The following is a 54130-nucleotide window of genomic DNA, read 5'->3' as shown; positions in this document are numbered from 1 at the left end:
CATCGCCCGCATATTCGACGAGCAGACCGGTGGGGCGCGGCTCGGTCTCGACGCAGACTTCGCCTTCTTCCGCTGAGTTGCCGTCCACATCGACCAGGCGGATGCGGTAGCCCGGCATGGGGCGGCCCATGGCGCCGGGTTTGAGCGGCTGGCCGGGGCTGTTGCCGATGAGCGCGCAGGTTTCCGTCTGGCCGTAGCCGTCGCGGATGGTGATGCCCCAGGCGGCGCGCACCCGCTCGATCACTTCCGGGTTGAGCGGCTCACCAGCGCCCACCAGTTCGCGCAGTTTGACCGGATAGCGCTTCAAATCTTCCTGAATGAGCATGCGCCACACCGTGGGCGGCGCGCACAGGGTGGTGACGCCGCAGCGCGACAGGGTTTGCAGCGTGGCCGCGGCGTTGAAGCGGCTTTGGTTGAAGGCGAAGATCGCCGCGCCGGCGTTCCAGGGGGCGAAAAAACTGCTCCATGCGTGCTTGGCCCAGCCGGGGGAACTGATGTTCCAGTGCACATCGCCGGGCTGCAGGCCGATCCAGTACATCGTGGCCAGCGTACCCACGGGATAGCTTTGATGGGTGTGCAGCACCAGCTTGGGCTTGGAGGTGGTGCCGGAGGTGAAGTAGAGCAGCAGCGGATCGGTGGCGCGGGTGTCGGCCTCGGGCGCGAAGTCGGCGGCCGCTGTTTGCGCCCCGGCAAGCGCTGTCCACCCGATGGGCGCGCTGCCTGCGGTGAAACGGCCTTGCACCCGCGTCCAGACGGTTTGCGGCAGGTCGTGGAATTTGGCGGTGTCGGCCGGCAGGCAGATCACATGCCGCACGCCGCCGCGGACGATGCGGTCTTGGAGGTCGGTGGGGGTGAGCAGGGTGGTGGCGGGAATCATCACCGCGCCGAGTTTGATGCAGGCGAGCATGGCGTCCCACAGCTCGATGCAGTTGGGCAGCATGAGCAGCACGCGGTCGCCGCGCGCCACGCCGCCCGCGCGCAGGAAGTTGGCCATGCGCGCCGAGCGCTGCGCCATGTCGGCAAAGCTGTAGCGCGCCTCGCTGCCGTCTTCTTCCACGATCCACAGCGCAATCGCGTCATTGCCTTGGGCCATCGGATCGAAATAATCGAGCGCCCAGTTGAAGCGGTCGAGCGCGGGCCAGCGGAAATCGGCGTAGGCGCGGGCGTAATCGGTGCGATGGCGCTGCAGCAAGTCGCGTGCCTGCACGAAACTGGCATGCGCGCCGGGGTGGCTGATGGGGTGGCTGATCTGCATCGAAGTCTCCTGATGTTGTTATGCGCCCACTTTAGCCCGCACCGCTGAGGCGGGCCAGCGGGAAAGCACAGAGGTCGACAGTCAGGTCGATGTCAGTTATCCCTACTCGGGGGGCGGCTTGCGCAGCAAGCCAGGGGGCCTTGCAGCTCAGTCCGGCATGGGCTCCAGGCTGCGGGTGCAGGGGATCTGGGTGATGTCCAGCCAAGGCTGACCCGCGGGCGGCAGCTTCAATGCGCTGAGCGCGCCGCCCCACAGGCAGCCGCTGTCCAGGCATAGCGCGTTGTGTTCCCAGCGCAGGCCCAGGGTGGACCAGTGGCCGAAGGCGATGGGAGTCTGCGCGGTCTCGCGCTGCGGCAGGGCGAACCAGGGCAGGAGTTCGGAGGAGGCGCCGTTGGCGCTGGCCTGCTTGTTGTGAAAGTCCAGCCGTCCCCGATTCGGGCCGCTGGCCTGCAGAAAACGGGCGCGGGTGAGGGTGTTGACCACGATGCGCAGACGGTCGAACCCCGCCAGACTCTCGCTCCATTCGTCGGGCTGGTTGCCGAACATCACACGCAGGAAATCGACGTAATCGGGCGCGCGCAGGCGGCGTTCCACCTCGGCGGCGAGTTGCAGGGTTTTGTCGGCCGACCATTGCGGCAGCACCCCGGCGTGCACCAGCAGCCAGCCACGCTCCATCAGCGCCAGCGGGCGGCGGCGCACCCAGTCGATCAGCTCAGTGCGCCGTGGTGATTGCAGGATGTCGTCGAGCGTGTCGCTGCGGTGTGCCTTGCGCACGCCATGCGCTACGGCCAGCAGATGCAGGTCGTGATTGCCCAGCAGACATTGCGCGCTGTCGCCCAGCGCCATCAGCCGCTCCATGCTGGCGAGCGACTGCGGGCCGCGATTGACCAGATCGCCCAGCACGATGAGCCGGTCGTGCGCCGGGTCGAACTGCAGCGCGTCGAGCAGGGCGTCGAAGGCGTCGGCGCAGCCTTGCACATCGCCGATCAGGTACGTTGCCAAAGCCTCTCCCTAAAATGCGTGGTTTACCAAACGCATCATCGTAATGACGCAAGTGGACGCTTGCGCGCTTTTCTCGACAATGCATCTCACCGGAGCCCCGCATGGCGCAGCTTGATCCCACGATTTTCAAGGCCTACGACATTCGCGGCATCGTTGGCAAAACGCTGACCGAAGACGCCTGCCGCGCGATCGGCCAGGCCTTCGCCACACTGGCGCGGCGCAATGGCGAGACGGCGGTGAATATCAGCCGCGACGGGCGTCTGTCCGGCCCGGCGCTGGCGCAGGCGCTCAGCGAAGGCTTGCGCGCCGGGGGCGCGGACGTGATCGATCTGGGCATGAACGCCACGCCCATGCTGTATTACGCCTGCGCCACCACGCCGGTGGTCAGCGGCATTCAGATCACCGGCAGCCACAATCCGCCCGAGTACAACGGTCTGAAAATGGTGCTCGGCGGCAATGCCCTGTTCGGCGAGCAGATTCAGGAATTGCTGGCGCTGACCCGCAGCGAAGCCTTCGCACAAGAACAGGGCAGCGCGCGGCAGGCCTCCATCGTCGAGGACTATCTGGGCCGCATCGAAGGCGACATCAAACTGGCGCGGCCGATGAGAGTGGTGGTCGATTGCGGCAACGGCGTTTCAGGCGCTTTTGCGCCGCGCTTGCTGCGCAGCCTGGGCTGCGAGGTGGTGGAGTTGTACTGCGAAGTCGATGGCACCTTTCCCAACCATCATCCCGACCCCGCCGATCCGCGCAACCTCGAAGATCTCATCCGCACCGTGCTCGACACCGGCGCCGAACTGGGGCTGGCGTTTGATGGCGACGGCGACCGTCTCGGCGTGGTCACGCCCAGTGGGGCCGTCATCTGGCCCGATCGCCAGCTCATGCTCTACGCCGCCGATGTGCTGGAGCGCCATCCCGGCGCGCCCATTCTGTTCGACGTGAAATGCACCGCGCAGCTGCCCGCCTGGGTGCGTCGGCATGGCGGCGAGCCGGTGATGGGCCGCACCGGGCATTCGCTGGTCAAGGCCAAGATGAAAGAAATCGACGCGCCGCTGGCTGGCGAGATGAGCGGCCACATCTTTTTCAAGGATCGCTGGTACGGCTTCGACGACGCGCAGTATGGTGCGGCGCGGCTGCTGGAAATTCTTTCTCGTGCCGAGAATGCGGGGGCCGTGCTCGAAGCCCTGCCCGATTCCGTCTCCACCCCGGAGCTGAAGCTGCAGACGGCCGAGGGCGCCAACTTCACGCTGTGCGAGCGTTTGCAGCGAGAGGGCCGCTTTCCCGGCGCTTCGAATATTTCCACCATCGACGGCGTGCGTGCCGACTACGCCGATGGCTTCGGCTTGGCGCGGCCCTCCAACACGACGCCCTGCGTGGTGCTGCGATTCGAGGGCGCTGATGCAGCGGCGCTGGCGCGGATTCAGGCCGAGTTCCGCACCGCGTTGCTGGCGCTCGATGCTTCGTTGATACTGCCATTTTGACCACGGTATTGAATCCGTCCACACCGCCCTTGCGCGTGCTGATCGTCAAGACCAGCTCGATGGGCGATGTGGTGCACGCGCTGCCGGTGGTGCACGACATCCTGGCCGCGCATCCGGGGGCGAAAATCGACTGGCTGGTCGAGGAGGCCTACGCCGACATCGTGCGCGCCCATTCCGGGGTCAGGCGAGTGATTCCGCTGGCGCTGCGGCGCTGGCGCAAGCAGTTCTGGCGCCCAGAAATTCGGCAGGAATGGCGGGAGTGGAAGGCTGGTTTGCGCGCCGAGACCTATGACGCCGTGATCGATTTGCAAGGGCTGGTGAAAAGCGCCCTCATCGCCCGGCTGGCGCGCGGGCCGCTCTATGGCCTGTCGTGGGGCAACGCACGCGAGGCGCTCGCGCCCTTGTTCTACGCCCATCGTCAGAAGACCGACTTGCATCGCACCGAGGCTGCTGTGCCGCGCTACCGGGCGCTGGTCGCCTGGGCCTTGCGCTATGCCCCGCAGGGCAAGCCGCAATACGGCCTGAGCCTGCAGGCCGAGCGCCCCGCATGGCTGGCTGGCGATGCACCCTATGCCTTGCTGCTAAGCGCCACCGCCAAAGACCGCAAGCTGTGGGAGGAAGCGCGCTGGGTCGCTCTGGGTCGAGCGCTTGCGGCGCAAGGTCGGATCGGGGTGTTCGCCTGGGGCAATGCAGCCGAGCGTGCCCGCGCTGAGCGTCTGGCCGAGTCGGTGAATGCCGCAGCGTCCGACGTCACGATGACACGCGCTTGCGTTGCCCCCGCTGCCTTCGGCCTAGCCGAATGGATGCGGGTGTTGCGTGCGGCCAGCGTGGTGGTTGGAGTCGATACCGGTCTGCTCTATCTCGCTGCCGCAGTGGGCACGCCCGCGGTGGCTGTTTACACCGGCTCGTCGCCGCATAGTGTGGATTTCGAGTCGGCGGGGCCCTGGCGCAGTCTGGGTGACACCGGCCAGCAGCCTGCTGTGGACGAGGTGCTGAATGCCACGCGGGACGTGCTGGCAGCGGCTGCGAATCGCCGCTCCCCGGCATGAAACTGACCTTGCGGGTTTATGGCCTGCTCTGGCGGCTGGTTTTGCCCTTTGCCTTGCTGCGGCTATGGTGGCGCGGCCGCGCCGAGCCGCTGTATCGGCAGTATTGGGCAGAGCGGCTGGGATGGTTCAACGGCAAGTCGGCTTCTGCGACAACTGCGGGGCCGCGGATCTGGGTACATGCGGTGTCTCTGGGCGAAACCCGCGCCGCTGCGCCGCTGATCGAGGCGCTGCGCGAGAAGTTGCCGCAGATGCGGCTTTTGCTGACGCATATGACCGCCACTGGCCGCGCCGCCGGGGCTGAGCTGCTGCAGCCCGGCGATGTGCAGGTCTGGCTGCCGTATGACCTGCCGGGGCCGATGCGGCGTTTTCTGCGCCGGTTTCAGCCGCGTGCGGCGGTGCTGATGGAAACCGAGGTGTGGCCGAATCTGGCCGAGCAATGTCGCGCAGCCGGGGTGCCGGTGCTGCTGACTAATGCACGGCTGAGCGCGCGCAGTGCGAGCCGTTGGCAGCGCTGGCCGTCTTTGGCGCGCGTGGCCTGGGGCGGGTTGTTCGCTGCAGCGCAAACACCTGAAGATGCACGGCGCATTCAGGCGCTGGGAGCGGCGCAGGCGACGAGTCTGGGTAATCTGAAGTTCGACATGCGACCCGACCCCGCGCTGCTGCAACTCGGCGAGCAGTGGAAGGCGGCTGCTGCGCGCCCGGTGTTGCTGCTGGCGTCCACCCGCGAGCAGGGCGGGCAGAGCGAGGAGGCGTTGCTGCTGGCCGCGCTGCCTTTGGCGCTGGCGCAGCGGGCACTGCTGGTTTGGGTGCCGCGCCATCCGCAGCGCTTCGATGCGGTCGCGCAACTTCTCGCGGGTCAAGGCCACGCCGTGCAGCGCCGCAGCATGGGGGCGCCGACGGCCGAGACTGCCGTATGGTTGGGCGACTCACTGGGCGAGATGGCGGCTTACTACGCCATGGCCGATGCGGCGTTCATCGGCGGCAGCCTGCTGCCTTTGGGCGGGCAGAACCTGATCGAAGCCTGCGCTTGCGGCTGCCCCGTGGTGCTGGGGCCGTCGCAGTTCAACTTCGCTGCAGCGGCTCAGGCAGCGATCGACGGCGGGGCCGCACTGCGGGCGGCGGATGCGGCGCAGGTGTGGGCGGCTTTTGCGCGTTGGCTCGACGACCCGCCTTTGCGGCAACAGGCGAGCCAGAGCGCCCGCGCCTTCGCCGCGGCGCATCAGGGCGCTGCGCAGCGGCAGGCGGATTGGATCGTGGAGAACGCGGGGAAGGCGCTTTCGCAGCGCCCGCAAGCGGATCAGTAAATCGGCACCGAAGGGTCGATTTCGCGCGACCAGGCGGTCATGCCACCGTTGAGGTTGTACAACTCGCTGAAGCCGTTTTGCTCCAGAAAACGGGCGATCATCATGCTGCGGTTGCCACTGCGGCAGATGACGACCAGCGGCTTGCTCTGATCGAGCTCGTTTTGCCGCAGGGGCACGATACTCATGGGGATGTGGGTGACGGGGCAGTGCGGATGCTTGATCGCCGCCATCTGAAATTCCCAGGGCTCGCGCACGTCGAGGAATTGCCAGTCGGTGATGGGGGCGGTGGCGGCTTCGATCTTGTCGGCCAGTTCGCGCACGCTGAGTTGCTTGATCATCAGGGAGTCCTTGTTGTCAGGTTCAGAATTGGAAGCGCGAGGGCTCGGGGAAATGCTCCAGCCGCGTGGCCACGGTATCGAACAGATCGCGGGTGCGGAAGTCGGTGGCGGTGGCGCGGGTGACGATCTGCGCGCGCATCACGGGTTCGTCGCCGACGATGGCCGCCAGCCGCCCGCCCGGTTTGAGGCGTTGCAGCAGGTCTTGCGGAATTTGCGCGACCGAGCCGGAGAGCACGATCACATCGAATTCGGCGCTTTTGGCGTAGTGCGCGCCATCGGCCTGCTCGACGGTGACGTTGTTCATGCCGGCGCGCTGCAGGTTGGCGCGCGCCATGGTCACCAGTTCTTCGTGAATTTCCAGGGTCTGTACCGCAGCGGCGCGGTGGCCGAGCAGCGCGGCCATGAAGCCGCTGCCCGCGCCGATTTCGAGCACCCATTCATCCTTGCGCACCGCGAGTTCTTGCAGGATGCGCGCCTCTACCTTGGGGGCGAGCATGTTCTGGCCGCAGGGCAGGGGAATTTCGGTGTCCATGAAGGCCAGACCGCGATAGGCCGCGGGCACGAAGTCTTCGCGGCGCACGCTGCCCAGCAGTTCGAGGATGCCGGCGTCCAGCACATTCCAGGGACGGATCTGCTGCTCGATCATGTTGAAACGGGCTTGCTCGATGCTCATGGGTTCTCCGCAACGCAGGGTGAAAGTGCCACAGTTTAATTTGTCATGCAAAACCAGCGGGCGGTGCGGTGTCTGCCGAAGAGCAAATTTCGCGCCGGTTGCCGCATTGTTCCGCGCTAAGACCACCATATTCAAATCCAATTAGAAATTTATCGTAATTGACTTAAATTATCGACAAGACGTTCAGCAGGGAGAAGGTCATGTCGTATGCCTCCACACTCGATCAACGTACCGCTCAGGCCGCGCATATCGCCCTGAGCGGCGACCCAAAAGGCGCGCAGGGGCTGCGGCGAATCTTGCCTTTTATTGGCCCGGCGGTGGTGGCCTCGGTGGCGTATGTCGATCCGGGCAACTTCGCCACCAACATTCAGGCGGGCGCGCAGCATGGCTACACCCTGCTGTGGGTGGTGCTGTGGGCCAATCTGGCGGCGATTCTGGTGCAGGGTCTGTCGGCCAAGCTGGGCATCGCCACCGGACGCAATTTGCCCGAACTCATCCGCGAGCGTTTCCCGCGCAAGCTGGTGTGGTTTTACTGGGTACAGGCCGAGATCGTGGCGATGATGACCGATCTGGCGGAGTTTCTCGGCGCGGCGCTGGCGCTGCATCTGCTGTTCGGCCTGCCCATGGGGGCGTCGGTGCTGGCGGCGTTTGTCATCGTCATGAGCATTCTGACGCTGGAGCGCAAGGGCTTTCGTCCGCTAGAACTGGTGGTGGCCGCGCTGGTGGGAGTGATTGCGCTGGGCTACGGCCTGCAACTGGCGCTGAGCCATCCGGCCTTGCTGCCCATCCTCCAAGGCACGCTAAGGCCGAGTTTCGGCGGCAGCTCCGATGCGGTGTATCTGGCGGTGGGCATTCTGGGCGCCACCGTCATGCCGCACGTCATCTATCTGCATTCCAGCCTGACGCAGCGGCGCATTCAGGTGCCGGTTCAGCGCAGGGCGCTGCTGATGCGCTTCGCCTGGAAGGACGTGATGCTGGCGATGGGGCTGGCCGGTCTGATCAATATGGCCATGCTGGCGGTCGCTGCGGCCACCTTTCACCAGCAGGGCCTCGCGGCCAATGATCTGAGCGAGGCCTATCGCACTCTCACGCCGATGCTGGGCGCTGGGGCGGCCACGGTGTTCGCCTTGGCGCTGCTGGCCAGCGGCATTTCGAGCAGTGTGGTGGGCACGATGGCGGGGCAGGTGGTGATGCAGGGGCTGGTGGGTTTCACCGTGCCGCTGTGGGTGCGCCGTCTGGTCACCAGCTTGCCGGCTGTCGGGGTGGTGATGTTGGACATCGACCCGACACGCACGCTGGTGTTTTCGCAGGTGGTGCTGTCGTTTGGCATTCCCTTCGCACTCGTGCCCTTGCTGCTGTTCACCTCCAACCGGGGTTTGATGGGCGAATTGGTCAATCGGCCGACGGTGCGCTGGGTTGGCTGGGCGGTGACGGCGCTGATCATCGCACTGAATGCGCTACTGCTGTGGAAGCTGATTTGATGGTTGGCGAAGAACGAAAGAAGTGTGAGCAGGAGTAAATGCGATTGAATTACAAATAAAAGTAAATAGCATTTGCAGCATAAGCCTACGCGCCAGCGTGGGCAGATGAGAGGCAAATGCCATGACCGCAAGTTCCACCCTGCCACAGCCCGGCCCGCGGGCGCTGTCCCGACTGGTCATTTTTCTGGCCGTGCTCGGCCCGGGGCTGGTGGTCATGCTGGCCGATACCGATGTCGGCAGCGTGATTACCGCGGCGCAAAGCGGGGCGCAATGGGGCTACCAGTTGCTCAGCTTGCAGCTGGTGCTCATCCCCATTCTGTATGTGGTGCAAGAGCTCACCGTGCGGCTGGGCATTTTCACCGGCAAGGGGCATGGCGAGTTGATTCGCGAAACCTTCGGTGCGCGCTGGGCCTGGGTGTCGGTGGCGGGCCTGGCGGTGGCTTCGGTCGGGGCCATCATCACCGAGTTTTCGGGGGTGGCCGGGGTCGGGGCGCTGTTCGGCGTGCCGCGCGGCTGGAGCCTCGGCCTGGCGGCGTTCTTTCTGCTGGCGGTGGTGTGGACGGGGTCTTACCGCCGGGTGGAGCGCATTGCCATCGCGCTCGGGTTGTTCGAACTGGTGTTCGTCTGGGTGGCGTTTCGCGCGCCCATCGATGGCGCGCAGGTGTTGCAGGGGCTGGGCCATGTGCCGGTGCAGCATCCGGCGTACTGGTATTTGGTGGCGGCCAATATCGGCGCGGTCATCATGCCGTGGATGGTGTTCTATCAACAGTCCGCCGTGGCCGACAAAGGGCTCAAGCCGGAGCAATACACCGCCGCCCGCTGGGACACGGCGGTGGGCGCCGTGCTCACCCAGCTCATCATGGCGGCGGTGCTGATGGTGACCGCTGCGGTGCTATGGAGTGGGCACAGCACCGCGCCGCTCAACACCGTGGGGCAAATAGCGCAGGCGCTCACCCCGACGCTGGGCGAGACGCTGGGGCGCACCGTCTTTGGCCTGGGCATTCTGGGCGCGGCCATGGTGGCCGCCATCGTGGTGGCGCTGGCGGCGGCCTGGGGGTTTGGCGAAGTCACCGGCTACAAGCACTCGCTGGAACTGCATCCGGCACAGGCGCCGTGGTTCTACACCGTGTTCAGCGCGGGGGTGATTGGCGGGGCGCTAGTGGTGGCCTTCGTGCCCGATCTGGTCGCCCTGTCCATCGGGGTGGAAGTGATGAACGCCTTGATGCTGCCGCTGGTGCTGGGGTTCCTGGTGGCGCTGGCCACCAAGGCGTTGCCCCCGGAACATCGCCTGCGCGGCGCGTACTTCTGGGTGGTCGTCGCCGTGGTGGTGCTGACCGCTGGTTTAGGGGTGTATGGGGGGCTGAGCAGCCTGGTGTGAGCCCTTTTGACGCAAAGTTTGCGCATAATCGCAACCTTTTGTCACAAGGGTCAGCATGGACGCGCATTCCGCCATCGTGGTGGTGATTCTCGGCTTGGTCGAGGGCATCACCGAATTTCTGCCGATTTCTTCCACCGGCCACCTCATTCTCGCCGCCAGCTTGCTGGGCTGGGTGAGCGACAAGGCCAAGGTGTTTGAAATCGCGATTCAAAGCGGCGCCATTCTGGCGGTGATGTGGCATTACCGCCTGCGCATCGGCGAAGTGCTCACCGGACTGGCCGCCGCCGAACCCGCGCGGCGCAGCACCGCCTGGCGCTTTGCCATCAATGTGCTCATCGGCTTCATCCCGGCGGCCATTCTGGGCTTGCTGTTTGCCAGCGCTATCAAACGCTGGCTGTTCGCACCCGTGCCGGTGGCGCTGGCTTTTATCGTTGGCGCCTTGGTGATCTTCTGGGCTGAAGCCTGGCAGAAGCGGTCGGCGCAGCATGTGCGCATCCACCATGTCGATGACATGCGTGCGAGCGACGCGCTGAAGGTCGGCATCGCGCAGGCGTTTGCGCTCATTCCCGGCACCAGCCGCTCGGGTGCTTCGATTATTGGCGGCATGTTGTTCGGCCTCAGCCGCGCGGCCGCCACCGAGTTCTCCTTCTTCCTCGCCATTCCCACTCTGCTGGCCGCCACGGTGTACGAGCTTTACAAAAATCGCGCTCTGCTCAGCCTGAGCGATGTGCCTACCTTCGGCCTCGGCATGGCGGTGGCATTTGTCTCGGCGCTGATGGTGGTGCGCTGGTTGCTGCGCTATGTGGGCGGGCACAGCTTCGTGCCCTTCGCCTGGTACCGGGTGGTATTCGGCGCGCTGGTGCTGGTCACCGCCTGGGGCGGCTGGGTGAACTGGTCTGGATGAAGTCCGGCGGGTTCACCGGGTGGTGAACACCAGATCCCAGACGCCGTGGCCGAGATTGAGGCCGCGGCGCTCGAATTTGCTCACCGGGCGCCAGTCCGGGCGCGGGGCGTAATCGGCGGCCGTGTTGACTAGTCCCGGCTCGGCGCGCAACACCTCCAGCATGTGCTCGGCGTAGGGCTGCCAGTCGGTGGCGCAGTGCAAATAGCCGCCCGGGCGCAGACGGCTGATGGCCAGCCGCACGAATTCCGGCTGGATCAGGCGCCGCTTGTGATGCCGCTTCTTCGGCCACGGATCGGGAAAGTAGATGTGCAGTCCGTCCAGGCTGTGCGGGGCGATCATGTGCCGCAGCACCTGCACCGCGTCATGCTGCACGATGCGCAGATTGCTGAGCTTGGCGGCGTCGATGCGCTGCAGCAGCGCGCCCACGCCGGGCGGATGCACCTCCACGCCGATGAAATCTATCTCGGGCTTGGCTGCGGCGATCTGCGCCGTGGCGTCGCCCATGCCGAAGCCGATTTCGAGCACCCGCGGGGCGGCGCGGCCGAATACGGCGGACCAATCGGTGACGGCGTCGGCATAAGGCACGATCCAGCGCGGCCCCAGTTCCGCCAGTGCGCGCGTCTGCGCCTCGGTGGTGCGCCCGGCGCGCAGTACAAAGCTGCGGATGCCGCGTTGCCGCAGCGTGTCGGCATCGTCTGTTGCGGGGTTTGGGTCAGCCGTCATGGCGAAAAAAAATCCGGCTCAGGCCGGAGATGATTTGGAGCGGGTGAAGGGAATCGAACCCTCGTATGCAGCTTGGGAAGCTGCCGTTCTGCCATTGAACTACACCCGCAAAATGCAAAAATGATATGGAAAATCAGTAGGTTACACTGCTCGCAGTTGCGACGCATTGTCAGCTATTGTACATAATTGCTCCCACAATTCCCACTCAATTCCCACACGAACGAGAACCACTCGCAACAAAGCGGGGCGGATTGCCGGGGGTTGCACCCCCTATGCGGGGCGTTGCAGGGGCGCAAAAAAAATGTTTGCACGGGGACAAAAGGTATGGTATATTGAGCGTATCGCATAAGCGAAATAAGCAAGTCGGCCTCGCGCAAGCGGGGGAGAACCACCTTCAATCCCAGCAGGCGGGGAACAGACGAGGTCGGCCCCGCGTAGCGGGGGAGAACGCCAAGACAGGTCGGTGCGAGCCCGACCCCACGCCGGTCAGGCCCTCGCGGGCTTGGGAGCGCCGGCCACTCCAGCAGTCCCAGCCGCACAAGCGGCACAATGAAAGGCTGCGGCACCCCTTGGTGCCGCCCACACGCACCGCCCCGGTGCCGCCATGCCGTGAGGCAGGGCGTAGCCATTCCTGAAAATCCAACACGAAATTGCCCGGCGCTCCGCGCCGTGCCTTGGCGCATTCGCGCGCGCCTCGACCGCCGAAACCCCCTGCTGATTGCCAGATTATCGCGTTGATAATCTGGTGACCAGATAGCGCGCGGGCGGTTTGTCCCATCCACCGGCAATTATGCCACCCGGACAGACCGAGAATAAAAAATCTTAATTGCTGGCTCGGCGCCAGCACCGGGCTTTGCATCCCGGCGATAGGTGGGCTTCTCCACGAAAGGGGGCCCATAATGCAAAACCAAAACACCCATGCCGAGGGGGAAATCGGCAAAATGGCCGCGAAGCTCGCACGCCGCGCGAAGGCGCACGGCTGGTCTTTTGCCGACGCTGAAGATTATTCTCAGGATTACTACCTCGCGCGGCTTGAAAGTGGCGTTTCCATCGAAGAATTCGCAAAAACGCAGCATTTTTACCTGAGCAACCGCGTGTCGCCTGACGGCAACGCGCACAGGGTCTGCGGCGCTTCGTCGCATTATCAGGGCGCAGATGGTGAGGCCGTAGACGCTTTGGAGAATATCCAAAGCCATTACACTGAATACCCCGTCGGATTGATGACGGATTATCAGCGCCGGGTGTTTGAATATCTGGCGCAACTGGACGAAGATAAGATTATGCAGGAGCTTGGCGTTAAAATCGACCGGGCTAAGCAGATTCTCGCCCGTGCGACCGAAATTCTGGTCCGTGTCGCTGCGAATCCTGATGATTATGAAGGATTTTTCCAAAATTTGGAAATCCAGGACTTTGACGCGTGGTTCCGCGTGGTGTTCCCGCCCTCACGGGGCGGCGGAAACACGAAAAAGGGCGACGGGCCGTCGGGGCAGGGGTGGTTGTTCGGCGACCTGGAAGGGGGCGAGCAATGAGCGCCGTCGTTACGAAACTGAAAGCGCCACAGCCCATGCCTGTGATCGAGGTCAAGGCCGGGCGACTGGCGGCGATGGTCGACGAGGCGGTCGCCGCCGTCGCGCGAACCCTACGTGTATACGACAGGGGGTCAGTCCTCGTCGCACTCAACCCAAGCACAGGTGCGTGCGCAGCTCTGACCTCAGCAACCATGCGTGTTGAGATGGCTCGGTCGGCGCGATGGATGCGAAAGGTTAAGGATCTGGAGGACGGCTGGAAACTGGTGCCAGACGACCCCCCGACGGCGGTGGCGAAGGCGATGGTTGATATGGGATCGTGGGAACACATCCCAGTGTTAAAGGCTGCCGTGGATCACCAGCTTTGGGTCTCACCAGGCCGCGCCCACCCCGGCGGGTATGACAAAGAGACCTGCGTCTACTCCATAGCACACCAGCCAGCAGCATCTGCGCGGGTGGACGCAACCCGGGAGGAGGCAGAGGACGCCTTGTGCACTTTGCAAGATGCTATCCATACCTTCCCATGGGCAGACAAGTGTGATGAGGCGGCAGCACTGGCATCAATGCTTGCAGCCCTATCCAGGCCAGTGCTGAAGATCGCGCCGCTCATCTTGATCACTGCGCCTGCACCAGGCAGTGGGAAGGCCCTTCTAGGTCGTGCAATCTCTCAGTTTGCTCAGGCTGCCACGCCGCCTGCGTCGCCCCTGGCCGGGGAGGAAGAGGAAATCAAGAAAGACCTGTTCGCCCGCCTGCTGGCAGGCCAGCAGGTGATTTTCTACGACGAGGTAGAGAAGGGGCCGGGTGCGGCGTTGGACTCGATCTCCATTCGTTCCCTTGCTACTTCCGAGGTGTTTTCAACACGGCTGCTCGGCGCGAGTAAAAGTCCAGCGGTCAGCACATGTGTGACAGTCGTTATCACAGCGAACAACGCCACGCCTGCTGCTGACAGCGCGCGGCGCATGCTGGAAATCAGGCTGGACCCAAGGTGCGAGACCCCAGCGTCTCGCAGGTTCTCCGGCCCGCCGCCTGCCGAGATCGTCGCAAAGCGACGCGCCGAGATGATCCGCGCAGCGATGACTGTACAGGCGGCGTTCCTTGCGGCTGGGCGGCCCGGGCTCGACGATCTGCCGCCCTGTTCTGATTTCCATGATTGGAACCTGTGGGCGCGTGGGCCGATCGCGTGGCTAATGGGTGTCGACCCAGCCAAGCGCCTTATGGAAGCACAGCAGACAGACAGCACAGCCGGAGAAATCGCTGAGGCGCTGAACGCCATTTACCGCCGCATGTCCACGACACGCTGGAAAGTGACCGAGCTGCTCCAGCATGAAGACACCACATCGGCGCTGCGCGAGGCCATTGGCCTGCCGCCGAACCGTGAGCCTGGCTCGAAGCAGATCGGGCGCTGGCTCGTCGGCGCCCGAGACCGGATCGCGGGCGACCTGGTGCTCCGCGTCGCAAGTCGCGCAGCAGGGTCAATTACATGGAGGATTGAGAAGGCCTGATCTGCCCACCATGCCGCCCGGCATGGTGGGTTAGTGGGTTTGAGTGGGTTGTTTTAACCCCGTAAATTTTTGGAGATCCAGATTTTCCGCGTATGGAAACAAACCCACTCAAACCCACTAACCCACCATCAGACCACCACAGATGACTTTCGACCCGGCGCTATCGCGCCTGCCACCGAGGCCCCAACCGCGCCTCTCGGCGCTGCTTGGGATGGTCGGCACCAATGAGACGATTGACATGACCACATTGCAAAACCCTAACACCACAGCCCCGACAGGGGCGGGGAACACCACTGATGCCAGCCCCGACAGGGGCGGGTCGCAGCAGCGCACCCCGCGCGCCATCCTCGCCCTGCTGCTCGCGGGTGCGCTGCTGCAAAAGCGCGGCTACCGGATCGCCGTCGAATCCGGCGAGGCCTACCCCATGGCCGTGCGGCGCATGGTGCAGTCCATGCCACCAGAGCAGCGCGAAAAGCTGCGCGGCGAGGTCACGTTCCTGTTGGACACAGATTTGCGATACGGGCCGTTTGCGGCACTCTCGAAATACCAGCAGCCGCAAAGCGACTGAGCGGCGCTCAATTCTTGGCACGGCCTATCACATGGGCGGCATCCCGCCGTCACTGGAGATAGTCCATGCACACCACGATCGAAACCCAATCCCAGGCGGTCAAGCGCCTGGCCGCCGCCGTCATTCACCGTGCCGCGATGGACTTGCGTTCCGGCGACCGCCGCGAGCGGTTCGAAGCGCTGCAATTTTTCATCGACACTCGCAGCCCGCTCGACCTTTGGTGCGCGGCGCTCGACCGCGACACCCAGCGCACCCGCGCCGCCGCGCTCGCGCTGCTGCACGAAGGGGGCCTGCAGTGAGTACGCCGGTCGGCATCACCACACGAACCCAGCGCAGCCGTTTGCATTGGCTGCTCCGCGCCGCCGTGCTGGGCGCCGTCGCTGGTGCGGTGTCGCTCCCGTTTTGGAGCGGCACCGCCTTGCCGCTGTGGCGCTTCGAAGCCACCTACTGGACTTCGCCCGCGCCCTTGTCCCCCCAAAAGTGGGCGCTGCAGTCCATGGCCTGGCGCTGGGCGCTCGCCCAGCCGGTCGGCTTCACCGCGTGGCTTGCGACGCTGGCGACAGGTGCTGCAATTTCCGTGGCGGCCTATGGATGGGAAGCATGGGCGAGCCGCCCGATGGATTCGTCGAAGCAACTTGACTGCAAGGAGTAAAGAAATGATCGACCTTTTGCGTGGACATGCTGCCCGTGCGCGGGCATGGGGCTTGCGGATCGTTTTGAAGTGGGTGATCGCGCCACTGGTTTGCGGCTGGCTGGTGAGCTACGCGCTAGGCGGCGGAGCGTTTGCGTCTGCGCTCGGTGTCATGGCGGGGTTGGCGCTTTTTAGCTGGTTTGCCTGGCGCAAAGTCCAGCAATGGCGCGCACCCGCGACCGCCGGCGACGACCTGCCCAACGTGCACCAGGCGGTGGCGCTGGGCAAGGCAATGCAGCGCCCAGCGTACCGCGCCGAACCCATGATTGAGCACGCTGAGCAAAGCAAAACGATTTGGGTTGGCGCGACGTGGCGGCACACGCGGAAGGGCATCGCGCGCGACGTGCCGGTCGTGCTTACTCCCGACCAGATGCGCAAGAATCACATTGCCATTCTTGGCGCGTCGGGAACCGGCAAGACGGTCATCACCACTTCGCTGCTCGCGCAGGCGCTGCGCATGGGGGATGCGGTTGTGGTGATCGACCCGAAGTCCGACGAATTTGCCCCCGGCATCCTGACCCGCGAGGCCCGCGCACTGGGGCGGCCTACGGTGTTCGTAGACCTGCGCGCCGATGTGCCGCAGATCAATCCTTTTTTCAACGCGTCGCGCGCCGAGCTTGAAGTGCTGATGACAACAGCTTTGGGCCTGGAGCCGTCCGGGGAGCCCGGCGTGGACTTTTACAGGGGTGAAGACAGGGATGGCCTCGCGGCGCTGCTCGATGCCATTACCCCAGAGCAAACGACGCTGCGCGGCATGGTTGCGGTCGGCGCAGGCATGTCCGAAGTGACCGACCGGGCGAATCTGTGGCGCAACCTGAAAGACCTCGCGCGGCTTGAGGCTCTGGCGACCAGCCAAGGCCCCGACTTGGCGGCGGTGATCGAGCAAGGCGGTCTGATTTATATCGTGGGCTCGGTCGACGATCTGCGCGTGCAAGCGGCGCAAAAAATGGCTTTGACGAGGATCGTGCAGATCATCAAGAACCGCCCGCGCACTGGCGCGCGACACACTCACCTGTTCCTCGATGAATTTAAGTATTCGCTGGGCAACACGTCGTTGAGGGCCTTGGGCACGATCAGGGACCAGCGCGCCACGGTGCTGCTCGCCTTCCAAAGTTACGGTGATCTGCACGATTGCGCAGGGCTCCCGGCACAGGCCGTGCTCGGCGCGGCCAAGGGAAACACGCCCCTCAAACTCATCTTCCGCCTAGAAGACGACCAAACGGCGCGCGAACTGAGCAGCTTGTCCGGGCAATACGCCGTGCAGACAGAAACCACGGCGAAGACAACGAACGTGGATGGACTGGAGCAGGGCAGCTACCTCAACACCATGCGCTCGCTGGTGACCCCCGACATGCTGTCAACGGCGATGCCAAAGCCAGCGAGCAGCGCCGACGCCCCGGTGTGCTGGATTTTTGGCGACGGCGTGCCGAAGCTGATTGCCTGCGGATACATGCAACCCGGCGAGCAACCGCAGGTCACCCCAGCGCCACCGCTGCCGACCAGCAGTGCGCCTGACGCGACCAAGGCGCAAGCGCTGATCTGACGGAGCCGACAACATGCACGACGCATTGAAGATGACACCAGCGCAACGCGCCGAGCGCGCCGCCGACAAACGGCACACGCTGCTGCGTTTTTTGCGCGACGAGGTTTACACCACGGCACCGATTGCGGCGGTGTTGCTGGGGCTGTCGGAGCGTCAGACGGCGCGCACGCTGGCTGGTATGCAGCGCGCCGAGTTGCTGGCATCCAAGCGCATCACAACCGACAGCGGCTGGGCGCCGGTGCTGTGGGGCATCACGCCCCACGGCCAGGGCATGGCCTTTGACCCCAGCACCGGCGAGATTCCCGGCGAACGCACGTTTGAACCGGCGCGCGTCGCCTTGTCCACGCTAAAGCACGCGCTCGGTTTACAGCGCCTGCGCGTGCAGGCCCACGCGGCAGGCTGGACGGACTGGCAGTCAGGCGACAGGCTTGCACCGTTCGACGCTGAGGCGCGGCCTGACGCCATCTCGACAGACACCCAAGGCGTGCGCTGGTGTATCGAGTACGAGCGGACGATGAAGCGCCGTTCGAGGTACGAGCGCATCTTGTTTACAAGGCTTCGCGCGATCCGCGAAGGCAAGTATTCGCGCGTGGTGTGGGTCTGCGATGACTCTCACACGGCAAGCCTGCTGCGCGGCATGCTGACCAGCCTGCGTGAGTTCGACGTGAAGCACGCTGGGCAAAAGCAACGCGTGACCATCGACCCGGCGCGGCACCATCCCTTGCTGAGCTTTACGAGCATCGACCAGTTTCCCACCACCACCAAAGGAGTTTGACCATGGCAATCCTCAAGCAAAAAGCAAACACCCAGACCCGCCCGCTGAGCGTGCGGATCGACGTCGATTTGTTTGCACAGATCGACGCGATCAAGGCCGAAGCCAGCGCGGCGGGCTTTGAGTTCGACGCTGCAGACGTGTGCAGCAAAGCGCTCGCCGCTGCCGTCAAGGCGGCACGCGCAGAGCTTGCGGCACTGCACCCGCAACCCAGTGCAGCCCCGATGCAGCCAGCCACGCAAAATGTTTACACCGTGTAAACATTTCTGATGCACGGCCGTATATGCCGCCGTGCATGCGCCACACCACAAAAGCCCCCGGCTCCGGCCCGGGGCTTTTGTTTTGCCTGCGCCGCCTGTCTGCGCCAGCGGCTGCGGTGCGGCACCCCGCGCAGGCACCCCGCGCTGCGCGCGGGCGCAAAGGCACGCGACCACCCCCTTTCGCTGCGCTCACCCGCCCTGAACGGGCGGGCCGGGGGTTGCGGCCCTAGGGGGCCGCTCGCGCAGAAGAAAAACCGGGGCGCTTCGACCCTGACGGGGCTCGAAGCGCCGGGGCTGACGCCCCCCAACACCGTCGGCGCCTTGGGGCGCCTCGCTCCCCTGTCTCCGTCTCGCTGCCGCTCGACTCCGCCAGTGTCCGCGCCGGTGTCGGCCCCCCCCGCCCGCGTGTCGTCGGGTCGGGGTTCGGCGCGGTCATGGCGGGGCAAGGGCCATGCCGTCGCTGCGCTCCGTCATGCCCCTTGCACGCCATTCCCTTGCTCACCCCCGGCCTCGGCGGCGGCCCTGCGGGCCTTGCTCGGCCTCTCCCCTCGCACGCGGGGGCAGCGGGCTGAACGCCCTTGCCCCGCAGTGTTCGTTCGTGTCTTCGCCTCACGCCGGTCTCGCCTTTGGGCGATCCCGGCGTGTGCGCTCGCACTCACTCCCTGCGGCTCCCCTACGCAGCCCAAGGGCTGCTGCGCGCCTTCGGCTTGCCTACGCGCCAGCCCCAAGCGCCAGCCCCTCGACAGGCTCGGGGCAGGCGGCTCGGGGCCGTCGCTGCGCGGCCCTGCGGGCCTTGCCGCCGCCACCGCTACGCGGTCGCGGCAACCCCATCAGCCCGGCCTGCGGCCCGGCTGGCCGCGCTCGTTGGCGCGGCTTTGCGCGGTGGCAAGGCACCGACGCTGCCCCCAAGACTGCGCTGCGCTCGCATCGCTGCGCGTCCGCTCGAACCGCCACGCCTGCGCTCGCCTGCGGCTCGACTCCGGCTTGCGTTTCTCGACTCCCGCTTGCGCTGCTCGACTTCGCTGCGCGGCCCGTTCCGGGCCTTGCCTTTCGCTACGCTCGCCCTATCTCGGGCTCGACTGCGCTGCGCGTCGGGCTACGCCCGACTTGCCTTTTCCGCTCGCCCCTCTCTCCCAGCGATAGCGCCGCAGGCAGGCCCGGCGCTTCGCGCCAAGCCCACAAGCACCCCGCCTGCGGCGGGCGCACAAGACCATATTCCGCCCGCAAGCGGGCGATAAATACGGGCCTACGGCCCGTCAGCGCGGCTCTGTGCTGACCTGCGCGGGTCGGCTGGTTGCGGACGCTCTCCTGGGCGTCATCACCAGCCGGTCAAGTGGTCGGGGCGACCTGCTGCGCCTCTCGCGGCACGTTCGCTGCGCTCACTGCAAGCCCTGCGCGCCAGCCCCTGCGGGGGCGTTCGGGGCGCTTCGCTGGCCCCTCACTCTGGCACTTGTCCTTGCAACCGCTCGTGCCCTGCGGGCACCGGCTTGCAGGCTTGCTCAATGACCCGACCACCCGACCGACCGGCGATGCCGAAACCCCCCAGGAGAGCAAACATGTCCGCAACCACCCTCAAAACACCCCGCGCAGATCAGCCCGCCGCCTTGCAAACAATCCCCTCTCCCCTCACTCCCAGCGATGGGCGCAAGAACGAACCAAAGCTAGTTCTGATGAGCTGGGCCGAATGGGCCGCGACACCGAAGGATTACAGGCTGGAGAAGGGCACGCAGCGCTGGGTGATGCGTGCACACCCAGCGGGCGGCGTCGGGCTGTTCCCTGTCCACATCACCGGCTGACCATCCCCGCCCTGCTCGATGGCCGGGCTACCCCCAAGAAAGGAACCACCATGCAAACCAATACCGCCACCACCATGACCGCCATTTTTGGCGAACCGATCTCCACCTACACCCGCGTGCAGGCGATCGAGGACGGCGTGCTGATCGACATATCCATCACAGCCCGCGAGGCGGGCATTGTCTGGCCCGTGGCGATGACCGCCGCAGCCTGGGCCGATTGTGTGGAGTGGACAGACCAAACCGAGAGCCGCAAGGGCTACACCGGACAGAGCGAGAGCGGCAGGCTCTGGGACGTGTGCTGGATGCTCTCGCGGGTTGTCCTGCGCGCCGCGCGGCTGGGCCTGACGGCCAGCCCGGCGCACCCCATGTACGTCGAACTTCTGCGCACCCCACGCGAAGGCCGGGGCGTCAAGCCCCGCCTGGTGCACCTGAAATTCGTCGTCGGCCCGGACGATGCCGGGCGGCCCTGCATCACTGTGATGATGCCGAGCGAGGACTGATCGCCCAATTCTTGGACGCGCCTATATTAGCAAGGGCTGCGACGTGCGGCCCGCAACTGGAGGACGAAATGAACTACCTTTTGGACTATGCAGACCTGCAAAAAATCTGTGAGCGCACCGCCAGAGCGGTCAAGCAAAGCCCAGATTTGACTGCCTCAGTCTGGTTTGACCCGGCGATCTGCCGGGTCGTCGTTGTTCACCGCGGATACCAAAACAATCTCATGAAGGGGTTTGAGGAGCTCGGCGAATTTCGCACTGATCGTTCCGTCAAGTCCATCACCGACGACCTTGTGGCCGGCCTGATCAATCTCCGCGCCGATGGTTTTGACCTGGAGATTTTGTCCCCCAAGCCGGACGTCTACGACTGCATCTGACCTCAAAGCCCGGCGGGCAATTCGGCGGCACGCCTATAGCACCAAGGGCCGCGATGTGCGGCCCGCAACTGGAGAACCGCCATGCTTTACATCGCCGCTATCGCCGCTATTTACCTCGTCACCATGCTCACCGTGATGCACTTTTCGATCGCCGCCGGGCTGGTGTTGCTCGCCATGGGCCTGATCGCCGGCGGCTCCGCCGCCGCCAGCCTCGCAGGGTGACGCCGTGCCAGTCTTGACCTGCACCCATCGCCTGCGCACCCAGGAGGGCCGGGCGGCTTTCGAATTTGAGTTCAGCATTGGCAACGCCCAGCGCATCACGTTCTATACCCAGCCCACCGGCTGGGCGCCGATGACGTGGCGCAACGAGGCCATCACCGCCGTGCAACTGGCGGGCATGGCGGGCATGGACGAAGCCCAGGCCGCCGCCGAGATCGAGGCTGCCGCAGCGATGTGCGAAGCCGAGTTCATCAAGTCCACCGGCCCGGCGCTCCGCGCCGTGGCCTGACTCATCACCCGCAGACCGGGCACCCAACACTAACGGCCTTTCACGGCTTCTATTCACCTCTCACGAGGTCTAGCGATCTTCCGCAATGCTTGCCACGCTCGATGGGCGCGCGGCTAAAGACCTCTAACGCATTCAATCGGTTTCTGACGATCTTTGCCTATACATGCGCCCCGCGCGGGGCGCATGGGTCACCCACACTGCGGGCAATTCGGCAGACGGCCTATCTCTACACGCCGCATCGTGCGGCTGGGAGATAGGACGTGAAACGAATCATCATCATTGCCGCCGGGCTGGTGGCGCTTTCCAGCGCCACAGCATCAGCCGCACAGTCCAGCCGCTGGGCGCTGGACATTAACGCCACGAGTTATCACACCGAGGCATGGGCAAGGCACAGCCTGAACCAGTCCAATCCCGGCATCGGCCTTGAATATCAGGCTACGTCCGACTGGTCCGGGCTGGCCGGTTTCTACCGCAACAGCTACAGGCGCACCACGGGCTATGCACTTGCAGCATGGACGCCGCTGCGCGTCGACCTGCCTGCTGGCCTGACGGCCAGCGCAGGCCTCGCCGCTGGCCTGGTCTCCGGCTATCGCCGTGACGAAGTGCCGACCTCGCCGCTCGCCGCCGGTGCGCTGCTTCGCATACGCGACGCCAGCGGCTACGGAATCAACCTGCTTGCGGTGCCAAACACGCAAAGCGGGTCGGGCTTCGTGGGCCTGCAGATCGTCATCCCCATCCGCTAACCCCGGAAGCCACCATGCAAAAAGACCTGCGAAAAATGCTCGCCGAGTTCGACGCCACCGCCAGCAAAACCGGCGGGAACCACTGGCGTGTCGTCTTGCCGTGCGGCGCCGTCGTCATCGCCAGCAACACGCCGAGCGACCGCCGCGCGTTGCAAGAAATCCGAGCCGACCTGCGCCGAGCGCAGCGCCGCGCAGGCAATTCGGCGGTACGCCTATAGCAGCCAGGGCGGCAGGTGCCGCCCGGATCAGCACAAACGAAAGGCAAACGAAAGGAACACCATGCAAAAGCAAGCCCAAGTCCAAGCCATGTACTACGCGGCCCACAAAGAAGGGACGTATTCCACGCCGCGCGAGGCGCTGTCCGCCACCCGCGCGCCATCTGACAAGATCGAGGCCTCCTTGTCCAAATCACGCGGCGATGCCGTGTTGCTGGACTTTGGCGGTTATGCCGCCTTGGCCACCCCCAGCCAAGACGGCAAGTCGTGGGATTTGTGGCGCGCCTTTACTGGCGAGGCGACCCCCGACCGGGCCGATGCGGAGGCGTTCATCAACGAGTTTCCCAAAGACCTTCAGGACAAAGGCACGTGGGCTATTTTCGAGTTCGTGCCCGGACACCCGCCCGTGCACTAACCCGAATCTCTCCACTCCCAAGCCCGCCACCCAGCGGGCTTTTTTTTCAATTCGGAGCGCGGCCTATAGCGCCAAGGCAGCAGATCGCCGCCCACAACTGGAGCAAATCATGTCGTACACCAATATCACCCGCAAACGCATTTGGGTTGCCTTGTTCTCAGCCGGGGTCTTGACCTTGCCAGCCTGCTCGGCCCTGCCCACTTCCTCAGCCTTTGGCTATAGCCAAGGCAACACGCAACAAGTGCAGCAAGTCCAGCTGGGCACCGTGCTTGCCGTTATCCCCGTGCGCATCCAGCCGCAAACCAGCGGACTCGGCCCGCTTGCCGGACTCGCCGCAGGCGGCGCGCTCGGTCACCAGATCGGCAATGGCCGCGGGCAAACCGCCGCGACGTTGATCGGTGCTGTCGCAGGCGCCATCGCGGGCAACCGTGCCGAAGCCGCGACCACCCAGTCCACCGGCGAACAGGTCACCGTGAAGCTGCAAAGCGGACAGGTGATCGCCGTGACGCAAGCCGCTGACGTGCGATTGCACGTCGGACAGCAAGTGCAAGTCGTCGGCGGCGGCTGGGGCGGGCAACCGGCCCGCGTGTTGCCACTAAGCCAAGGGGCCACAAAATGAAATACCTGAAATTGCTTGCGCTCGTGCTTTTGGCATGGGCCATCACCTATGCGGGCACGCTCACCCTCTCGCTCCGCTCCGTGGGCGGCGCGCCTGCGACTATCGCCACGCACATGATGCTGCCCGGCTGGAGCAGCTTCCGGTATGTGTACGAGGGCAAAACCTATACGGCGACACATGCCGATCTGGATAAGTACAAGGCGCGCGAGCGCGCGACGCCCCTGCCAACACTATTGTCCCAAGCCGTGGGCGTCGATACTGGGGTGCCCGGGGCGTATCTGCTGTACCTATGGCTCACTCACGCGCTGCCGTGGCTTGCGCTGCTGCTGACCTTGTGGCTGCTCAACATCGCATCAGGCATAAAGCGGCTCGCTGACGCGCTGGAGTGAGCCATGCAACCCACACAAAAAAAGGCTTTTACGCGCGTGGCAAAGGCCGTGGGCAGGGCGCGATTCGCAGAGATCGCGGGACTCGGCCTGACAAGCGCTCAGCTTGCCCGCCTCGCTGCACAAATGCGGAACGGCACCAAAGTTTGCACCACCGCGCGGGGCCTCGTGCTGCTGCTCGACGCCGCGCGAATGCTGGACATTGACACCGAAAGCGGACGGCGGCAACGCCGCCCACGGAACCACATGCAGTCGCACCCGAACCAGTGCTCACTGTTCAACGACAACCGGCCTGATCTGTGACCTGCCCACCTGCCCCCCCAAGCCCGCCCAGTGCGGGCTTTTTCAATTCTTGGGCGCGCCTATAGCAGCAAGGGCAGCACATCGCCGCCCACAACTGGAGAACGAAATGAACCATGAAGAATTTTTGAAGCGGCGCACCGACGCGCTCATGCGCGAGATCGGCGGCATGTCACTGGCGCGTGTGGCGGCAGAGGGCGACCCGGACGCCGCGCGGGAAGCGGTGCGGCTGCTGGATGCCTGGCTGACCCGCGCCCTGACCCGCGCCGAATGCGTGCAGGCGCGCGAGGCTGCGCAGGGCCTTGGCGTTGACCTGCTGATGTTCGACGCGGCGCAAGCCGAGAAGGAGAAGAACCATGAATAACGACACGCCCGAAATCGACGATTCGGAAATCCCCGACAGCGCATTTACCGGCCCCGCGCCCACGCGCGAGGCCAAGCCTGAGCACAAGCCTACCGGCAACGTGCCGGACGGCCCGGCCTGCCCGGAAAAGTGCAAGGACGAGCAGGGCCGTGCCGTGCACACCTGGCGCAACACCACGCGCAACGGCAAGGCCTACTTTCGTTGCAGCCACTGCAAAGGTTGCTGGTGGCCGGATCGCGACGAAACGTCGCGCATCGATCCGGCGAGCAAATGGCCGCCGCTGAACAAGTAGTCAAGGAGAAAAACATGGAATCACTCACGGGGAAAGTCGCAGCAGCAGCCTTGGCGCTGCTGGCAATGGGCGCGCTGGGCGTGCTGGTCTATCAAGCCGCGCAGTCCAACACCACCGCGCAAGCGATGGTGCTCACCGCAACACAAAACGCTGCGCAGGCGGGGAAAGGAGCCGTGAAATGAACCTGACCGAACAACAATGGGGCGCGCTGTTCCTGGCGCTGGGGCAAGTACCGACCATCGACGTCGCGATGAACTGCGACGACCGCGAAACGCGTGTGCTGAACGAACTGGCCCGCAAGGGCCTGGACTGGCAGCAGCGCGGGTTTCTGCACTATGGCACCGGCGACCGCCTGGACGCGCTGGACCTCGCCCAGCGGCTGGGCATCGACCCGGCCACCGCCGAGCCGGTACCCGCCAAAAGCGAAGACCAGATGCAGGCCGAGCTTTCGCGGGAGTGGTTCGACGAGTTCATGGACATGCTGACCCGCGTCGAGGGGGTGTAGCCATGGACACTGAAAAACTTCTGGACACTGCAGGCGCAGCCGCCTTGCTCGGCATCGGCAAGTCCACGCTCGATCATGACCGCAACGGCGGCGACCTGCGCGTGCCGTTCATCAGGATCGGCGCCCTCGTGCGCTACGACCCGCAAGCCCTGCTGGCATGGGCACGCGCGCGGATGGTCAACCCGCCGCCACCGGCGGGGACGCCGCCCGAGCCGCAGGCCCAGCCGGAACCCCCGCGCCGCCGTGGACGCCCACGCAAGGCGGTTTGACGCTTTGCCGTGTGCCTGCGGGGTACACGGCAGCACGTTCGCTGCGTTTCCATGGAGAAGCAAAATGAAGAAGCAGATTCAGCAGGGTTTCACCCTGATCGAGTTGATGATCGTGGTTGCGATCATCGGCATCCTGGCCGCCATCGCGATCCCGATGTACGGCAATTACACCAGTCGCACCCATGCAGCGGCCACCATGTCCGAGTTGAACTCGGTCAAGACGGCTGTGGCGTTGTGTGCGCAGACCTACGGGGGCTTGCAGTACTGCGGAACGCTTGGGCAGCACGGCCTGCCGGCGCAAATTACCTTGACCGGCAATGTGCTGTATTCGGCCACCCTTGGCGCCAATGGCGTGATCAACGCGACCAGTGCGGCGACCACGTCTGGCGGCACACATCTGACCGTGATCGACACCCCGACAATGGGCAGCGGCGCCACCGCCATGACCTGGACCAACACCGGCACGATTTGCGACGGCGGCACGCGCGGCCTTGCCAGTGGCGAAGGCGACTGCCCCTGATCGTTGACTCCCGGCCCGCCGTGAGGCGCGCAGCGAACCCCAACCCCGCCCGCGCGGGGTTTTTTTATCCCAGCTTCTGCGCCAGCTTCTCCGCTTCGATATGGGTGTATCGCTTGAGCATGGACAGTGACTTGTGGCCCGTCATGCTCGCCACTTCCATGATGCCCAAGCCCTTCTCGAACAGGCGCGATGCGGCTTCGTGTCTGAGGTCGTGGAAGCGCAGATCGGTCAAGAACTTGTCGTTCTGCTCGATGCCTGCCAGCAGCGCAGCCGTGCGCGGCGCGGGCTTGCGATGCTTGTAGACCACCGCGCGAATCTCGGCCTCAATTGCATCAACGGACAGGCCATCGGCGGCCAGCGCTTCGCGCAGGCGGCCCAGCACATGCGCCTTGCGTGCTGCGAGCCGATGCCGGCGGAACGCGAGTGAGAAGCCGTCAGGCGTAGCCCAGCCGAACACCTTGCCGTCAATCCGGCGGGGCAGGCTTTGCAAGGCCGCCACCGCGACGCTGGACAACGCCACAGTCCGGCTCTCGCCGTTCTTGGTGTCCACCAGGTGCGCCGTGCGCCGGCGCAGATCGACGCGCGACCACTCCAGCCCGCAGATTTCGCCGCGGCGCATGCTGGTCTCGACCGCAAGGATGACGAACGCCAGCAGGTCGGGCCGCTCGGACTGCAAGGCATCGAACTCGCCAGGACGCAGCCGCCTGTCGCGCGCCTTCGGCATGCGCGGCTTGCGGATTTTGTGCACCGGGTTTCCGGCGGGAAGGTCAATGCTCAAGTCCTTTTCCGCGAAGGTAAACACGGCCCCGAGTGCATTCAGGTTGTGAAGCACAGATTGCGGGCCAAGCCCGAGCCGCGCCAGGTCATGCGACCACGCGGCAATGTCAGCGCTGCGCACATTCGCGAGGAACAAGGAACCAAAGCGGGCCTTGGCACGTGTGAGGTGCACACGGACCGACGGCGCAGACTTTAGGTCGGGCAGGCGCTGGGCGGAATACAGGTCGATGGCTTCGGCCACGGTCATGCGTTGCGCCTCTTGCCTCAACACGGACACATTGCCGCGTTGCAATTCGCGCTCGATCTCGCGTGCCCACGCCTCAGCATCAGCCTTGAGATCGAACGTGCGACTGATCGATGGCGCGCCTTTGCGGCGCACTTGCGCACACCAACCGGCGGGGCGGTGCGTGATGTAGGCCATGCGGAACTCCAGTTGTCGGACACCCCGTAATAGGCCTGTCCAGGAATTGAATTCCCACTGGATTCCCACAAACGCCCCCGGCAATGGCCGAGAAGCGAGCATTCATGCGGGTTGCAGAGCATTCCAAGCCTTGCTTGGGAAGCTGCCGTTCTGCCATTGAACTACACCCGCAGTGCGATAAAGCAGTCGATTATAAGCAGGTGCTTGGTGGCGGCCATGGCGGCAGCGGCGACAATGATGGCATGGCTCGTTCGTCCGCTTCCGCCCTTGCTCCTGTTGCGCCTTCCGCGCCGATGCTGCGGGGGCTGGCGCCCGCGGTGCGGGGCGATTGCCGCCTGCTGGTGCTGGGCAGCTTCCCGAGCGTCGCCTCGTTGCAGGCGCAGCAGTATTACGCGCATCCGCGCAATCAGTTCTGGCCCATCGTGGGCGATTTGTTCGGGCTGGAACTGATGCAGCGGCCCTACGCGCAGCGCATCGAGGCGGTGTGCGAGCGCGGGCTGGGCATCTGGGATGTGTACGCCCACTGCCGCCGCGAGGGCAGTCTGGACAGTGCCATTGCGGATGCGCTGCCCAATGATCTGCCCGCCCTCGTGGCGGGCCTGCCTTCGCTGCAACTCATCGCGCACAACGGGGGCGAATCGGCCCGCGCCATGCGCATCACCCGCAACCTCGGCCCCGAGGTGCGCCGTCTGCCCTCCACCAGCCCGGCGAATGCGAGCTGGAGTCTGGAGCGCAAGCGTGCCGCCTGGCAGGAGGCATTCATCGCTGCAAAACTCATTTGATATGGCCCGTAAACCCACCTTTCCCCAACCCACCCTTTCCGAAGAAGACGGCGTGCGTCATTTGCATCTGGGCACGCCCTGGATTCAGGGCAGCATGCGCATCGCCCGTCCCAACGATCTCGAACTGGAGTATGTGCAGCGCATGATGGCCTGGATGCTGCTGTTGCCCGACAAAGCCTGGCGCGGCGGCACGGCGGTGCAGCTGGGCCTGGGCGCCGCGGCGATCACCAAATTCATGCTCAAGCGCTTGCGGCTGCCCTGCGTGGCGGTGGAGCTGAATCCGGGCGTCATTCTGGCCGCGCATCGCTGGTTTGCGCTGCCCGAGCCTGGCGGCAAGTTGCAAGTGCTGTGCGCGGATGCCGGCGCGTATGCGGCCGACCCCGCCCATGCGGGCAGTGCGGCGGTGTTGCATGTGGATATGTACGACGAGCAAGCCGCAGCCCCCGCGCTGGAGTCTGCCGAGTTTTATGCCGCATGCCGCCAACTGCTGGGCGAGCAGGGGGTGATGGTGGTCAATCTGTTCAGCGGGCCGGGCCATGTGCGCGTGCTGGAGCGCAACCTGCAGCGCATTGTCGCGGCGTTCAACCAGCCGGGCGACAGCGTGTGGCAGCTGCCGCCCAACCGCGACGGCAACCTCATCGCCATCGCCCTGCGCGACGCCACGCAGAGCCCGCTGCCGACGCGCGCGCAGTTGCTGGAGCGCGCCGATGCCGTGGCGCAGCGCACCGGCGGCCTGCCGGCGCGGCGCTGGGCGCGCTTGCTCAAGCGCCTGCATCCGGCGCGTTAACACGGCGTCACAAGGGGCTGTCCTACACTCGGTTTTTATGGACGTTTCCCGCCCCCCCACTCGCTCGGCCGACCCTTCCGCCCCGCCCAAGGCGCGATCTGCACCGGGTGCGCCGCCTGCGGCGCAGGGTCGGCTCGATTGGCGCGAACTGCTGCAGTGGCTGGAGGCAGACGGCCTGATTGACGCGGCTGCGGGCCGCTACGGCTGGGAGCGCTGCGCTCACGCCAGCGGCAAGCTGCATGCGCTGCAGCGCGTGGCGCTGGCCGGGCTCAAGCGTCTGAGCGACGGCCGCACGCTCGATCTGGATGTGCTGACCGAATGGCTGGCGCAGCGTGCCAATCTGCCCTATTTGCGCGTCGATCCGCTGAAGGTCGAGATCAGCAAGATCGGCGATCTCATGTCCACCAGCTACGCCGAGCGCCACCGCATTCTGCCCGTGGCGGCCTCGACCGAGGCGGTCACCATCGCCACCTGCGAGCCCTTCGACCGCGGCTGGGTGCCCGAGATGGAGCGCATGCTGCGCCGCCCTATCGAGCTGCAGGTCGCCAGCCCGGCCGACATCACCCGCTACACGGTGGAGTTTTTCAACCTCGCGCGCTCGGTCAAACATGCGCAGAAAAACGGCAGCACCGGCGGGGTCAACCAGTTCGAGCAGTTGGTGGAACTGGGCCGCAGCGGCAAGGCGCTCGACGCCAACGACGCCGGCGTGGTGCAGGTGGTCGACTGGCTGTGGCAATACGCCTTCGAGCAGCGCGCCTCTGACATCCACCTCGAGCCGCGGCGCGACATGGGAGTCATCCGTTTTCGCATCGACGGTGTGCTGCACACGGTTTATCAGGTGCCCGGCTCGGTGATGGGCGCGATGACCAGCCGGGTCAAGCTGCTCGGTCGCATGGACGTGGTCGAAAAGCGCCGTCCGCAAGATGGCCGCATCAAGACCCGTCGGCCTTCGGGCGACGAGGTGGAGCTGCGCCTGGCCACCATGCCCACGGCGTTTGGCGAAAAACTCGTGATGCGCATCTTCGACCCCGACGTGGTCGTGCGCGATATGCCCGCCCTCGGCTTTCCGGCGCACGAAGCGCGCGACTGGCAGCGCCTGACCCATCAGCCCAGCGGCGTCATCCTCGTCACCGGGCCCACGGGCAGCGGCAAGACCACCACGTTGTATTCCACCCTCAAGCGCCTGGCTACCGAGGAGGTGAACGTCTGCACCGTGGAAGACCCGATCGAGATGGTCGAGCCCGCGTTCAACCAGATGCAGGTGCAGCCCGCCATCGACCTCAGCTTTGCCGAAGGCCTGCGCGCGCTGATGCGGCAAGATCCCGACATCATCATGGTCGGCGAAATCCGCGACCGCGAGACTGCCGACATGGCCGTGCAGGCCGCGCTCACCGGGCATCTGGTGCTGTCCACCCTGCACACCAACGACGCGCCGTCGAGCATCACCCGCCTGCTCGAACTCGGCGTGCCGTCCTATCTCGCCAGTGCCACCTTGCTAGGCGTGCTGGCGCAGCGTCTGGTGCGCACCCTCTGCCCGCATTGCAAGCAGCCCGACGATGCCTTCGACCAAGAGGCCTTTCGCGCGGCCGTGGCGCCGTGGAAAACGCAATCTGAGGTGCGCCCCTACAAACCCGTGGGCTGCGTGGAATGCCGCAACACCGGCTATCTCGGCCGCATCGGCCTGTATGAGCTGCTAAGTTGCAGCGAGGCGCTGCGGGCGCTGCTGGTGCGCAGCCCGGAACTCGGGCCGCTGCGCGCGCAGGCCATCAAAGACGGCATGAAGCCGCTGCGCCTGGCTGGCGCCATCAAGGTGGCCGAAGGCGTCACCACCCTCGACGAAGTGCTGCGCGCCACCCCCGATCCACAACGCTGACCCCCCCCGGAGAGCACGATGAAAACACGTCCCCTTGCCTTGCCCGTTGCCCTTGCCGCCGTGCTGGCGCTCGCCGCGCCACTGCCCGCAATGGCCTTCGATCTCGGCAACCTGACCAACCAGCTCAGCGGCGCGCTGGGCACGGCGCAAGCGCCTGCGCAGCCAGCCGCGCAACCTAACTCGGCCGGGCAGGGCGGCGGGGCGTCTTCGGGCGCGGTGAATGCCGCGGTGGCGGCGCTGAGCAACGGCGAAGTCGATCAGGGGCTGAAGACCGCACTGTCGCGCGGCGCGGACATCGCGGTGAAAGAGCTGGGCCGCGAAAACGGCTTCTATGGCAACGCCAAGTGGCGCATTCCCCTTCCGCCCGCCATCGAGAAGGCCAGCGGCCTGATGCGCATGGCCGGCATGGGCGCTCAGGCCGACCAGCTCGACCTTGCCATCAACCGTGCCGCGGAAGCCGCCGTGCCCGAAGCCAAAACCTTGCTGGTGGATGCAGTGAAAAGCATGTCGGTGCAAGACGCCAAGGGCATTCTCACCGGGGGCGACGAGGCCGCGACCGATTACTTCAAACGCAAGACCGAAGCGCCCCTGACGCAAAAATTCCTGCCCATCGTCACCCAGGCCACCGACAAAGTCGGCCTCGCCCAGACCTACAACCGCTTCGCCGGGCAGGCCGCGCAGTTCGGACTCGTCAAGGCCGATCAGGCCAGCATTCAGCAGTACGTCACCCAAGAGGCCCTCAACCGCCTGTACCAAGCCATCGGCGAGCAGGAAAAAGCCATCCGCACTGACCCCGTGGGCACCGGCAGCAAGCTCCTAAGCAAAGTCTTTGGCGCGGCGCTGGGGCGGTGAAGACTGCGCGCGGGAGTGCTCGGGTGCTACGAGGTCAGACCTTGTTCGTTCATAGGCTCCGTTCGTTCAATCCAGCTTTTTCCGAACTTCGATAACCATTGGTCTCTGAACGCGTAAATACCATACAGGTTGTCGTTGGGAGTGGAAGCGGGCTCACGGATTGCTATGCCTTATGTAAAACACAAATACGGATTCATTTCCAGATGACAAGAATCGCGCGTGATTTCCAGTGCATTCACCGACCCACGCGGTCATTCTCCGTCAGCCAGTGTGTCCACTGCGCGAACAGTCCGGCGTCACCCGCGCACACGGCCGAGCGTTTTTCCAGGGTGTTGTTGAACACGGCTTCGCCGGCCAAGGTTTGTCCATGGCCGCCGGCTTCGCTGAGGATGAGGCCGCCTGCGGCGTAGTCCCATAGGCCCTGGCTGCCGTGCAGGTAGAGGTGGAAGCGGCCTGCGGCGACCCAGCACCAGTCGAGCGCTACTGAGCCGATGGAGCGTTGCGAGCTGTAGGGTGGGCGCATCGCCAACTGCGTGGCCAGCGGGGCTGAAAGCCGCTTGAAATCGATGCAGGCAATGGTCTTGGATAGCGGCACTTGTGTGGCGGGTGCGCGCAAGGGCTGGCCGTTGAGAAATGCGCCGGCGCCCAGGGCGGCGCTGAAGACTTCGTCGCGCATCACATCGACGACGACGCCCAGCCGAACCCGGCCGCCCTGTATCCACGCCAGCGAGGGGCCGAACACCGGCAGGCCGGCGGAGAAGTTGCTGGTGCCGTCCAGCGGGTCGAGCACCCACAGGCCGGGGCCGTCTGGCGAGGCGGCTTCTTTCGCCATGAGTTGCTGTTGCGCCTCGGCGGTCATTTCTTCGCCCAGCAAGGGAATGTGCGGCCAGAGGGCGGCGAGTTCGTGTTGCACACGGGTTTGCATCGCCAGATCGGCGTCGGTGACCCAGGTACCGTCGGCCTTCAGGCGCGGGTCGGGCGACTGCGCACGGGGCAGAATTTCGGCGCGTGCGGCGTTGCGCAGCAAGGCGCTGACCAGGGCGAGATCGGGGAGGGCGTGCGGTGTGGGCATGGGCATTCAGGGCACGAGAATGGTGGGCGCTGCGGGCGCGGCGGTCTGCGGCCAGTCGAGGCTGTAGTGCAGGCCGCGGCTTTCGTGCCGCAACTGCGCCGAGCGCACGATGAGAGCGGCGACTTGCAGCAGGTTGCGCAGCTCCAGCAGGTCTCGGGTGACGCGGAAGTTGGCGTAGAACTCGTCCACCTCGGCTTGCAGCAGGGCGATGCGGTGCGCGGCGCGCTCCAGCCGCTTGTCGGTGCGCACAATGCCGACGTAGTTCCACATCATGCGACGCAGCTCGTCCCAGTTGTGGCTGATGACCACGAGTTCGTCGGCGTCGCTCACGCGGCTTTCGTCCCAGCGGCGGGGCGTGGGCACGGCGGGGGGCGTGGCTTCCAGGATGGCGAGCGCAGCGGCCTTGCCGAACACCGCGCATTCCAACAGGGAGTTACTCGCCAGCCGGTTGGCGCCGTGCAGGCCGGTGTAGGCGACTTCGCCTGCGGCGTAGAGGCCGGGCAGATCGGTGCGGCCCGACAGGTCGGTGAGCACGCCGCCGCAGGTGAAATGCACTGCGGGCACCACAGGTATGGGCTCGCGCGCCATGTCGATGCCGAGTTCGAGCAGGCGGGCGTGAATGGTGGGGAAGTGCTGGCGGATGAAGGCTTCGCCCTTGTGGGTGATGTCGAGATAGACGCAGTCGAGGCCGCGCTTTTTCATCTCGAAGTCGATGGCGCGGGCCACCACGTCGCGCGGGGCGAGTTCGGCGCGCGGGTCGTGCGCGGGCATGAAGCGGGTGCCGTCGGGCAACACGAGTTTGCCGCCTTCACCGCGCACCGCTTCGGTGATGAGGAAGCTCTTGGCTTTGGGGTGATACAGGCAGGTGGGGTGGAACTGGATGAACTCCATATTCGCCACGCGGCAGCCCGCGCGCCAGGCCATGGCGATGCCGTCGCCGCTGGCGGTGTCGGGGTTGGTGGTGTAGCGATACACCTTGCCGGCGCCGCCGGTGGCCAGCACGGTGTGCGCTGCGGCGAACGTCTCGACCCGGCCACTGGCGGTGTCGAGGGCGTAGGCGCCCCAGCAGCGCGGGCTGGCCTTGCCGTCCACATGACGGTCGGTGATGAGATCGACGGCAACATGGTTTTCCAGCAGGGTGATGTTGGGATGGGCCTTGGCGCGGGCGAGCAGCGTGGTCTGGATGGCTGCGCCCGTGGCGTCCACCACATGGGCGATGCGGCGTTGGCTGTGGCCGCCCTCGCGGGTGAGGTGCAGCGCGGCGCCTTCGGTGTCGAAGGGCACGCCTTGTTCGCGCAGCCAGGCAATGGCGTCCGGCCCGTGCTCGATGACAAAGCGCGTGGCTGGCAGATCGCCCAGCATCGCTCCGGCCACCAGGGTGTCGTGCACGTGCTCCTCGAAGCTGTCGCCCTCGGCCAGCACCGCGGCAATGCCGCCCTGCGCCCATTGGCTGGACGAGACGTCAAGCGTGCGCTTGGCCTGCACCGTCACCTTGAGGCGCTCGGCAAGATGCAGTGCGGTGGACAGGCCGGCCAGACCGGCGCCGAGGATCAGAACATCACTTTGGGGCATGGTGGGTCAACGCGTGGAGAAGGGGCGTCAGTGAAGGGCGATGAGAACGTGATTGTCCCTTCTTCGCGCGGCCAGCGCCTTGTTCGCTGACAAGGCGCGCAAATGGGCCGAAAATCAGCTTCCATAAAAACGAAGGAGACAAACATGAACATACCGAACCTGGAACACGCGGTGGACCCGCAGGAATGGGCGCTGCGCTGCGATCTGGCGGCTTGTTATCGGCTGGTGGCCTTGCACGGCTGGAGCGATCTAGTGTTCACTCACATCAGCGCCAAGCTGCCGCTTTCGCTGACCGGTGGCGACCACCAATTTCTCATCAATCCCTATGGCCTGATGTTCGAGGAGATCACGGCGTCGAGTCTGGTGAAGGTGGACGCCGAGTGCAACAAGCTGAGCGAGAGCCCCTATCCGGTCAATCCCGCAGGTTTCGTCATCCACAGTGCGGTGCACGAGGCAAGGCCGGACGCGGGCTGCGTGCTGCACACCCATACCCGCGCCGGAGTGGCGGTGAGCGCGCAGGAGCACGGCGTGTTGCCCATCAGTCAGCAGAGCACTTTCGTGCTGGCGTCGGTGGCCTATCACGACTATGAGGGCGTGGCGTTCCGTTCCGACGAAAAGCCGCGTCTGCAGGATGATCTCGGGGACGCCAACTTCCTCATTCTGCGCAATCACGGCCTGCTGACCGTGGGCGCGAGCATCGCCGATGCCTTTCTGGGCATGTATGTGCTGGAGAGCGCCTGTCAGATCCAGATCGCCGCGCTGGCGGGTCAGCAGGGGGCGGAAGGGCTGCGCCAGGTGCATCCGCGCATTCTCAGCGGCGTGGCAGAGGCCATGCGAGTGCAGACCGGTGGCATGGGGGGCGCCTTTGTCTGGCCTGCGCTGCTGCGCAAGCTCGAACGCACCGATCCCGGATACCGGGCTTGAGGGCGCCGTCTCAAGGTTGCCGGGGGGCGTTCAGCACTCCAAATTGTCGATCAGCCGGGTGCGGCCCAGCCGCGCCGCACCCAGCACCACGCAGAGCGTCCGCTGGCTCAGGTCGAGCGCGGTAGGCGGCTGCAGGTCGGCGCGGCGGCGCAGGGTGAGGTAGTCGGGCGTCCAGCCGAGATGGTCGAGGCGGGTCATGGCCTGTTGTTCGAGCAGGTGAATCTGCTCGGGGGCGGTCGCGCTGCGGGCGTCTTCGGCCAGGGCGCGCAGGGCGGCCTGGAGTTGCGGCGCCTGCACGCGTTCTTCGGGCGTGAGGTAGCCATTGCGCGAAGACAGTGCCAGTCCGTCGTCGGCGCGCACCGTGTCGAGGCCGATGATGGTGATGGGCAGGGCGAACTGCTCGACCATGCGACGGATGAGAAGCAACTGCTGATAGTCCTTTTTGCCGAACACGGCATGGCGCGGCTGCACCATCTGGAACAGCTTCATCACCACGGTGGCCACGCCTTCGAAATGACCGGGGCGGGCGGCGCCGTCGAGAATGCCGGCGATGGCCGGATCGGGCAGCACGCGGAAGGTCTGCGGCTGCGGGTACATCTCGGCTTCGTCAGGGGCGAACAGCAGGTCGCAGCCGGCGTCGGCCAGCAGCGCCGCGTCGTGCGCAAGGGTGCGCGGGTAGCGGTCGAAGTCTTCGTTCGGCCCGAACTGCAGGCGGTTGACGAAAATGCTTGCCACCACCGGGACGTTTTCCTGCCGCGCGCGGGCGATCAGGCCCAGATGGCCGGCGTGGAGGTTGCCCATGGTGGGCACCAGGGTCCAATCGGGGTGCGGTTTGAGCGCGGCGCGCAGGTCGGCGACGGTGTGGACGGTCAGCATGGGCAAGGGCGGGAGGAAGAATCAGGCGGCATAGCCGTGCAGGGCTTCGTCGGGGAAGGTGCCTTGTTTGACGGCGTCGACATAGCCGCGCACGGCGTCGAGAAGGCTGGGCGCGCCCTGCATGAAGTTGCGCACAAAGCGCGGTTTGGGGCCGCGGGTGATGTCGAGCATGTCGTGCAGCACCAGCACTTGGCCATGGGTGCGCGCGCCCGCGCCGATGCCGATGGTGATGCCGGGATAGGCCGCGCTGATCTGCGCAGCCACATCGGAGGGCACGAGTTCGAGCACCAGCATGGCCGCGCCCGCAGCGCCAACTTCGGCCGCATGACGGCGCAGGGTGTCGGCCGATTGCGCGTCGCGGCCCTGAATGCGGTAGCCGCCGAGCGCGTGCACACTCTGCGGCGTGAGGCCGAGGTGCGCGCACACCGGAATGCCGCGCTCCACGAGGGCGGCGATGACGGGCGCGGTCCAGCCGCCGCCTTCGAGCTTGACCATCTGAGCGCCGGCCTGCATCAGCGCCACGCTGCTGGCCACGGCCTGCTCGACTCCGCCCTGGTAGCTGCCGAAGGGCAGATCGGCAATGAGCCAGGCGCTGCGATTGCCGCGCGCCACGCACTGCGTGTGATAGACCATTTGTTCGAGCGTGACGGGCAGGGTGGAGCCGTGACCCTGCATCACCATGCCCAGCGAGTCGCCCACCAGCAGGCAATCCACCCCGGCAGCGTCGAGCAGGCTGGCGCTGGCCGCGTCGTAAGCGGTGAGCATGGCGATTTTTTCACCGGCCTCGCGCATGGCGCGCAGGCGGTGCAGGGTGAGCGGTTTGCGCGGGGCGCTGTCACTGCGGGATGGAGCGCCGTAGGGCGCGGGAGAGTCTGCTGACATGGCTTGAGCTCAGGTGGAAACCGGCGCATTATGCCCGCGCTACGCTTGTTTTTGCGAACGAGCGTTCGATTCCCAGCCTGGCGACATCAACTCGGGGTGTAAGCCAGCCGCACATACAGCGGGGCGAAGGCTTCGGCCTGGGTGATTTCCACCAGCGCTTCCCGGGTGAGTTCGAGTAGCGCCACCAGCGTGACTACGGCGACGGGCACGCCCTGTGCGGGGTCGAACAGTTCGTGAAATTCGAGGAAGCGCTTGCCTTGCAACTGGCGCAGCACGCGGCTCATGTAATCGCGCACCGAAAGTTGCTCGCGGGTGATCTTGTGGTGAGTATGCAACTTGGCGCGCTTGAGAATGTCGCTCCACGCCTGTTGTAGTTCGTCGGCCGTCACCTCGGGCAGGCGCGGTGCGGCGTCGCGGTCGAACAGCACTTGCGCACGCCAGAAGTCGCGTCCGAGCACGGGCAGGGCGTCGAGCTGCTGCGCAGCGAGCTTGAAGCGTTCGTATTCCAAGAGCCGGCGCACGAGTTCGGCGCGGGGATCTTCGGGCTCGGCGCCGGGCTCGGTGGGCGGCCGCGGCAGCAACATGCGCGACTTGATCTCGATGAGCATGGCCGCCATCAGCAAATACTCGGCGGCCAGCTCCAGATTGTGTCGGCGGATTTGCTCGACATAGCTTAGATACTGCGCCGTGACCTGCGCCAGCGGAATGTCGAGGATGTTGAAGTTCTGCTTGCGGATGAGGTAGAGCAGCAGATCCATCGGCCCTTCGAAGGCTTCGAGAAAGACTTCGAGCGCATCGGGCGGGATGTAGAGGTCTTGCGGCAGCTCGAACAGCGGCTCGCCGTACAGCCGCGCGACCGCCATGCCGTCGACCGTGGCCGGGGTGCTGTCCACCGCCGGAGACATCAGCGCGGCGTCGCCGGGCGCGGCGGTCATGGAATGGCCTGCAGCGAAGCTCGCCACGCTCGGGGCGACTTCAGTGACTGCCGTAAACGTAGGCTTTCTGCGGCACGCGGGCCGCCTGGAATTCCCGGGTCAGCTCGGGGTTTTGCGGTTTGTCCCAAAGCCGGGCACGCCCTTCTTTTTGCTTGGCCTCAAGCTGCGGATCGCTGTGCTTCAGATCCTGGATGAAATGCGTCACTTCAGAAACGTAAGGTTTGACTTTGAAAGGCATGGACGTTCTCGAATGGAAACCGCAGGAGGAACAACGAGCCCGTCATTCTAAGCAAGCGGCTGCTCTGATCGACGCGCCCGAATACGGTGCGCGACGCCTTGATATGGTGCGAACCAAGCCCTGTCATGCACCGAAAATGCGCAGTTTGTGAGCGGTTGTGAACCCAACAGGGGCACCGTGCGCCATTTATGGGCACGAAGTTTGCTTTTTCTATCTCATTCTTATCAGGAACCCCAACCATGCAAGACGCCTCCAGTGGAAATGTGTTGTTCATCCTTCTCGGCGCCATTCTGGTGCTCGCCATGCACGCCGGGTTCGCCTTTCTTGAGCTGGGCACGGTGCGCAAGAAAAACCAGGTCAACGCGCTCTCCAAAATCATCACCGACTTTTCCGTCTCGGCGATTGCCTACTTTCTGATCGGCTACGGCATCGCCTACGGTCATCATTTTCTCGTGGGCGATGACGTGCTCACCCGCGACCATGGCTATGAGCTGACCCGGTTCTTCTTTTTGCTGACCTTCGCCGCGGCCATTCCGGCCATCATTTCCGGCGGCATTGCCGAGCGCGCCAAGTTCTGGCCCCAACTCATCGCCACCTTCACCATCGTCGCCTTCATCTACCCGTTTTTCGAGGGCATTGTGTGGCACGGCAACTTGGGCATTCAGGCATGGTTGCAGTCCACTTTCGGCGCGCCCTTTCACGACTTCGCCGGCTCGGTAGTGGTGCATGCGATGGGCGGCTGGATCGCGCTGCCCGCCGTGCTCTTGCTCGGGCCGCGTCGCGGCCGCTATCACGCCAACGGGCAGATATCGGCGCATCCGCCGTCGTCCATCCCATTCCTGGCGCTGGGTTCGTGGATACTGATCGTGGGCTGGTTCGGCTTCAACGTGATGAGCGCGCAAAAGCTCGACCAGATCAGCGGTCTGGTGGCGGTGAACTCGCTCATGGCGATGGTGGGCGGCACCCTGGCGGCGCTGGCCGCGGGCAAAAACGACCCTGGCTTTCTGCACAACGGGCCGCTGGCCGGTTTGGTGGCGGTGTGCGCGGGTTCAAACGTGATGCACCCGCTGGGCGCGCTGGTGGTCGGCGCGGTGGCCGGGGCGCTGTTTGTCTGGATGTTCACCCTGACGCAAAACCGCTGGAAGATCGACGACGTGCTGGGGGTGTGGCCGCTGCACGGCCTGTGCGGCACCTGGGGCGGCATTGCCGCGGGCATTTTCGGCATGAAGGCGCTGGGCGGGCTGGGCGGGGTGTCGCTGGCCTCGCAGATCGTCGGCACGCTGATGGGCATCACAGTGGCCCTGATCGGCGGCTTCGTGGTCTATGGCGTGCTGAAAAAGACCCTCGGCATCCGCCTCGACGCCGAAGAGGAATTCAACGGCGCCGACCTCTCCATCCACCGCATCAGCGCCACCCCGGAGCGCGAGGCGTCGTGGTGAGGCGTCGGTGGGCAGCGAATGTGCGCTCTAGCTCCAGCCCAGGTCGGCCAGCGCCAGGGTGTGCGACCACAGCAGCTTGCCACCGACGTTCTTGGTTTGTAGCTCCAGCCGCCGCTCCTTGCCCTCGCCGCTGAACTTGAGCACGCCGTAGTTGCGCTCAGCGACTAGCGTGCCGGGTACGCGGTTGGGATTGCCGTCGCCTTTGGCCGGCCCGGAATTCAGCGGCGAGCAGGTGAACTCCACCAGCGGATAGTCGCGCTTGCCGCCGTAGGCTGGACGCGGATACCGGATCAGCTCGGTGATGTGCCGGTCTCCCGAGAGAAACAGCAAGCCGGGGATGCGGTATTGCTGCAGCCAGCCGAGAAATGCGGCGCGTTCTTCGGGAAACTGGTTCCAGCCCTCGTAAGCGTCGTCGTCGTTGAAAAACTGGCCGCCAGCGGCGACGATCTTGAAGCGGGCGCGCGAGGACAGCAGGGCGTTGCGCAGCCAGCGCATCTGCGCCGGGCCGAACATCACCTTGCCGCGGTCACCTGGGCTGGTGGCGTCTGCGCTGCGCCACCAACGATCATCGAGCAGAAAAATATCGGCATCGGCGATGCTGGTCTTAGTGAACACTCCGGCGACGTCGCCAACGCCATACGTCGGGTTGGCCCAATAGGTTTTGAACAGATCGAGCGATGCGTTCTTGAACTCGAAACTCGCATCGCTGTCGTTCGGGCCGTAATCATGGTCGTCCCAGATCGCCACTTGCGGGGTGGAGCGTAAAAACGCATCCAGCGGAGCGAAGCCGCGCTGTTGGCGGTAGCGCAGCGCCATGCCTTGCGGGCTCTGACAATCCACCTCGCGGTAATAGAGGTTGTCGCCCAGCCACATCATCAGATCGGCGCCTTCCTGCGTCATCGGCTCATAAATTTCGTAGCCGCCGCCATAGGGCTGGCCCGGCCGGTCGAACAGCGGGTCGTTCAGATACGCGCATGAACCCGTCAGGAGGGTGACATCGGGCGGCGGTGAACGAAACTGCCAGATGGGCTGCGTGCGCACGACGAGGGTGCGATTCGCAGCCGGTTTGCCATTGACCCAGGCCACAGCACGGTAGCGCGTGCCGGGAGAGAGATCGTCCATGACCAGATGAGCGCAGAACTGCCCTGCCGCATCGGTGCGAACCGACGCGGAGCGCTTTTTCTCGCCGGGCTGATTCTCTGGGGCATACTCCAACGCCACTTCGGCTGCGCCGGGCGTCTGCACCCAGATGAGGGCAGAGCGTGCAGCCACATAGCCCTGCATCGGCCCGGAGTAGAGCACGCCGGGGGCGGCTGGTTCAGCCCAGGCTGCAGGAAAGGGCCATTGCCCAGTGGCCAGCAGCGCGGAAGTCACCAGACCGCCCCGCAGGAACGCGCGGCGGGTCGGAGGGATCAACGCGGTTTTCGGCGCCGCGCCCATCAGAACTGCGCCTCCAGGCTGAGGTAGTAGCTGCGTGGCAGGTTGTATTTGATGAGCGGGTCTTTGGCGCTGCCCGGAAAGCCGGTGCTGTATTTAGTGATGTAGCGCTTGTCGAACAGATTGTTCACATTGAAGCCCACGCTGACTTTTTGCAGACCCAAGCCGCGCACCGTGTCGCCGCCCTTCCAGGTGTAGCGCAGCGAGGCATCGGCGATGGTGTGCGCCGGAATGGGGGACTTGAAGTCCGTCCAGTAGGCCTCGCTGGTGTGGCGCACGCCCAGTTTGGCTCGCCACGGGCCGACGGTGTAGATGCCGCCCAGCGCCATTGTGGAGTGTGGCGAATACGGCATGGGCACCTTGGCCGAGGTGAACTGCGCGTTGAGCAGCCCCAGGTTGGCGTAGGCCGACCAGTTTTTGTCGATCTGGAAATTGTTCTGCCAGGCGATGCCCTCATTCACAGCCTTGCCCACGTTGGCCAGAATGGAGATGGACTGGGTGGCGCCGGGCGGCGTGTAGCTGAAACTCTGGATGTAGTCGTCGAAGTTGACGCGGAATACATCCACGCCGCCGCTCCACATGCCGAAGTCGTAGATCACGCCAGCGTCGTAGGTCGTGGCCTTCTGCGGGGCGAGATCAGGGTTGTAGGTGCCGGTGTAGTACTGGTTGTATTGCGGCGGATTGCTGTTTCGGGTGTAGTTGGCGTAGACGTTGATGCCCTGCGCCAGCTTGTAGTTCACGCCGAGAGAGGGCATGGTGGTCGAGAAGCTGGAGCTGTACTGCCCCGCAGTACCCTTGGATTTGGCGACTGCCGCATAGTCGATGAAGTCGCGCTCGGTCTTGAGGTATTTCAGTCCGGCCTGCAGGGTCAGGCGGTCGGTGGGCTTGAAGGTAAAGTTGAAATAGGGCTCGTAGAGCTTGGTCGAGACCGGTTCTTTGTACACCGAACCCAGATACTGGCCCGTGGTGCTGCTGATGAACTGCTGGTCGTGCGTGGTGTCGTTCTTGTTGAACCAGATGCCAGCTTCCAGCCCCAGGTTGTCGGTAATGGGCGTGGTCAGCTTGAAAATATTGCCCCAGCGCCGGGTGTCGTTGATGCCATGCGACATGAACAGGCCGCCCACTGGCGCCTTGACCGAGCCATACACCCCATTGGGCTGCAGCAGGCTGTAGGTGCTGTTGGTGTAAGCGCCGCCGCCGTAGCCGTTGCCCCGGTAGTAATAAAGCTGGTTGGAGACGGTGACCTTGCCGAAGGTGGCTTCGTATTTGGCATAGGTCAGCCAGTTTTGATATTGGTTGTAGTTGTAGGTGGGCGAGAGACCGTTTTGTTTGCCATTGACGACCGGGTCGCCGCGGTAGACGTTGCAGGTGTCGCCATATTTGGCGTAGTCGGCCTTGGTGCAACCGCCGTAGTAATTGAACTTCTGGTTGTTCTGGGTGTAGAACAAGGTCAGCGCGCCGGTGCCGAGTTGGGTCACGCTCTTGAACAGGTATTGCTTCTGGTCGCTGGGCGTGTTGTCGAAATAGCCGTCGCTGTGGGTTTTGTTCGCGTAGAACCACAGCGAAGTCGGGGCGCCGCTATTGGCGCCGAGCAGCCCGGAGTTGACCAGGGTGCCGAAGTTGTATTTGCCGAAGGAGCCGTATCCGCCGAGCAGGGAAACGGAAGGTTTGGCGCTCGGGTTCAGCGAATAGGTCTCGACCGAGCCGCCAAATGCGGCCAGGCCCGGAATGGCGGCTGAAGCGGCTCCCGGAAAATAACGCGTCCCCGCGATCAGGCGCGTGGGGATGAACTCGTTGGTGTAGAAGGCGTAGCTGTCGTTGTCGTTCAGCGGTATGCCGTCGAGTGTCCAGTTGATGAGATTCTGTCCGAAGCCGTTGATGTACACCGTGTCGCCGTTCATGCTGTCGCCATCGCTAGTGACGACCACATTGGGCATGTTTTCCAGACCGCGGGTGAACGAGTCGGTAGGGTCGAGCGACTGAAACTGGCCGGCAGTGATTTCGGTTTGGGCCTGTGTGGCCTCAGGGTTGAACTGCTGGATGGTGTTGAGCTGGCTTTCGGGGATGGAGGTTACCGTGCCCGATGGCGCTTTGAGGAAAAAGCTGTCCCCCGGCTTTGTGGCGCTGGTCTGTCCTTGCGCCTGCACTTCGCCCAGACTGGTTTGCGCGTGGGCTTGCGCTGCCGCGCCAAAAGCCAGCGCGAGGGCGACGGTGAGCTTGAGGTTTGATCGCTTGAGTGGGTTTTGTGATGGGCAATGCACAGCGGGTTTCATGGTGGTTGCAGGAGGGGGAAAGAACTCGTTATTTTTGAGACACGATGTGAAAATCTGTTGAATTCATGTGTCAGAACGATGACGTTGTTTTTCTGCAGACGCGGGATTTCTTGCCATGAAAAAGGCCCCTTTCGGGGCCTGGTGAGATGGGTTTGAATGCCGTTTTGGGGTGAATCGATTTCAGTCGTCGTCTTGACCGGCAATCAGGCTGGAGGCAGGTCGCCGCTGTGCTTTGGCCAGGGCTTGCACATGCGCAAGCATGGCGGCGTAGGCCGCTGGGCCTCGGCTGGCCAGCCATTCCTGCCGCATCTGCTCGGGGCCGGAAACCTTGAGCAGTGCGGTCGGGGTATAGCGGTGAGCGGGGGGCGGTGCGCTCTGGGCCACCTGGCCGACACCCGGCACCACGACTTCAGGCAGTGCGCGAAAAGGGGCGTCGACTGGGCAGACGCCAGGGTTGCGCTGCATCGGCACTAGAGACGGCAGCACGGGGTAGGGCGCGGCATCGGGTGTGCTGCGCCAGATGCCGGAAAGCACATGGGCGTTGGCATCCCATTGCGACATCGGCGGAATGTCGGCCACGGTTTCGATGGTGCGCAGCAGATCGACCTGCGAGAGATGCTGCGTGACCCGCACGCCAGGCTTGACCCACGGCCCGGCGGCGACGGCGAAGGTGCGGTGGGCGTCGATGTGATCGGCGCCCGACTGCGCGTCGTCCTCGGTCAGCAGCACCAGGGTGTGTTTCCAGCCCGGCAGTTTGGACAGGCTTTGGATGATCTGCGCGGTGGCTTCATCGTTGTTCGCCACATAGCTGTCGGGGCTGGGCAGGCAGGGGTGACGGCCGGCGGTGTGGTCGTCGGGCAGCCAGATATAAAGCACGCGCGGCAGGGGGTGATGGCGCAGCCAGTTGTCCACGACTTTGGCGCGGTCGGTGTCGAGGATGAGGCGATCCCAGGCCGGGTAGTCCATGGCCAGATGGGAGCGCAGTGCAGGCGAGATGTCGCCGATTTTATTGCGCGAGGCAAACTCCCCAAAGTCTTCGAAACTCACCTTGTGCGCGAGCAGATCGTTGAACAGGAACAGCCGGGCCGGGTAGGTGATCCAGGGGTTGCTCCAATGCCCGAGCGCGGAGAGATTTTTGTAGATCGCATAAGGGTTGCGCGCATCGCTGGCGCCGGGGGCGAGCGACTGCGTCCAACCCGAATTGGCGATGTAACCGCGGTCGGAGTAGTACAACGGCCATGTGCGCTGAAGGAAGTCGGAGTCTGATCCGGCGGTCGTCCATTGATGGCCTTGCGAGGTCACTTCGCCATCGGCGTAGAAATTGACGAACAGCGCGCCCAGGTCGGCCATGCGATAGAGGTTGGGCAGTTCGCGCGGGCCGTAGAGGTTGAGCGCGGGGTCGGCCCAATGACCCGCCGCAGCGTATTTGCCGAAGTCTTCATCAAAGGTCTTGTTCTCGCGCAGGATGAACACGACATGCTGGATGTGGCCGTGCAACCAGGCTGCGGCTTTGGCGTTTTCGGACGCCAGTTGCCGACGCTGCTCAGCGCTGAAACCGTTGTTCGACAAGGCAGCTTGCGTCCAGATCGGGCCATGTGTGGGCAGTTCGCGCAGGTCGATGCGTTGCAGCACGCCCTGCATGAAATTGCCCACCCATTGATGATGGATATTCGGCCCGCCACCCATGCCCTTGGCGCTGGCAACGTACAGGGCGTTGCCCTGTACCGCCAACGCCGTGGGATACCAAGCCGTCGGAATGAGGGCGATGCGTTTGCCACTGGCGAGGTCGTACACCGCGACATCGTTGTTGCCCGCGTTGGCCACGAACAACTTGCCTTGCGACACCGCCAGCGCGCCCGGGTAAGAGCCGGGCGGCGCGCCGGGGTAGGGGCTGTCGTCAATCACCCGCACGACTTTGAGGGTCTGTGTGTTCACCGCGACGAGGCGGTCGAGGTTGGCGTCGGCCACCCAGACGTTCGGTGAGTCGGGTTGCGCCGCCAGCGCGGTGGGATGGGCGCCGGCCGCGCCGCTGCGCGGGCCGAGCACCGGGCCTGTGGGCACTGCGCCCAGCACCTTCCAGGCCGCGCGGTCGATGATGGTGACGCCATCGCCGCCCCAGTTGCTCACCACCAGCCGTTTGCCGCCATCGGCCAGAGTGACGGCGAAGGGGTAGCTGCCCACATTGAGATAGTGGGTCAGCCCAGTCTGCAGATCGATGCGCGCCAGACTGTTGGCCAGCATCCCGGTTACATAGGCGTGCCGCCCGTGCGGGCCGATGACCACGCTGTCGGGGTAGAAGTGACGGGTCTGCTGCCAGTCGCCGGCATATCGATAGGGGTATTGATCCCGCGGGAAGGGCTGCCACTGCAAGCGATAACGGCGAAGCAGATGCAGCGGGCCGTTGCCAGACGAGCCGAGGGCCAGAAGGTCGTCGCTATTGCCGCCCGTGGCGTAGAGCGTGCCGTCAGGCCCCGCGGCCAGCCCCTGAAACAGGCTTTGGCCCTTGATGATTTGCTCGCCGTCATCGGCTTTGCCGCCATTCTGATCGCCCTGTGCGACCGTCGCTCCGGGTGCTGCATGCTTTTTGTCCTTGGCAAAAAGGGCGCCCACACGGCCTTCGGGCTCCAGGGTCTCGGCAGCGAAACGCAGCACGTTCTGTTGTTTGCTCGCCCCTCCCGTGAGCACGGCCACATGACCGTCGCTGAGGGCGATCTGGGTGGGGAAGTTCGGGGTTTCAACGATTTGTCCTGCCGGGGTGAGCAGGCGGCCGCTGGGCAGGAGCGCACTTGGCGCTTGAGCCGCGAGGACGCTCTGGGACAGGCTCAGGGCGCCGAACACAAGGAGGGATGGGTAAGGGGGGTAAGGGCGATAAGGGCGAGTCATCGTGGAGACCTCTGGTCATTGAATTTGGCGTTGAACAAGTCGCTGTTGAACATAGGCAGGAACAGCGTCACGGGCGTGTCAAGATCAAAAAAAGAGGTGACCATTTGTGTCAGACAAGAGGCATCGCCTGCGCGAAATTGCGGTGTTGGAAAAACGGTATAAACTGTTTATTCGATTTTCATTGAAGGAGGCTGCCATGCCTGTTGCCAAATCCAACCCGTCCGCCAAAGTCACTAAATCCGCCGTCGTGCCCGCACGAGCGCCCGCTTCCGCACCACGCAAAACCGCCAAGCCCGCCACGCCGCAAAAGACCGCAGCGAAGCGGGCGACCCCTCATGCGGTAGCCAAGGGCGCTGCCAAGGGGGCGACTAAACCCACCGTCAAGGCGCCCGCACGCAAGGCGGCAGTCGCCAAGGCAGCGAAATCAACGTCCGCACCTGCCGCCTTGAGCAAGCCGCCCAAGATCAAACTGGTGCGCGACAGTTTCACCATTCCTCGCGCTGAATACGAGATGCTCGATGCGATCAAGGATCGTCTGGTCAAGCTGACGCGTCCTGCGAAAAAAAGCGAAGTTCTGCGCGCCGGCATTGCCTTGCTGGCCGCGCTCAACGATGCCGCCTTGCTGGCCGCGTTGGAGGCCGTGCCCGCCATCAAGACCGGCAGGCCGAAAAAGGCGAAGTGAGCGTTGCATGACGAGGTGGCGCGGATCTGGCTTCTCAGCCCGCGGTGCGTTTGTATTTCAAGAACCGCAGCCACTGCCGCACAAATAAAGGCTGGACGGCAGCAAACAGCACCAGCGGTACGGCTCTCAGCAGGTCTGCTTGCAGGCCGTAGAAAAGCCCCAGGCCCAGACTCGCCCCGCCCAGGAGCACCCACATGAAGACGCGCAATTTGAGGCCGCCGACCGACAGGCACACAGCGAGGCAGGTTTCAAAGTCGCGTTGCGTCATGCGTTCAGCAATGCCCGGACAGTTTTTCAGCAGACGATCGAGGCGCCATTCCAGAACGGCCCAGACGATGATCGCCAAAGCCAGCAGAACCAGCGCGAAAACCTTGCCCACGCGCTGCGGCAATGGGGTGTGAAACGCGCTCGGAACTAAGAAGAGCAGCAAGCCCAGCAGCATGAGCAGCAGCAAGACGCGAAAACCTGATCGCAATGCGCGCCGCAACTCGGTTTCCTGTGCGGCGTCGTGCAGCAGCACCCCCGGTCCGCGCCACGCCCGTGAGTAATACACCCGTCGACCGTCGGGCAGGGAGCGGAACAGGCATTCAAAACGGCTGGGCAAAAGCATGGCGGCTTCATTTCGACGGGCAGCGTGACCCGGCGCAGACGCGCTCAGACTGCCTGCCAGAACGCCGCAGCGATCAGTGCGGCTACCAGCACCCAGCCGCTGACTGCAGGCTGCCATTGCGCGGCGCCCCAGGCCAGCGCCACGGCCACGGCCACCGAGGCCACATTGCGGGCGTCGCCGAAGATGAGTTGCAAGACTTTTTTCATGCGCGGGCTCCTTGGGGGGTGAGTTGCGGTACGCGCAGCTTGAATGCAGACAGGCGGCCCGCGACGACATAAACGGCGAACAGCAAGAGCAGCGTGGCATCGCCCAGTGGCCACACTTTGGCTTCGTCGAGCAGGCCGCCAAGGCTCCAGAAAGTGCCGAAGGCGAGCAGGGCGCAGGCCACGGTGAACTTGAGGGTGTTCTCGGGCACTTTGGTCAGCGGTGCGCGCAGCACCAGGCCCACCACGATGACGGCGAGCAAGGCGGCCACCGCGCTGCCCGCCGCCTGCCCGTAGCTGATGGAGCGGCCCAGCGCCACCACCAGCAGCCACACCTCCAGTCCTTCGAGCAGCACGCCCTTGAAGGCCACGGCCCAGGCGACGCGGGCTTCGGCGTGGTCGATTTTGTGGCGGGTTTCGGCAAATTCCTTGGCTTCGTCGTGCAGCTTGGTGCGCCCGGCGTAGCGGCGGATGGCCTTGACGTACCAGCGCAGACCGAACAGCAGCAGAAACAGGCCGATGGCGGCGCGGATGAGGTCGATGTCGGCCTGCACCACATTCAGCGCCGTGCCGGTGACGACGATGAGCGCGGCCACCACCGCCAATGCGGCGGCGGCTGCTCCGGCGGCGCGGGCCCAGCCGATGGTCAGCGCCACGGCGAGCACGATGGTGAAGGCTTCCACCCACTCGACGGCGGAGGCCAGGAAAATGGCGGTCATACCGCCCCATTGGGTTGCGTTCATCAGGTGAGTTCCTCTATCGTTGTTTTGCGTGTGGGGGTCATGGTGGGGTAGAACAGGGTTTGTTCGGCGGCGATGCGCAAGGAGACGGTACTGCCCGCAGCAGGCGCAAGGTCATCGGGCACAGGCAGGCGCAGAGTCACGCCGTGCAGGTCGATGCGCAATTCGGTGTGCTCGCCCACGGTGAGGTGACTGAGCACCCGGGCTTGCACCGGCCACAGCAGAGCGTCCTGGTTGACGCGGGCATGGGGGAGGTGCAGCGCCGTGGTGCGCAAATACAGGCAGAGCGGCCCATCGGCCAGCGTCTTGCATTGCGGCGGGGCACACACCTCACCCCAAGGCGCATGCAGGCGCCCAGCACGCAGCTGCGCTGGCCACGGCCCATGCGCCCCGGTGAAGCGGGCGACGAACTCGGTTGACGGCTGGCGCAACAGGGCGCGCGGGCTGCTGAGCTGCAGCAGGCGGCCTTGCGCCATCACCCCGACGCGGTCGGCCAGGGCCAAGGCCTCGCGGTGGTCGTGGGTGATGTAGAGCGCGCTGATGCCGTGCTCGCGCACCACGCTGCCGATGAGATCGCGCAGTTCTTCGCGCAGCCCGGCGTCGAGGTTGGACAGTGGCTCGTCGCACAACAGCAGCCGAGGCCGCACCGCGAGTGCGCGGGCCAGCGCCACGCGCTGCTGCTGCCCGCCGGAGAGGGCGTGCGGATATCGCTCGGCCAGATCGGCCAGGCCCACATCGGCCAGAATGGCGCGGGCTTGCTCGCGCGACTTGTCGCGGCCCAGGCGGTGCAGCGGCAGGGCGACGTTGTCGAGCGCGCTCAAGTGCGGCCACAGCGCATAGTCCTGGAACACCATGCCGAGCTGGCGCTGCTCTGGCGGCAGAAAGGGGCCGCCTGCGGCGTCGATCACGGTGGCGCCCAGGCGCATGCTGCCGCCATCGAGCCGCTCAAGTCCGGCCACCAGGCGCAGCAGCGTGGTTTTACCCGAGCCGGAGGGGCCGAGAAGGCAGAGGATTTCCCCCTCCTGCAGTTGCAGGCTGAGGTCGTGCAGCGCGGTGGTGCCGCCGAAGCGCTTGCGCGCCGAATCGATGTGGAGCAGGGTCATGGTTCAGTGGGCACCGAGTTGGCGCCAAGCCACGGGGGTGAAGCGCTGATAGACCCAGCGCGCCAGCAGCGCGAAGGCCAGCAGTACGGCCATGCCGAGCACCTGCAGCCGCGCCTGCTGATGCAATTGGAAACCTCCGGCGTATTGCAGCAGCGCCACGGCCAGCGGCGGATGCCCGGCGGGGTAGAGCAACTCAGAAGCCGGCAGCTCGAAGGCAATCGATAGCACCGCCAGCAGCCAGCCATAGAACAAGGCGCCGGACAGCAGCGGTAAATGAATATGGCGCAGGGTTTGCCAGCGCGACAGTCCATGCACCCGCGCCGCGTCGGCCAGTGAGCGATGCAACTGCGCCACCGGCCCCATGAGGACACGACTGGTGGCGGGCACGGCCAGCGCCACATAGGCCATGCCCAGCAGCAGACTGCCGCCATACAGCGGCGCGTAAGGCTGGTTGTAGGCCTGCAGATAGGCGGCGGCCAGCACAATGAGCGGCAACGCCATCATTGCCAGCAAGGCCACGTCGAGCAGGCGGCCCACGCGACCGGGGCGGGCGATCAGCCAGGCAATCGGCAGGGCGATGCCCACCGTCAGGCTGGCGGCCACCAGCGCCAGTTGCAGCGAATAGCCGATGGCGGCAAGCAGCGGCGGCAGTGACGCGGCAATCTGCATCCAGCCCGCCTTGGGCCAGGCCACGCCCAGTGCGGCGAAGCTGGGCAGCGCCAGGGCGAACAGGCCCAGCGCGATCAGCAAAACGCCGTGCAGCAACTGATGGCTGGCCCGCAGCCGCACCCGCGCGGCGGGGCGGTGCTTGGCGCCCAGGGTCTGGTGCTGGCTGGCGCGTTGCCCCACGCGGTGCTGCAGGATGAGCGCGGGAATCACCAGCCCGAGCAGCAGCCAGGACGTGGCCGCGGCCAGCGGGAAATTGAGCGGCATGCCGTTGACCGCCTGATAGATGGCATACGTGCCCATGGTGAAACCGCTGCTCGCGCCCAGCGTGGCCACCACCGCGAAGTTGCGCAGCGATTCGGCGTAAGCGATGGCAAACCCGGCTGCCAGCGCGGGCAGCAGGGCGTTGAGCCCGAGCCGCAGCCGCCACAGCCTGGACAGGCCATGCACGCGCGCCGCCTCCTGCTGTGCCGCGCTGGTGTGGCGCAGGCTGCCTTGCGCCACCAGAAACACATAGGGCACGACCTTGAGCGCCAGAGTGATGACGATGCCCACCGGCCCGAGCAGCCATTGCGCCGCATGCAGCGCCGCGGGCCATGCGGCCAGCGGGCCGATGGGCGCGGCCAGCAGCATCCAGCCCGAGGCGAGGAAGAAGTCGGGGAAGATCAGCAGCAGCCACACCCCGGCCTCGATCCAGCCGCGCCCGTGCAGATCGGTACGTTCGCGCAGCCAGGCCAGCCACAGACCGAGCGGCAGCGCCGCAGCGCCCACGGTAAGCGCCACCCACAGCGAGTTGAACAGGGCGTGGAGTTCATAGCCCTGCACGGCGTGAAGCATGGGTTCAAGTGTGGGCCGCAGGTCGCCTTGCAGCAGATGCGGCATCGCCGCCGAGAGCAGAAAGCCCAGCAGCGGATAGGTCCAGAGTGCGATGAATACGGCGGCGGCGAGCAGCAGAACGAGGCGCGATACCCAATGTCGCAGACCAGCCGCCCTGCGGCCAGCCGCTGTTGAGGCGTCGGCGCCGGGCAGCCAGTTCATGGCTTGAAGCAGGGCGATCATGGTGCGTCGCTGTTCAATCTCAGCGGGCGATGTGCGCGGTGAACCAGTCGATCACCTGCGGCTCTTTTGGCCCCCAAACCGCAGGGTCGATCACCAGCGGCTGCACCGTGCCCAGTTGCTTGAGGCTGGGCAGCGGGGCGACGCCCTCGACCAGGGGCAGGTAGTTGGAATCTGCATTGGCATCACCCTGCTGCATCGCGGCCTGTCCCGCTGGCGACAACACCCATTGCACAAAGCGCTGCGCCTGCTGTTCGAGCGGGCCGGAAACCTGTTTGCCGATGGCCAGGTCGGACGGCAGCACCGTGGCCGGAGCTGGCGTGGCAATGCGCAGACCGGGCATTTCGTGCAGGAAGCCGATAGCCGCCGAACTCTGCACCACGGCGGCGTCGATCTGGCCGTATTGCAGCGCGCGCAGGGTCACGCTATTGGTGGGGAAGACCTTGAGGCAATTGGATTTGAGGTGAGCGAAAAACGCCTTTCCAGGCGCATCGCCCAGGTGTTGCAGCAGACCAGCGACCAGCGGATAAGTCGGCCCGGAGATGGCCGGGTTGTCCATGCCCACCTTGCCGCGTAGCGCGGGCTTGGCCAGATCGTCCCAGGTCTTGGGCCAATCGGCCGGTGCGATGGCCTTGGGGTTGTAGAGGATGACGCCGGCATAGGTCACGCCCACTGGCTGCCAGCAGTGGCTGGGCGGCACGAGTTGCTGGCCCAGCGCGGTGTAGCGCACCCCGGGCGTCCAGCCGCACTGCAGCAGGCCCTGCGCGGCAAAGGTCTGCATGGCCTGGTTGCCGTCGAGCCAGAGCACGTCCCACTGCGGGTTGCGGCTTTCGGCCTGCACCCGCGCCAGCAGCGGGCCGGTGCTCAGGTGAATGAGGTTGACCGGAATGCCGGTGGCCTGGGTGAAGGCCTGCGCTACATGCTGGTCATAGCCCATGGCGCCATAGACGGTCAGGGTGGCGGCGTGTGCCGTGCCAAGGGCGGCGGCGCAAAGCGCGGTGCTGCCCAACAGGCGCGCCAGCTTGTTGACGAAAGAACGGGTGGAGACTGACATCAGGAATCGCTCAGGTGAAACCGCACCCAGATGGTGAAGGCCATGTTCTTGCCTTGCAGTTCCTTGGGTGTTGCGGGGTAGGGGGCGTTGCGCACAGCTTCCAGCGCGGCATGGTCGAGCAGGTCGGCGCCGCTGGAGGTGACGACGCGCAGATGGCTGACGGCGCCGTCGCGGAAGTCGAAGCCCACCAGCGTCTTGCCGGTGAGCTGCATCATGCGGGCGGCCTGCGGATAGCGCACCGCGGCCTGGATGGCGCTGCGCAACTCGGCCTCGAAAGTGGCCTTGATCGAGGCCACATCCGGCGCTGGGGGAGCAGGGGGCTGCGGCGGTGCGGGCGGCGTGGGCGCGGCCACCGGCATGGCGGGCCGGGTGTCGGGTGCGGGTGCGGGTGCGGGTGCGGGCGGCGCCTGCACCTTGGGTGTGGGCTCAGGCGCGGGCTGTGGAGCAGGCTGCGGCGGCGGTGGCTGCACCGGCTTGGGTTGCACCTTGTGGACGATAGGCTTGGGCAGTGGCTTGACCACCGGCTTGGGCACGGGTTTGGGCTCCGGCGGTTTCGGCGTGGGCGGGGTCACGGTCTTGGGGGCGGGCTTGGGCGCTTCGAGCACGATCTGCACGGGCGGCGGCGGGGGAGGTGGCGCAGGGTGGCTGCTCCACCAGACGATGGCGGCGATCAGTGCCGCTTCGAGCAACAGCGCCGCCAGCGCAGCCAGCGGCCAGCGTTTGCCGTCCTGGTCTTCGCGCCACGGGGCGGGGGGGTGATGCAGCACGGCGCTCATTGCCCGCCGTCCCCGGCTTGCCGGGCTGCTAGCCCGATTTTTGTGACCCCGGCAACGCGGCAGGCGTCCATGACCGTCATGAGTTGCTGCAGAGAAACGTCTTCTTCCCCGGCGATGGTGACCTGCATCGTATCGGTGTCCGGCTTGCTCTTGAGCAGGGCGGTGAGTTGCTGCGGCGACAGCACCTTGCTGTCGTAGTGAATGGCGCCGGACTTGTCCACCGCCAGGGTGATCTGCGGCTTGGGCATGCTCTGCGCTGTGGAACTGGTGGGCAGGCGCGAGGCGATGCCCGCGTCTGGAATCATGTGCAGCGTGACCATGATGAAGAACACCAGCAGGAAAAACATGATGTCGATCATCGGAATGATCTCGATGCGCGCTTTTTTCGCTTCAAAATATTTCATGGTGGATCAAACAAAAATGCCGCGGCGATTGCGCCGCAGCCCAAGCGTGCGAACTCCAGCGCACGCGACCTGGAGAAGTTGTGCGAACGGCGTCAGGCCATCTTTTGCTGCAGAGTTGCGGCTGGCTGTGCCGCCGGGCGCAGGGCCTGCCCGTTCTGCGCCACGACCACCGGGCGCACGCCGCCCTCGCGGTAATGCGGGTACATGCGGTTGGACAGCATGAGCTTGATGCGCTCGAGCTGATGCATCACCAGGCGCACGCGCTGGTTGAGCGCGTTGAAGGCCACCAACCCGAGCACGGCGATGAACAGCCCCGCAGCCGTGGCCAACAGCGCTTCGCCCACGCCGCCGGTGACCGCTTGCGTTGCCGCCCCCGGGTTGGACAGCGCCGAGAAGGTGTTGAACATGCCGATGATGGTGCCCAGCAGACCGAGCAGCGGCGCCAGGGTGACGATGGTGTCGAGCATCCACAGCCCGCGGTCGATGCGCGGGGCCTGATCCATCACCGCTTCTTCCAGCCGGTCGGTGAAGTGATCAAGCGGGTCGGCCAGGTCGTGCTG

The 54130-nt window shown here is 65.2% G+C and carries 62 protein-coding genes and 1 tRNA gene (1 of these 63 cut by a window edge); 38 read left to right on the top strand and 25 right to left on the bottom strand.

Annotation, left to right across the window (positions count from 1 at the left end; genetic code table 11):
* Together B7X30_RS01140 and B7X30_RS01135 are read right to left on the bottom strand one after the other, a co-directional pair.
* Positions 1-1255, bottom strand: the 5' portion of a protein-coding gene (locus B7X30_RS01140; RefSeq protein WP_286728646.1) for an AMP-binding protein. Its footprint begins 467 nt before the window's first position; the window shows 1255 of its 1722 coding nt (coding positions 1-1255); its start codon is at positions 1253-1255; its stop codon lies beyond the left edge, outside the window.
* Positions 1256-1402: 147 nt separating this feature from the next.
* Positions 1403-2257: a symmetrical bis(5'-nucleosyl)-tetraphosphatase gene (locus tag B7X30_RS01135; protein ID WP_286728645.1), complete on the bottom strand. Its 855-nt coding sequence runs from the start codon at positions 2255-2257 to the stop codon at positions 1403-1405.
* Between the two features lie 101 nt (positions 2258-2358).
* Between B7X30_RS01135 and B7X30_RS01130 the strand changes: the two genes are divergently transcribed.
* Genes B7X30_RS01130 through B7X30_RS01120 form a run of 3 tightly spaced genes read left to right on the top strand, consistent with a single transcriptional unit; the run spans position 2359 to position 6088 of the window.
* Positions 2359-3735: a phosphomannomutase/phosphoglucomutase gene (locus B7X30_RS01130; protein WP_286728644.1), complete on the top strand. Its 1377-nt coding sequence runs from the start codon at positions 2359-2361 to the stop codon at positions 3733-3735.
* Positions 3732-4784: a lipopolysaccharide heptosyltransferase I gene (gene waaC, locus B7X30_RS01125; protein WP_013105239.1), complete on the top strand. Its 1053-nt coding sequence runs from the start codon at positions 3732-3734 to the stop codon at positions 4782-4784. Before B7X30_RS01130 ends, waaC begins: the two co-directional genes overlap by 4 nt.
* On the top strand, positions 4781-6088 hold the full coding sequence (locus B7X30_RS01120) for a 3-deoxy-D-manno-octulosonic acid transferase (protein ID WP_286728643.1): 1308 nt from the start codon (positions 4781-4783) through the stop codon (positions 6086-6088). The genes waaC and B7X30_RS01120 overlap by 4 nt, the downstream gene beginning before the upstream one ends.
* On the opposite strand, the gene B7X30_RS01115 is transcribed toward B7X30_RS01120, so the two are convergent.
* Positions 6082-6426, bottom strand: a complete 345-nt coding sequence (locus B7X30_RS01115) for a rhodanese-like domain-containing protein (RefSeq protein WP_286728641.1) — start codon at positions 6424-6426, stop codon at positions 6082-6084. The genes B7X30_RS01120 and B7X30_RS01115 overlap by 7 nt on opposite strands.
* Positions 6427-6448: 22 nt before the next feature.
* Positions 6449-7099, bottom strand: coding sequence for a protein-L-isoaspartate O-methyltransferase family protein (locus B7X30_RS01110; protein ID WP_013105242.1), 651 nt, complete (start codon positions 7097-7099; stop codon positions 6449-6451).
* 200 nt (positions 7100-7299) lie between these two features.
* Between B7X30_RS01110 and B7X30_RS01105 the strand changes: the two genes are divergently transcribed.
* The 3 genes from B7X30_RS01105 to B7X30_RS01095 all read left to right on the top strand — a co-directional run bounded on the left by B7X30_RS01105 (position 7300) and on the right by B7X30_RS01095 (position 10862).
* Positions 7300-8580: an Nramp family divalent metal transporter gene (locus B7X30_RS01105; RefSeq protein ID WP_286728640.1), complete on the top strand. Its 1281-nt coding sequence runs from the start codon at positions 7300-7302 to the stop codon at positions 8578-8580.
* A 121-nt stretch (positions 8581-8701) separates the two neighbouring features.
* A complete protein-coding gene (locus B7X30_RS01100) occupies positions 8702-9958 on the top strand; it encodes an NRAMP family divalent metal transporter (protein WP_286728639.1) in 1257 nt (418 codons plus the stop codon).
* Between the two features lie 55 nt (positions 9959-10013).
* Complete coding sequence (locus tag B7X30_RS01095; protein ID WP_286728638.1) at positions 10014-10862, top strand: undecaprenyl-diphosphate phosphatase; 849 nt, start codon at positions 10014-10016, stop codon at positions 10860-10862.
* A gap of 12 nt (positions 10863-10874) precedes the next feature.
* Here B7X30_RS01095 and trmB read toward each other — a convergent pair whose 3' ends face one another.
* The gene (trmB, locus tag B7X30_RS01090; protein ID WP_286728637.1) at positions 10875-11585 is read right to left on the bottom strand and encodes a tRNA (guanosine(46)-N7)-methyltransferase TrmB; all 711 of its coding nucleotides are present in this window, start codon (positions 11583-11585) and stop codon (positions 10875-10877) included.
* A 35-nt stretch (positions 11586-11620) separates the two neighbouring features.
* Positions 11621-11694: transfer RNA gene (locus B7X30_RS01085), tRNA-Gly, on the bottom strand.
* Positions 11695-12484: 790 nt separating this feature from the next.
* Here B7X30_RS01085 and B7X30_RS01080 point away from each other — a divergent pair.
* The 25 genes from B7X30_RS01080 (at position 12485) to B7X30_RS00960 (ending at position 26253) form a co-directional block, all read left to right on the top strand.
* Positions 12485-13114 carry a hypothetical protein gene (locus B7X30_RS01080; protein WP_286728634.1) on the top strand — a complete coding sequence of 210 codons (630 nt, stop codon included), beginning with the start codon at positions 12485-12487 and terminating at the stop codon, positions 13112-13114.
* Entirely contained in the window at positions 13111-14613 is a 1503-nt protein-coding gene (locus B7X30_RS01075) for a P-loop NTPase family protein (protein WP_286728633.1), read from the top strand. The genes B7X30_RS01080 and B7X30_RS01075 overlap by 4 nt, the downstream gene beginning before the upstream one ends.
* A gap of 238 nt (positions 14614-14851) precedes the next feature.
* Positions 14852-15181: a hypothetical protein gene (locus B7X30_RS01070; RefSeq protein ID WP_286728632.1), complete on the top strand. Its 330-nt coding sequence runs from the start codon at positions 14852-14854 to the stop codon at positions 15179-15181.
* A gap of 65 nt (positions 15182-15246) precedes the next feature.
* The gene (locus tag B7X30_RS01065; protein WP_286728630.1) at positions 15247-15480 is read left to right on the top strand and encodes a hypothetical protein; all 234 of its coding nucleotides are present in this window, start codon (positions 15247-15249) and stop codon (positions 15478-15480) included.
* Positions 15477-15833, top strand: a complete 357-nt coding sequence (locus B7X30_RS01060; RefSeq protein ID WP_286728629.1) for a hypothetical protein — start codon at positions 15477-15479, stop codon at positions 15831-15833. The genes B7X30_RS01065 and B7X30_RS01060 overlap by 4 nt, the downstream gene beginning before the upstream one ends.
* Positions 15745-17415 (top strand): type IV secretory system conjugative DNA transfer family protein, encoded by a 1671-nt coding sequence (locus B7X30_RS01055; RefSeq protein WP_286728627.1) that lies wholly within the window; start codon positions 15745-15747, stop codon positions 17413-17415. Before B7X30_RS01060 ends, B7X30_RS01055 begins: the two co-directional genes overlap by 89 nt.
* Positions 17416-17428: 13 nt before the next feature.
* Positions 17429-18190: a hypothetical protein gene (locus B7X30_RS01050; protein ID WP_286728626.1), complete on the top strand. Its 762-nt coding sequence runs from the start codon at positions 17429-17431 to the stop codon at positions 18188-18190.
* Positions 18191-18192: 2 nt separating this feature from the next.
* On the top strand, positions 18193-18447 hold the full coding sequence (locus B7X30_RS01045) for a hypothetical protein (protein ID WP_286728625.1): 255 nt from the start codon (positions 18193-18195) through the stop codon (positions 18445-18447).
* Between the two features lie 1556 nt (positions 18448-20003).
* Complete coding sequence (locus B7X30_RS01040; RefSeq protein ID WP_286728624.1) at positions 20004-20243, top strand: hypothetical protein; 240 nt, start codon at positions 20004-20006, stop codon at positions 20241-20243.
* A 50-nt stretch (positions 20244-20293) separates the two neighbouring features.
* Entirely contained in the window at positions 20294-20743 is a 450-nt protein-coding gene (locus B7X30_RS01035; RefSeq protein WP_286728623.1) for a DUF6573 family protein, read from the top strand.
* 68 nt (positions 20744-20811) lie between these two features.
* On the top strand, positions 20812-21117 hold the full coding sequence (locus tag B7X30_RS01030; RefSeq protein WP_286728621.1) for a hypothetical protein: 306 nt from the start codon (positions 20812-20814) through the stop codon (positions 21115-21117).
* Between the two features lie 81 nt (positions 21118-21198).
* Positions 21199-21339 (top strand): hypothetical protein, encoded by a 141-nt coding sequence (locus B7X30_RS01025; RefSeq protein ID WP_286728620.1) that lies wholly within the window; start codon positions 21199-21201, stop codon positions 21337-21339.
* A gap of 4 nt (positions 21340-21343) precedes the next feature.
* Entirely contained in the window at positions 21344-21625 is a 282-nt protein-coding gene (locus tag B7X30_RS01020; RefSeq protein ID WP_286728619.1) for a hypothetical protein, read from the top strand.
* 260 nt (positions 21626-21885) lie between these two features.
* On the top strand, positions 21886-22368 hold the full coding sequence (locus B7X30_RS01015; RefSeq protein ID WP_286728618.1) for a hypothetical protein: 483 nt from the start codon (positions 21886-21888) through the stop codon (positions 22366-22368).
* Between the two features lie 14 nt (positions 22369-22382).
* A complete protein-coding gene (locus B7X30_RS01010; RefSeq protein WP_286728617.1) occupies positions 22383-22586 on the top strand; it encodes a hypothetical protein in 204 nt (67 codons plus the stop codon).
* A 61-nt stretch (positions 22587-22647) separates the two neighbouring features.
* Complete coding sequence (locus B7X30_RS01005) at positions 22648-22998, top strand: hypothetical protein (RefSeq protein WP_286728615.1); 351 nt, start codon at positions 22648-22650, stop codon at positions 22996-22998.
* Between the two features lie 109 nt (positions 22999-23107).
* Positions 23108-23617: an outer membrane lipoprotein gene (locus B7X30_RS01000; RefSeq protein ID WP_286728614.1), complete on the top strand. Its 510-nt coding sequence runs from the start codon at positions 23108-23110 to the stop codon at positions 23615-23617.
* Entirely contained in the window at positions 23614-24006 is a 393-nt protein-coding gene (locus B7X30_RS00995; RefSeq protein ID WP_286728613.1) for a hypothetical protein, read from the top strand. Before B7X30_RS01000 ends, B7X30_RS00995 begins: the two co-directional genes overlap by 4 nt.
* Positions 24007-24009: 3 nt before the next feature.
* Entirely contained in the window at positions 24010-24306 is a 297-nt protein-coding gene (locus B7X30_RS00990) for a hypothetical protein (RefSeq protein ID WP_286728612.1), read from the top strand.
* Between the two features lie 106 nt (positions 24307-24412).
* The gene (locus B7X30_RS00985) at positions 24413-24667 is read left to right on the top strand and encodes a hypothetical protein (protein WP_286728611.1); all 255 of its coding nucleotides are present in this window, start codon (positions 24413-24415) and stop codon (positions 24665-24667) included.
* On the top strand, positions 24660-24959 hold the full coding sequence (locus tag B7X30_RS00980; protein ID WP_286728610.1) for a hypothetical protein: 300 nt from the start codon (positions 24660-24662) through the stop codon (positions 24957-24959). The genes B7X30_RS00985 and B7X30_RS00980 overlap by 8 nt, the downstream gene beginning before the upstream one ends.
* A 14-nt stretch (positions 24960-24973) precedes the next feature.
* Positions 24974-25141: a hypothetical protein gene (locus B7X30_RS00975; protein ID WP_286728608.1), complete on the top strand. Its 168-nt coding sequence runs from the start codon at positions 24974-24976 to the stop codon at positions 25139-25141.
* Positions 25138-25464: a hypothetical protein gene (locus tag B7X30_RS00970; RefSeq protein ID WP_286728607.1), complete on the top strand. Its 327-nt coding sequence runs from the start codon at positions 25138-25140 to the stop codon at positions 25462-25464. The genes B7X30_RS00975 and B7X30_RS00970 overlap by 4 nt, the downstream gene beginning before the upstream one ends.
* A gap of 2 nt (positions 25465-25466) precedes the next feature.
* Entirely contained in the window at positions 25467-25733 is a 267-nt protein-coding gene (locus B7X30_RS00965; RefSeq protein ID WP_286728606.1) for a helix-turn-helix transcriptional regulator, read from the top strand.
* A 64-nt stretch (positions 25734-25797) separates the two neighbouring features.
* On the top strand, positions 25798-26253 hold the full coding sequence (locus B7X30_RS00960) for a pilin (RefSeq protein ID WP_286728605.1): 456 nt from the start codon (positions 25798-25800) through the stop codon (positions 26251-26253).
* Positions 26254-26317: 64 nt separating this feature from the next.
* Here B7X30_RS00960 and B7X30_RS00955 read toward each other — a convergent pair whose 3' ends face one another.
* On the bottom strand, positions 26318-27451 hold the full coding sequence (locus B7X30_RS00955) for a site-specific integrase (RefSeq protein ID WP_286728678.1): 1134 nt from the start codon (positions 27449-27451) through the stop codon (positions 26318-26320).
* A 242-nt stretch (positions 27452-27693) separates the two neighbouring features.
* On the opposite strand from B7X30_RS00955, the gene B7X30_RS00950 reads away from it, so the two are divergent.
* The 4 genes from B7X30_RS00950 to B7X30_RS00935 are packed head-to-tail and all read left to right on the top strand — an operon-like array spanning position 27694 to position 31745.
* Complete coding sequence (locus B7X30_RS00950) at positions 27694-28233, top strand: DNA-deoxyinosine glycosylase (RefSeq protein WP_286728604.1); 540 nt, start codon at positions 27694-27696, stop codon at positions 28231-28233.
* 1 nt (position 28234) lies between these two features.
* Positions 28235-29020 (top strand): class I SAM-dependent methyltransferase, encoded by a 786-nt coding sequence (locus B7X30_RS00945; RefSeq protein WP_286728603.1) that lies wholly within the window; start codon positions 28235-28237, stop codon positions 29018-29020.
* A gap of 37 nt (positions 29021-29057) precedes the next feature.
* Positions 29058-30893: a type IV pilus assembly ATPase TfpB gene (gene tfpB, locus B7X30_RS00940; RefSeq protein WP_286728602.1), complete on the top strand. Its 1836-nt coding sequence runs from the start codon at positions 29058-29060 to the stop codon at positions 30891-30893.
* Positions 30894-30911: 18 nt separating this feature from the next.
* Complete coding sequence (locus B7X30_RS00935) at positions 30912-31745, top strand: DUF4197 domain-containing protein (protein ID WP_286728601.1); 834 nt, start codon at positions 30912-30914, stop codon at positions 31743-31745.
* A 235-nt stretch (positions 31746-31980) separates the two neighbouring features.
* Here the strand turns inward: B7X30_RS00935 and B7X30_RS00930 are convergent, their stop codons facing one another.
* Positions 31981-32817 (bottom strand): inositol monophosphatase family protein, encoded by an 837-nt coding sequence (locus tag B7X30_RS00930; protein WP_286728600.1) that lies wholly within the window; start codon positions 32815-32817, stop codon positions 31981-31983.
* Positions 32818-32823: 6 nt separating this feature from the next.
* Entirely contained in the window at positions 32824-34389 is a 1566-nt protein-coding gene (gene nadB / locus B7X30_RS00925) for an L-aspartate oxidase (protein ID WP_286728599.1), read from the bottom strand.
* 144 nt (positions 34390-34533) lie between these two features.
* Between nadB and B7X30_RS00920 the strand changes: the two genes are divergently transcribed.
* Positions 34534-35313, top strand: coding sequence for a class II aldolase/adducin family protein (locus B7X30_RS00920; protein ID WP_013105257.1), 780 nt, complete (start codon positions 34534-34536; stop codon positions 35311-35313).
* Between the two features lie 30 nt (positions 35314-35343).
* On the opposite strand, the gene panC is transcribed toward B7X30_RS00920, so the two are convergent.
* The 4 genes from panC to B7X30_RS00900 form a co-directional block, all read right to left on the bottom strand.
* On the bottom strand, positions 35344-36189 hold the full coding sequence (gene panC / locus B7X30_RS00915; RefSeq protein ID WP_286728598.1) for a pantoate--beta-alanine ligase: 846 nt from the start codon (positions 36187-36189) through the stop codon (positions 35344-35346).
* Between the two features lie 21 nt (positions 36190-36210).
* Positions 36211-37071: a 3-methyl-2-oxobutanoate hydroxymethyltransferase gene (gene panB / locus B7X30_RS00910; protein WP_286728597.1), complete on the bottom strand. Its 861-nt coding sequence runs from the start codon at positions 37069-37071 to the stop codon at positions 36211-36213.
* A gap of 86 nt (positions 37072-37157) precedes the next feature.
* Positions 37158-38006 carry a segregation and condensation protein A gene (locus tag B7X30_RS00905; protein ID WP_286728596.1) on the bottom strand — a complete coding sequence of 283 codons (849 nt, stop codon included), beginning with the start codon at positions 38004-38006 and terminating at the stop codon, positions 37158-37160.
* Between the two features lie 40 nt (positions 38007-38046).
* A complete protein-coding gene (locus tag B7X30_RS00900; protein ID WP_013105261.1) occupies positions 38047-38244 on the bottom strand; it encodes a DUF3460 family protein in 198 nt (65 codons plus the stop codon).
* 239 nt (positions 38245-38483) lie between these two features.
* On the opposite strand from B7X30_RS00900, the gene B7X30_RS00895 reads away from it, so the two are divergent.
* On the top strand, positions 38484-39683 hold the full coding sequence (locus B7X30_RS00895) for an ammonium transporter (RefSeq protein ID WP_286728593.1): 1200 nt from the start codon (positions 38484-38486) through the stop codon (positions 39681-39683).
* A 27-nt stretch (positions 39684-39710) separates the two neighbouring features.
* Here the strand turns inward: B7X30_RS00895 and B7X30_RS00890 are convergent, their stop codons facing one another.
* From B7X30_RS00890 to B7X30_RS00880, 3 genes are all read right to left on the bottom strand, one after another.
* Positions 39711-41123, bottom strand: coding sequence for an alkaline phosphatase D family protein (locus B7X30_RS00890; protein WP_286728592.1), 1413 nt, complete (start codon positions 41121-41123; stop codon positions 39711-39713).
* Positions 41123-43393, bottom strand: coding sequence for a TonB-dependent receptor (locus B7X30_RS00885; RefSeq protein ID WP_286728591.1), 2271 nt, complete (start codon positions 43391-43393; stop codon positions 41123-41125). The genes B7X30_RS00890 and B7X30_RS00885 overlap by 1 nt, the downstream gene beginning before the upstream one ends.
* 180 nt (positions 43394-43573) lie before the next feature.
* Positions 43574-46276: a bifunctional YncE family protein/alkaline phosphatase family protein gene (locus B7X30_RS00880; RefSeq protein WP_286728590.1), complete on the bottom strand. Its 2703-nt coding sequence runs from the start codon at positions 46274-46276 to the stop codon at positions 43574-43576.
* A gap of 196 nt (positions 46277-46472) precedes the next feature.
* Between B7X30_RS00880 and B7X30_RS00875 the strand changes: the two genes are divergently transcribed.
* The gene (locus tag B7X30_RS00875; RefSeq protein WP_286728589.1) at positions 46473-46958 is read left to right on the top strand and encodes a hypothetical protein; all 486 of its coding nucleotides are present in this window, start codon (positions 46473-46475) and stop codon (positions 46956-46958) included.
* A 34-nt stretch (positions 46959-46992) separates the two neighbouring features.
* Here the strand turns inward: B7X30_RS00875 and B7X30_RS00870 are convergent, their stop codons facing one another.
* From B7X30_RS00870 to B7X30_RS00830, 9 genes are all read right to left on the bottom strand, one after another.
* Positions 46993-47478 carry a hypothetical protein gene (locus B7X30_RS00870; RefSeq protein WP_286728588.1) on the bottom strand — a complete coding sequence of 162 codons (486 nt, stop codon included), beginning with the start codon at positions 47476-47478 and terminating at the stop codon, positions 46993-46995.
* Between the two features lie 134 nt (positions 47479-47612).
* Positions 47613-47774 (bottom strand): hypothetical protein, encoded by a 162-nt coding sequence (locus tag B7X30_RS00865; RefSeq protein ID WP_286728587.1) that lies wholly within the window; start codon positions 47772-47774, stop codon positions 47613-47615.
* Positions 47771-48514, bottom strand: coding sequence for a COG4280 domain-containing protein (locus B7X30_RS00860; RefSeq protein ID WP_286728586.1), 744 nt, complete (start codon positions 48512-48514; stop codon positions 47771-47773). The genes B7X30_RS00865 and B7X30_RS00860 overlap by 4 nt, the downstream gene beginning before the upstream one ends.
* The gene (locus tag B7X30_RS00855; RefSeq protein ID WP_286728585.1) at positions 48514-49614 is read right to left on the bottom strand and encodes an ABC transporter ATP-binding protein; all 1101 of its coding nucleotides are present in this window, start codon (positions 49612-49614) and stop codon (positions 48514-48516) included. The genes B7X30_RS00860 and B7X30_RS00855 overlap by 1 nt, the downstream gene beginning before the upstream one ends.
* Positions 49615-49617: 3 nt before the next feature.
* Positions 49618-51318: an ABC transporter permease gene (locus B7X30_RS00850; protein WP_286728584.1), complete on the bottom strand. Its 1701-nt coding sequence runs from the start codon at positions 51316-51318 to the stop codon at positions 49618-49620.
* A 40-nt stretch (positions 51319-51358) separates the two neighbouring features.
* Positions 51359-52390 (bottom strand): ABC transporter substrate-binding protein, encoded by a 1032-nt coding sequence (locus B7X30_RS00845; protein ID WP_286728583.1) that lies wholly within the window; start codon positions 52388-52390, stop codon positions 51359-51361.
* Positions 52390-53166: an energy transducer TonB gene (locus B7X30_RS00840; RefSeq protein WP_286728582.1), complete on the bottom strand. Its 777-nt coding sequence runs from the start codon at positions 53164-53166 to the stop codon at positions 52390-52392. The genes B7X30_RS00845 and B7X30_RS00840 overlap by 1 nt, the downstream gene beginning before the upstream one ends.
* Positions 53163-53570: an ExbD/TolR family protein gene (locus B7X30_RS00835; RefSeq protein ID WP_286728581.1), complete on the bottom strand. Its 408-nt coding sequence runs from the start codon at positions 53568-53570 to the stop codon at positions 53163-53165. The genes B7X30_RS00840 and B7X30_RS00835 overlap by 4 nt, the downstream gene beginning before the upstream one ends.
* 92 nt (positions 53571-53662) lie before the next feature.
* Positions 53663-54130 (bottom strand): MotA/TolQ/ExbB proton channel family protein (locus tag B7X30_RS00830; protein WP_286728580.1); only part of this gene is annotated, 468 nt, incomplete at its 5' end.

Source organism: Thiomonas sp. 13-64-67, from assembly GCF_002282795.1.
GTDB classification, from domain to species: Bacteria; Pseudomonadota; Gammaproteobacteria; order Burkholderiales; family Burkholderiaceae_C; genus Thiomonas; species Thiomonas arsenitoxydans.
This window is presented reverse-complemented; position numbering and strand designations above follow the sequence as displayed.

Bases quoted from the DNA above. Each gene is read 5' to 3' on its own strand.
- B7X30_RS00995 (WP_286728613.1), top strand. From the start codon at position 23,614: ATGAAATACCTGAAATTGCTTGCGCTCGTGCTTTTGGCATGGGCCATC.
- B7X30_RS00885 (WP_286728591.1), bottom strand. From the start codon at position 43,393: ATGAAACCCGCTGTGCATTGCCCATCACAAAACCCACTCAAGCGATCA.
- B7X30_RS00845 (WP_286728583.1), bottom strand. From the start codon at position 52,390: ATGTCAGTCTCCACCCGTTCTTTCGTCAACAAGCTGGCGCGCCTGTTG.
- B7X30_RS00975 (WP_286728608.1), top strand. From the start codon at position 24,974: ATGGAATCACTCACGGGGAAAGTCGCAGCAGCAGCCTTGGCGCTGCTG.
- B7X30_RS00930 (WP_286728600.1), bottom strand. From the start codon at position 32,817: ATGCCCACACCGCACGCCCTCCCCGATCTCGCCCTGGTCAGCGCCTTG.
- B7X30_RS01005 (WP_286728615.1), top strand. From the start codon at position 22,648: ATGCAAAAGCAAGCCCAAGTCCAAGCCATGTACTACGCGGCCCACAAA.
- B7X30_RS00950 (WP_286728604.1), top strand. From the start codon at position 27,694: ATGGCTCGTTCGTCCGCTTCCGCCCTTGCTCCTGTTGCGCCTTCCGCG.
- B7X30_RS00920 (WP_013105257.1), top strand. From the start codon at position 34,534: ATGAACATACCGAACCTGGAACACGCGGTGGACCCGCAGGAATGGGCG.
- B7X30_RS01095 (WP_286728638.1), top strand. From the start codon at position 10,014: ATGGACGCGCATTCCGCCATCGTGGTGGTGATTCTCGGCTTGGTCGAG.
- B7X30_RS01025 (WP_286728620.1), top strand. From the start codon at position 21,199: ATGCTTTACATCGCCGCTATCGCCGCTATTTACCTCGTCACCATGCTC.
- B7X30_RS01070 (WP_286728632.1), top strand. From the start codon at position 14,852: ATGACCACATTGCAAAACCCTAACACCACAGCCCCGACAGGGGCGGGG.
- B7X30_RS01105 (WP_286728640.1), top strand. From the start codon at position 7,300: ATGTCGTATGCCTCCACACTCGATCAACGTACCGCTCAGGCCGCGCAT.
- B7X30_RS01075 (WP_286728633.1), top strand. From the start codon at position 13,111: ATGAGCGCCGTCGTTACGAAACTGAAAGCGCCACAGCCCATGCCTGTG.
- B7X30_RS00990 (WP_286728612.1), top strand. From the start codon at position 24,010: ATGCAACCCACACAAAAAAAGGCTTTTACGCGCGTGGCAAAGGCCGTG.
- B7X30_RS00900 (WP_013105261.1), bottom strand. From the start codon at position 38,244: ATGCCTTTCAAAGTCAAACCTTACGTTTCTGAAGTGACGCATTTCATC.
- B7X30_RS00955 (WP_286728678.1), bottom strand. From the start codon at position 27,451: ATGGCCTACATCACGCACCGCCCCGCCGGTTGGTGTGCGCAAGTGCGC.
- B7X30_RS00905 (WP_286728596.1), bottom strand. From the start codon at position 38,006: ATGACCGCCGCGCCCGGCGACGCCGCGCTGATGTCTCCGGCGGTGGAC.
- B7X30_RS01080 (WP_286728634.1), top strand. From the start codon at position 12,485: ATGCAAAACCAAAACACCCATGCCGAGGGGGAAATCGGCAAAATGGCC.
- nadB (WP_286728599.1), bottom strand. From the start codon at position 34,389: ATGCCCCAAAGTGATGTTCTGATCCTCGGCGCCGGTCTGGCCGGCCTG.
- B7X30_RS00970 (WP_286728607.1), top strand. From the start codon at position 25,138: ATGAACCTGACCGAACAACAATGGGGCGCGCTGTTCCTGGCGCTGGGG.
- B7X30_RS00855 (WP_286728585.1), bottom strand. From the start codon at position 49,614: ATGACCCTGCTCCACATCGATTCGGCGCGCAAGCGCTTCGGCGGCACC.
- B7X30_RS01100 (WP_286728639.1), top strand. From the start codon at position 8,702: ATGACCGCAAGTTCCACCCTGCCACAGCCCGGCCCGCGGGCGCTGTCC.
- B7X30_RS00980 (WP_286728610.1), top strand. From the start codon at position 24,660: ATGAATAACGACACGCCCGAAATCGACGATTCGGAAATCCCCGACAGC.
- B7X30_RS00865 (WP_286728587.1), bottom strand. From the start codon at position 47,774: ATGAAAAAAGTCTTGCAACTCATCTTCGGCGACGCCCGCAATGTGGCC.
- B7X30_RS01130 (WP_286728644.1), top strand. From the start codon at position 2,359: ATGGCGCAGCTTGATCCCACGATTTTCAAGGCCTACGACATTCGCGGC.
- B7X30_RS00945 (WP_286728603.1), top strand. From the start codon at position 28,235: ATGGCCCGTAAACCCACCTTTCCCCAACCCACCCTTTCCGAAGAAGAC.
- B7X30_RS01030 (WP_286728621.1), top strand. From the start codon at position 20,812: ATGAACTACCTTTTGGACTATGCAGACCTGCAAAAAATCTGTGAGCGC.
- B7X30_RS01010 (WP_286728617.1), top strand. From the start codon at position 22,383: ATGCAAAAAGACCTGCGAAAAATGCTCGCCGAGTTCGACGCCACCGCC.
- B7X30_RS01000 (WP_286728614.1), top strand. From the start codon at position 23,108: ATGTCGTACACCAATATCACCCGCAAACGCATTTGGGTTGCCTTGTTC.
- trmB (WP_286728637.1), bottom strand. From the start codon at position 11,585: ATGACGGCTGACCCAAACCCCGCAACAGACGATGCCGACACGCTGCGG.
- B7X30_RS01115 (WP_286728641.1), bottom strand. From the start codon at position 6,426: ATGATCAAGCAACTCAGCGTGCGCGAACTGGCCGACAAGATCGAAGCC.
- B7X30_RS00880 (WP_286728590.1), bottom strand. From the start codon at position 46,276: ATGACTCGCCCTTATCGCCCTTACCCCCCTTACCCATCCCTCCTTGTG.
- B7X30_RS01045 (WP_286728625.1), top strand. From the start codon at position 18,193: ATGGCAATCCTCAAGCAAAAAGCAAACACCCAGACCCGCCCGCTGAGC.
- B7X30_RS01035 (WP_286728623.1), top strand. From the start codon at position 20,294: ATGCAAACCAATACCGCCACCACCATGACCGCCATTTTTGGCGAACCG.
- tfpB (WP_286728602.1), top strand. From the start codon at position 29,058: ATGGACGTTTCCCGCCCCCCCACTCGCTCGGCCGACCCTTCCGCCCCG.
- B7X30_RS00840 (WP_286728582.1), bottom strand. From the start codon at position 53,166: ATGAGCGCCGTGCTGCATCACCCCCCCGCCCCGTGGCGCGAAGACCAG.
- B7X30_RS01050 (WP_286728626.1), top strand. From the start codon at position 17,429: ATGCACGACGCATTGAAGATGACACCAGCGCAACGCGCCGAGCGCGCC.
- B7X30_RS01110 (WP_013105242.1), bottom strand. From the start codon at position 7,099: ATGAGCATCGAGCAAGCCCGTTTCAACATGATCGAGCAGCAGATCCGT.
- B7X30_RS00960 (WP_286728605.1), top strand. From the start codon at position 25,798: ATGAAGAAGCAGATTCAGCAGGGTTTCACCCTGATCGAGTTGATGATC.
- panC (WP_286728598.1), bottom strand. From the start codon at position 36,189: ATGCTGACCGTCCACACCGTCGCCGACCTGCGCGCCGCGCTCAAACCG.
- B7X30_RS00860 (WP_286728586.1), bottom strand. From the start codon at position 48,514: ATGAACGCAACCCAATGGGGCGGTATGACCGCCATTTTCCTGGCCTCC.
- B7X30_RS00835 (WP_286728581.1), bottom strand. From the start codon at position 53,570: ATGAAATATTTTGAAGCGAAAAAAGCGCGCATCGAGATCATTCCGATG.
- panB (WP_286728597.1), bottom strand. From the start codon at position 37,071: ATGTCAGCAGACTCTCCCGCGCCCTACGGCGCTCCATCCCGCAGTGAC.
- B7X30_RS01040 (WP_286728624.1), top strand. From the start codon at position 20,004: ATGTCCGCAACCACCCTCAAAACACCCCGCGCAGATCAGCCCGCCGCC.
- B7X30_RS00875 (WP_286728589.1), top strand. From the start codon at position 46,473: ATGCCTGTTGCCAAATCCAACCCGTCCGCCAAAGTCACTAAATCCGCC.
- B7X30_RS00935 (WP_286728601.1), top strand. From the start codon at position 30,912: ATGAAAACACGTCCCCTTGCCTTGCCCGTTGCCCTTGCCGCCGTGCTG.
- B7X30_RS01120 (WP_286728643.1), top strand. From the start codon at position 4,781: ATGAAACTGACCTTGCGGGTTTATGGCCTGCTCTGGCGGCTGGTTTTG.
- B7X30_RS01065 (WP_286728630.1), top strand. From the start codon at position 15,247: ATGCACACCACGATCGAAACCCAATCCCAGGCGGTCAAGCGCCTGGCC.
- B7X30_RS00965 (WP_286728606.1), top strand. From the start codon at position 25,467: ATGGACACTGAAAAACTTCTGGACACTGCAGGCGCAGCCGCCTTGCTC.
- B7X30_RS00985 (WP_286728611.1), top strand. From the start codon at position 24,413: ATGAACCATGAAGAATTTTTGAAGCGGCGCACCGACGCGCTCATGCGC.
- B7X30_RS00850 (WP_286728584.1), bottom strand. From the start codon at position 51,318: ATGAACTGGCTGCCCGGCGCCGACGCCTCAACAGCGGCTGGCCGCAGG.
- B7X30_RS00895 (WP_286728593.1), top strand. From the start codon at position 38,484: ATGCAAGACGCCTCCAGTGGAAATGTGTTGTTCATCCTTCTCGGCGCC.
- B7X30_RS00890 (WP_286728592.1), bottom strand. From the start codon at position 41,123: ATGGGCGCGGCGCCGAAAACCGCGTTGATCCCTCCGACCCGCCGCGCG.